A 57,671-nucleotide genomic window follows, 5' to 3' on the forward strand; every position below is an offset into this window, starting at 1 on the left:
ACCTGCTCAGATCCGGCCAATGGATGCTGATGATTCACCACCAGACAAAACGGTTCTGGTGCCAAGGGGGTGAAATCAAACTGCTGCGATTGACGTTGTTCAGTAAAGCGGCCAACAGCCAGATCGAGCGCCTTTTCCTCCAGCATTTTCATCAGCCGATTACTGGTTTCTTCGATCACTTCGACTTCCAGTAATGGCCAACGCTGCTTAATTTCGACAATGCCATCAGGCAATACAGCGGCCGTTGCGGCAAAAATACCGCCAACCTTCAAGTAACCGTGACCACCATTACTCAAACGATTGGTCTGGCTGACAAACCCTTCCGCCTCATTCAACACGGTTTGGGCATAACGCAGCACATGCTGTCCTAAGTCAGTCGGCGGCATACTCCGTGGCAGCCGCTCAAAAACCGCAAACCCCAATAGTGACTCAATTTCCTTGAGCATTTTACTGACAGCAGGTTGGCTCAAATTCATTTGTTCGGCGGCCAAATGCATGTTGCGTGTTCGACCTAACGTATCGATCAATACCAAGTGTCGAAAACGCAGCCAATTACAAAAATGCGAAAGCGATAAATCTGCCATCTTCAGTCCTCAATGAATCACACCTTAATCACCATCTTGATAAACGTGCATCGCCCTTAACGTTTCTTGATCGCCAGCCAATAACACCAAGTTATCAAAACCTTATCAGATGTCATTGGAGTTTATCGATATGCCCCCCTAGTGTGAGGCTATGTCCACCTGGATCCACCTGGAGAGGTTCCCTAATGTCGCTCGCACTGACACCTGAAACCACCTTGCCGGTGGATCATCAAAACGCTTTGTTGGTTGGCCGGGCATGGGTGCCCGCCCCCGTGGCGGGCCCTTCCCCGATTGTCATTAAAGCCGGGCGGGTTTATGACTTATCCCAACACTTTGCCACGCTCAGTCAACTGTTGGAAACTGACCAGCCTCAGCAGCGGCTCAAAGAGATTGAAGGTATCGATCTTGGCACTGTCGAGGCATTACTGGCGAACAGTGGCCCTACCCCGAATATCGATCAGCCCTTCCTGCTAGCCCCGGCTGACTTGCAGGTGATCAAGGCCGCAGGCGTCACCTTTGCTGACAGTATGATCGAGCGCGTGATCGAAGAACGTGCCGGTGGCGACACCACCCAAGCCGCTGAAATTCGCCAACAAGTACAAGCGGTCATCGGCTCAGATCTCAGTGCCATTGTGCCTGGATCGCCACAAGCCCAAGCATTGAAGCAATTACTGCAATCTCAAGGGTTATGGTCTCAGTATCTTGAGGTTGGGATTGGTCCGGACGCCGAAATATTCACCAAAGCGCCGGTCATGGCGGCGGTCGGCAGTGGCGCTGTCATCGGCATTCACCCGAAATCGGCATGGAATAATCCTGAGCCGGAAGTGGTGCTGGCGGTCAACAGTCGTGGCGATATTTTGGGCGCCACACTGGGGAATGACGTCAACTTAAGAGACTTCGAAGGCCGCAGTGCACTATTGTTAAGCAAAGCCAAGGACAACAACGCCTCGTGTGCCATCGGCCCCTTTATTCGACTTTTTGACCAGCACTTCACACTGGACGACGTCCGCCAATGCACGGTAGAGCTGAAAGTTGAAGGGACTGATGGCTACACCTTGGCCGGTACCAGCTTGATGAACAAGATCAGCCGCGACCCGGCTGACCTGGCCCAACAAACCTTGAATGCCAACCACCAGTATCCAGATGGTTTTTTACTGTTCCTTGGCACCCTGTTTGCACCGACTCAAGACCGTGGTGAGGCCGGTAGCGGGTTTACTCATCACCCCGGCGATCGCGTCGAAATCAGCAGCCCCCAGCTGGGCCGCCTGACTAACCAAGTCACCACCAGTGATCAAGCCCCCCCTTGGACGTTTGGATTGAATCAGCTGCTACATAACCTGGCAGATCGTGGTTTACTGAGCCCGAAAAAAGACCAGACGCTCTGACGATTGAGCGATTGAGCGATTGAGAAATTGAACGTACGCCTTGCAGGAGAAACGTCATGAGTCAGCCAGAAAAACCGCGTTTACGCAGCCAGCTGTGGTTTGATGACCCGCAGCATGCGGATATGACTGCACTCTATGTTGAACGCTTTATGAACTACGGCCTGACCCGTGAGGAACTGCAATCAGGGCGACCGATTATCGGTATTGCACAAACCGGCAGCGATCTAGCGCCTTGTAATCGCCACCACTTACAACTGGCGGAACGGGTGAAAGCCGGTATTCGAGATGCCGGTGGCATACCGATGGAGTTCCCCGTTCATCCGCTGGCGGAACAAAGCCGTCGCCCCACTGCCGCCCTAGATCGCAACTTGGCTTATTTGGGGTTAGTCGAAATTCTGCACGGTTTCCCACTGGATGGCGTGGTGCTGACGACGGGCTGCGATAAAACTACGCCCGCCTGTCTGATGGCCGCAGCCACCACTGACCTCCCCGCTATCGTCTTATCAGGCGGCCCCATGTTGGACGGCCACCACAAAGGCGAGCTGGTCGGTTCAGGCACCGTCATCTGGCATGCACGAAAGCTCTTGGCCTCTGACGCCATTGATTACGAAGACTTTATGGAGATGACGACGGCATCATCACCGTCGATTGGTCACTGCAACACCATGGGCACCGCACTTTCCATGAACTCGCTGGCAGAAGCCTTAGGCATGTCACTGCCCGGTTGCGCCAGTATTCCAGCGCCTTACCGCGAACGCGGGCAAATGGCCTATACCACAGGCAAACGGATCTGTGAGATGGTCTGGGAAGATCTTCGCCCCTCCAAGATCATGACCCATGAAGCCTTTGAAAATGCCATTACCGTCGCCTCAGCACTGGGCGCCTCCAGCAATTGCCCACCCCATTTAATTGCGATTGCCCGCCATATGGGGCTGGAGTTGAGTTTGGATGACTGGCAACGGGTCGGTGAGAAAGTACCGCTACTGGCCAACTGTATGCCCGCAGGTCAATATCTGGGCGAAGGCTTTCACCGTGCCGGTGGCGTACCGGCGGTTCTGCATGAGCTGACCAAAGCAGGCAAGATTCACCCCCAATGTATGACGGTCAGCGGGCGTACCATCGGCAACATCGCCGAGCAATCTCAAAATCATAATCCGGATGTTATCCATACCTATGATGAACCGCTGAAGCATAATGCCGGCTTTATCGTCCTTAGCGGCAACTTCTTTGATAGCGCCATCATGAAAATGTCCGTGGTCGGCGATGCCTTTCGCAAGGCCTACCTCTCCAGCCCAGGCGAAGAGAACACTTTTGAAGCCCGCGCCATTGTCTTTGACGGCCCAGAGGATTATCACGCTCGCATTGATGATCCAGCATTAGAGATTGATGAGCACTGTATTTTGGTGATTCGCGGCGCCGGCACTGTGGGCTATCCCGGCAGTGCTGAAGTGGTCAATATGGCACCACCGGCATCCCTGATCAAACAAGGCATTGATGAACTGCCCTGCCTGGGCGATGGTCGCCAAAGCGGCACCTCAGCGAGCCCCTCGATTTTGAACATGTCCCCTGAAGCGGCTGTCGGCGGCGGGTTAGCCCTCCTGCAAACCGGAGATCGGCTCAGTATTGACCTGAACCAACGCAAGGTGAATGTGCTGCTGGATGAGGAAACCCTCGCCCAACGTCGCGCCGAGTGGACACCGCAAATGCCACCGTCACAGACACCCTGGCAAACACTGTATCGCGACCTCGTCGGCCAGCTGTCCACCGGCGGTTGCCTGGAACCGGCTACGTTGCACTTGAATGTCATTGCGCGTAGTGGAGGGGCCCCACGGCATTCGCACTAACGAAGACTAATGCGAGACCAGCGCGAATGAAGATCCACTGAGGCCATAAACACTAATCTATACAAACAGTATACAAGCGTTAGACTAGACTCATATCTCAGACATGCATTCAGCCAACGAGAGGGGTCTTATGTCGACTTTTGCAATTATTGGCGCCGGATTATCTGGCATGGCCTGCGCCCACGTCCTGCAAGATGCGGGGCATTCAGTGACCCTCTTTGACAAAGCCCGTGGCCCTGGCGGGCGCATGGCCAGCCGCCGTCGTCAATGGCCTCTCGCTGACGGGCTTACACCGCCCTTCACCTTTGATATTGGTGCTCAGTTTTTAACCGCGCGTGACGATGCCTTTCGAGCGCAATGCGCGCAATGGGCAGAACAAGGCGTGATGGCACAGTGGGATGACCCCGACCATCAAGCACACGAAACACGCTGGGTTGGCATTCCTCGGATGAGCGCCATCACACGCCAAATGGCAGAGGGCTTAGAGATCGTTGATGACTGTCGTATCAGCGCACTTCACCGTGAAGCCGAAGGGTGGCGCCTCACCAGTGATGATCCCGAAGCGCCGCAAACCCTAGGCTCTCAGGTGTTTGACCAAGTCGTTTTCGCGACACCATCGCCACAATCGATCCCACTCCTCAGCGCCCATAGTTCAACCCTGACTCAAGCACTTCAGCAGGTCGAGATGCTGCCTTGCTGGACGGTTTATATTGCCTTTGATCAGTTACTACCGCTGGATCGTGAATGGGATCAACCGGAGCACGATGACGTCATTCAATGGTGGGCCGGGGAACACCACAAACCAGGACGCGGTGAACCGCCGAGACTGATCATTCAAGCCACCGCACAATGGAGCCAAACTCACCTGGAAGAAGATCCAGAGACCATCCAGACTCAATTAGTGGAACATTGGCAAGCCCTCACGGGCCAAGCGTTACCCGCAATTGGGCTGATCGGTGCACACCGTTGGCGCTATGCGAAACCTCAGCAAGCCTTAGGGGTCGATTGGCTCAACGATGGCAGCCTGAGTGTCTGTGGTGATGCTTGCCTGGGTGGCCGCGTTGAAAGCGCCTGGTGCTCAGGACATCGCCTGGGCCAACACTTGAGCACCCAGGAATAACCAAGCGTTCACCTAGCCTCCTTTGAAGCCGCCCCGCGGTCGCCTTTGATCATGTTGACGGCTCAAGATCAAAAGCGCCACACAAGGTCACACTGACTCGCGATTAAGTCGGCGGCTTCAGACCAGGCTTAACCGTCTTTTGGCCGCTGCCACCACGGCTTCAGGTGTGATATTGAAATGCTGATATAACGCCTCTGCCGACCCCGAGTCGCCAAAACCTGTCATTCCGACAAAATCACCGCCTTCCAAGTAACGATCCCAGCCAAACCGTAGCGCCGCTTCCACCCCAATACGCACCGTATTCGAACCCAGCACCTCTCTTTTATAGGCGTCCGTTTGGCACTCAAAGAGCTCCCAACAGGGCATTGAGATAACCGCAGTAGGAATCCCCTGAGATTGCAGCTGCTCGCGGGCCTCCAAGGCAATCGAGACTTCCGACCCGGTGGCCAAGAGGGTCACCGCACGCGTCCCCACCGAGGCCTCGGCCAAAATGTAAGCGCCCCGTTTCGAACAGTTCTCGCCCGGTTGCGCCTGGGTGCGCACTAACGGTAATGATTGTTTAGCAAAGGCTAAGGTGCTGGGCCCAGTAATATATTCCAGTGCAGCCTGCCAGCACTCTGCCGCTTCGACCGCATCGGCGGGACGGAACACATACATATTGGGCATTGCGCGTAATGACGCCAAGATTTCAACAGGCTGATGGGTCGGGCCATTACTGCCCACACCGATCGAATCATGGCTGAACACATACTTCACGGGTAGCTTCATCAGCGCCGACATCCGCATCGCCCCACGCTGATAATCAGAAAAGGCCAAATAAGTCACCGACAAAGGCATCGCCCCACCATGGGCCGCAATTCCATTGGCCATCGCTCCCATCACATGCTCTCGTATACCACAGTGAATATACGTCCCCGTCCGCTGCTCAGCAGTGAAGGCCTGCAAAAGACGCTTATGCGCAGTCGGAGCTTCCAAATCGGCACAGGCAATCAGCCGCTCGTGCCATATCGGGGTTAATCGCGCATGAATCTCGGAAGACGCCATAATGCCAGGACAAGCATCGCCCTTTTCAATCACTTGTTGCTTATACTCATCCAACCACTGACCAAGCTCAGGCGGCAAAGCCCCCGAGATCCGACGCTGAAATTCATCCTGTTCCTGACGAGGCAACGCAGCCAGTTGTTGATGCCAATCGTGGTAAAATGATTCATGGCGTCGACCCGCCGCCCGCCATTGATTGAGAATCGGTTCCGGCGTTTCAAAAGCCGGATAAGGCCACCCCAATTGCTGACGGGCAGCGGCCGCATCTTCAGGTGTCAAACGCGCACTATGTCCTCCTCGCGTACCCTGCACACGCGGCACTCCATACCCTATCACCGTGCGGCAAGCAATCATCGAAGGACGAGGATCTTGTTTGGCTTCAAGAATCGCCGTAGAGATCGCCTCTAAGTCATGGCCATCGATCTCAACCACATGCCAATCAGCCATTCTAAAACGACCGCACACATCTTCACTGACTGCCAGATGGGTATCCCCGTCATCCGTCATATGGTTGTCATCCCAGAAAAGGATCAAGCGACCCAACTGCAGATGACCGGCTAACGAGATCATTTCCTGCCCCATTCCCTCTTGCAGGCAGCCATCGCCGACAAAAGCATAGGTATGGTGATTAACCAGATGCTCACCCAATTGCGCCCGTAAGGACGCTTCAGCAACCGCCATACCTAAAGCATTACCGATACCTTGTCCAAGCGGCCCTGTGGTGACCTCAATACCTGCATCCACCGAGCGCTCTGGATGACCGGCACAACGTGAGCCCAGCTCACGAAAAGTTTTAATCTGTGCCAAGCTGATCGCTTCATAACCAGTGAGATAGAGCAATGAATACAGCAGCATTGAACCATGACCATTAGAGAGCACGACCCGATCACGATCTGGCCATTCGGGGTCAGCAGCATGAAACTTCAGGTGTTGAGTAAACAAGACAGTGGCAATTTCAGCCATACCCAACGGCACCCCTTGATGACCCTCTTGAGCTTTCACAATGGCATCAATAGAGAGAAAACGGATGGCATGTGCCAACGGTTGCAAGTTTTGTCGTTGCGGTTGCAAATCTTGGGGCAGAGATTGTAAATCTTGTTGTAAATGATGAGTCGACATCAGGGGTCACATCCATTCAAATTCCAGTGGAGAAAGACGTCCGGATCAATACGGCGTATGTGACATCACACGAATATCACTTAATCAATCCTGACGGCGGGGCGGCGTAACAGTCCGGATCGGCTCACCGGCATGGAAAGCTTCAATACTGTCAATCACTTGTTGCCATAACGCTTGCATGGCTTCTTCACTGGCCCAGGCTACATGAGGAGTCAAAATAAAGTTGGGACGCTCCAGTAAAGCCAGAAGCGGTTGTTCAGCGTGTGGCGGTTCTTGCGTCAACACATCAAACCCTGCCCCGGCAATCAACCCTTCATCCAAAGCAGTGACTAAATCCGCCTCATTCACCAAGCCTCCACGCCCGGTATTGATCAATAACGCCTCTGATTTCATCTGACGAAGCTCGGGCAAGGCAATCAGGTGACGTGTTTGCGCCGTTAACGGGGCATGCAAGGTCAAAATATCGGCCTGTTTGAGTACCTGGTCAAAAGCGGTATATCCCGGACGAATCTGCGTGGCTTGTTTGTGCTCAGCATAAAGCGGCCGCATGCCCAAGCCTTCAGCCAGTCGAGCCACACCTTGCCCTAAAGTACCCGCACCAATAATACCAATGTGAGTGTCTGACAAATCACGAATCGGATAGTCGAAAAAGCAGAACTGGCCGGCTTGCTGCCAACGCCCCTCAATAACCGCCTGCCGGTAGCCCATCAAGGAGCGACGCAACGCCAGAATCAACGCGATGGTATGTTCAGGCACGGTATTGACCGCATAGCCTCGAACATTGGACACGGTGATACCGAGCGCTTCGCATGCTTCAATATCAATGACATCGTAACCGGTCGCTGCGACGGTGATGAGCTTGAGCGATGGCAACTGGACGAGAGTCTCTCGGCGAAGGGGGACTTTATTCGTAATCACAATATCCGCCCCTTGCAGTCGTTCTACGACTTGATCCTCACGCGTGGCTTCATAGCAGATCCACTCGTGATCAAATGGGGGCTGATTTAAATAGACGGAAGGCCCAATCGTATCCCGGTCTAAAAAGACAATCTTCATCATCATGACACCCTTATTTTTATATTCATGATAGGGCTATATGAACTTCACAAAACCAGCCTCATATAACCACCCCAATCTCACACTCAAATCTCACACTTACAGATAAAACCGACAAAATTTGAACATCCTATAAAATAATCAGCATTTTAAAGACCATACTTTTTTACACATGCATCAAATGGAAAAATCAAATCCAAGCAAATAAAAAATAATCAGACCTAAAGTTATCAAAAAAAAGAAATTCAAAAAGGATTAAAACTGAACAAATAAAACGTAATCAAGCAAAGCCTAGGGCCTATTTTAAACAGTCGATGCATGATGGCAAAACGAGGTAAAAATGGGCAAATAAACACCGTTGACATGTTGTCAATGAGTATTCTGAGCCGATTTTTAACATCGTATTGTCAAGCACAGACATTTTGCTGACCGCGCCTAGATACCATAACCGGGGACTTGCCCCGGTTATTGAGGCCCAAGGTACACGACCAATGATCAGTCATATCACCCGTTAATGAATTAAGGAGCCACCGTTCACATCGACTTCTGAGCCGGTAACATATGCCGATAGATCAGAGGCGAGAAAGAGACAACACCCCGCGACTTCAGAAGCCTTGCCAGCCCGTCCCATGGGAATACCGTTCAGCACTTGGCTATACATCTCATCGGTCATTTTGCCAGCGGTAATATCTGTGGCAATAAATCCCGGACAAACCGCATTGGCGCGAATATTATCAGCTGCAAAATCTCGTGCCATCGCTTTAGTGAGCCCCAGCACACCGGCTTTAGCGGCTGAATAATGAGGACCACCAAACACCCCGCCACCGCGCTGAGCCGACACCGAAGACATATTGACAATAGCGCCTTGTTGACGCTGTTTCATATGGGGAAGCACCGCCTGGCTCATATATAAAGTACCCCGCAAGTTCACATCCAAAACGGCATCATATTGGGCGGGTTCAATATCTAAGAGACGAACGGGCTGTGTGATCCCCGCATTATTAACCAGAATATCAATCTGCCCCCAGCGCGCTAATAACGTCTCCACCACTTGCAAACAGACAGACTTTTGCGTTACATCACAAGCCAGCCCAATATGTTGATTCCCTAACGCCTGGGCTGCTTTCTCAGACGCCTGCTGATCCAAATCTAAAATGGCAACTGTGGCCCCATGTTCGGCAAATAATCGAGCTGTAGCCTGTCCCAGACCATTCGCAGACGCAGCCCCGGTAATGACTGCAAACTTACCCGCTAATAAACTCATATTTCGCTCACTCTTATCATTATTGTTCATCATCAACAGGATGATTGATCGATGTAATGGCCGGTCTTTATTTCAGCCAGGCTTTGGTTTGGCGAATCACCGCATTGGTCGAAATACCGTACTGATCATGCAACACGGGTAAGGCGCCGGCATCCAAGAACTCATCGGGTAACCCAATCTGACGAAATGCCGGCGTCACGCCATGCCGCATCAAAGTGCTGGCCACCGCCTCGCCAAGTCCCCCAATCACCGAGTGGTTCTCTGCAGTAATCACTAAACGACCCGGTTTTCTGCAGTGTTGCAAAATCGTCGCATCATCTAGCGGCTTGATGGTGGGCGAGTGCAAAATACCAGCCTCAATGCCATCTTTCGCCAGAGCCTCAGCCGCCTCAAGCGCGCGCATGGTCATAAATCCAGACGTTATGAAAAGTACATCCTGACCATCGCGCAGCAGCTGAGCACGTCCCAATTCGAAGCGATAGGTCTCGTGCTCGTGAAGCATCATAGGCACTTGGCCTCGCAACAGCCGCATATAAACAGGCCCGTCATGCGCAGCAACGGCATAAGTGGCCTGCTCAGTATCCAGCGCATCACAAGGGTCAACGATGGTAAGGTTAGGCATGGCACGGAAAATCGCGAGATCATCGGTCGCCTGGTGGCTAGGCCCATAGCCAGTGGTCAAACCGGGAAGACCACAGACAATCTTCACATTCAAACGGTCTTCAGCAATCGCCATGCAGATGAAGTCATAGGCTCGACGAGACGCAAAGACCGCATAGGTTGTGGCAAAAGGGGTAAACCCTTCTTTCGCCAAACCCGCTGCCGCACTGATCATGACCTGCTCAGCCATGCCCATCTGATAAAAACGTTCAGGATAAGCCTCAGCAAACACATGCAGATCGGTATATTTAGCTAAATCTGCTGTCAGCCCCAGAATATCGTCCCGGCTGGCCGCCAGCGACTTGAGCGCATGTCCAAAGGGCGCATGACGTGTGGGCATCCCTTCAGCAGAGAGTGACGCGATCATGGCGGAGGTCAGTTGACGTTGATCTTCCGCAACAGGGTGCCTGGGCTCCCACTTGGAGCTTCGTCGACTTAATGTCATGCCGGTTTCCTCTCCTCAAGAACTTGTAAGGCTTTTGTCCACTCATCAGATTCAACGCGCACAAAGTGTGTGATTTCACGTGCTTCCAGAAAGGGAACGCCTTTACACATCTGGGTATTGCAGATGATCACCCGAGGTTGAGCGCTCTTCAGTTGGCGCGCTTTATCAAAAGCCGCGACTAATGCTTCAATGTCATTACCGTCAACCCGTTGGGTATACCAGCCAAAGGCTTGCCATTTATCTTCCAAAGGTTCAGAGCACAGCATCTCGGTTGAGGGACCATCGGCCTGCTGGTTATTGAAATCGACGAGACAAATCAGGTTGTCCAATTGATGATGACTGGCCGACATCGCCGCTTCCCAGGTAGATCCTTCGCCCAACTCACCATCTGACATAAGGTTATAAATAAAGGCATCGGATGATTTACGCTTGAGCCCTAACGCCATGCCCACGGCAATCCCCAAACCATGACCCAAAGAACCGCCGGTAATTTCCATACCCGGGGTATAAGACGCCATCCCGGACATCGGCAACCGACTGTCATCAGTGCCATAAGTTTCTAACTCGAATTCCGGAAGCACCTCAGCTTCCAGCAAGGCGGCATATAAGGCGATCGCATAATGCCCAATGGAGAGTAAATAGCGGTCCCGACCTTCCCACTCAGGATCATCGGGCCGATAATTCAATGCATGAAAGTAAGACACTGCCAGCACATCGGCGATGCCTAGTGCCTGTCCAATATATCCTTGCTTCTGTACCGCCCCCATCCGCAACGACTTATGCCTTATATTCCAAGCCCGTCGTTCTAAGCTAGGCTTCACACCATTCATTCCAGTCGTCATTTTGATTTCTCTTTTTGTCATTACTAGACATGGATTGATTTCATCGATGAATATTGACAAGCCCCAATGTCCAACGGCAGCACCTCAGGTTCAATAAGATGCTCTTAAACGGTTGTTAACTTATACTTAACTCACTCGGTCAACACCGTTTTATTTCTTATAACTAACTGAAAATAAAGACAAAAAGTTGAGAGCCTATGTCACGAGATCCAAGCCTGAATGGCATGATTTATTTTGAAGCCGTGGCACGGCACGGACGCGTTGCCCGGGCCGCAGACGATTTAAAGGTGTCATCATCCGCGGTGAGCCAACAAATCAAGTTATTAGAAGAAGTCTTGGGCGTGAGCTTATTTCGCCGAGATAAAAGACAGCTGAGCTTAACGCTGGAAGGGGAACAACTCTTTGCTGCCGCCACGTCCGCTTTTAGCATGTTACGCCATGCCCGTCAGACCATCTCCCGGCAACGCGAAAGCCATCAGTTGATTATCCGGATGATGCCCAGCTTTGCGGTACGCTGGCTGGGGCCTCGCTTGGCCGACTTTATTCAACAAAACCCAGAATGGGATTTACGGATTGACGCAAGCCCCGATCCTTCAAACTTTGATCGCGAGGTCGTCGATTTCGATATCCGTTATGGGCCCACCACATGGGAAGGGCTGCATTGCGAGTTGATTTTGTCTGACTATGTGATGCCGATGTGCAGCCCTGCTTATCGTGAACAGTTGTATCAGGCACACGGGCATGACGAACGCATTTTACTTAGCCATGCCCGCTTGATTGATAGCGTAAAAGCCGTGGTGTAATGGGATCATTGGCTAACTGCCCAGCGCATCAAGCGATCAACTGCTTCCGCAGCACTCCGATTTGACCGATCTTCAATGGCATTGGAACAAGCGGTGAATAATATTGGTGTAGTGCTGGAATCCACCACACTGGCACAGAAGGAGCTGTTCGATGGCACACTGGTCCCGTTAACGCCCTCATTGGAGGTCGTGCGGTTTCCAGCCTATTGGATTGTCAGTCCCAGCCGCCACCAAAGCCGTAAATTGGTACAGGTCTTTAAACGCTGGCTTCTGGCGGCAGCGGACGAACACGAACGCCAGATGTTGTCATTTCTCGATCAACATGGGCTTAACACTCACTGCACCCTAGATGTTTTTCACAACATCACCCGACCCAAATAAGGCCGCATTTAAGCGGCCACTAGATCACGTGTAATAGGTCACGCGTAATAGGCTTCACTCACACAGTGGGCACCGTTACGCTGCACGACGTCATTAAGTTCATCACCTTAAGACGCAGTCCACGCGGCTTAATAAAACGTCAAAGCCGGGACGTAACTGATTAAGGCCAGTACCACAATCGCCAGCAGGTAAAAAGGTACCAGCTCTTTAACTACTGAGATTACGGTCGTTTTGGCAATGCCTGATGAAATATAAAGGGTTGTTCCCACTGGCGGGGTATAAAGACCAATCGCCAAATTCACCACCATCATAAGCCCCAGCTGAACCGGGTCTAAGCCGATCGCGGCGGCAATGCTAGTAAATAAAGGCCCAAGTAATAACACCGCGGCGGGTAAATCAAGGAAAGTACCGACCAGCAGCATGATCACATTCATTGCTAGAATAACTTGCCAAGGGTCTGACAAAGATGCGGTCACCCACATAGCCAACGCTTGAGGCACCTGCTCCAGTGTCATAATCCACTGAATAATGGAGGAGGCCATGATGATAATCATGACGGCACCGGTCATCACACCCGTTTCAAGAATCGCACGCAGAATATGCGACCACGTCATATCCCTATAGATCAAAACACCCACGATAACGGCATACGCGACCGCCATCACACTGACTTCTGTCGGTGTCGCAATCCCGAAGCGCAGCGTACCAATGACAAAAACCGGCATTAACAAAGCCGGAAAAGCATGCCTCAACTCAGACCACCATTTGCGCCACCCGCCGACCACTTCAGCAGCAGGAAATCCACGCCTAACAGCGGCAAACCAAGTCAGTCCCAGCATCCCGACACCTAACAACACACCGGGCAAAATCCCCGCAACGAACAAATCAATCATCGAGGTGCCAGACACCAGACCATACAAGATCAACGGGATCGAAGGTGGAATCAGCACCGAAACGGTGGATGAAGCTGCATTCACGGCCGCCGCAAACCCAGCCGGATAGCCATGTTTTTTCTGCACTGGAATTAAGGCATTACCCAAGGCCGAAGCATCCGCCACCGCCGAACCCGACACCCCACCGAACATCACCGAACCGACGACACTGACGTGACACATTCCACCACGGAACCGACCAACAAGCAGCTGCGCAAACGCGACCAAATGCTCACCGAACCGGCCAGACATCATTAAGCTACCGGCCAGAATAAAAAAGGGAATCGCCAACATGGGAAAACTTTGAGTCGGCGTATAGAGCCGCTGTCCGAGCACCGCTAAAGACTTCCCTTCAATTAACAGCGCCACCCCAGAAGCTCCAATCATGGCAAAAGCGACCGGCACTGCGAGCAAAAGCAACAGAGGGAAAAACCATATCAATATCGACATCATTGTCATGCCACCTCAACTATAGTGAGTGACGGTAGGGTCACGGGCTTCAAGGCGTCCACCGCACAGATGGTTAATCGCGGCCAATAATCCGATACAGCTCACCATGGAAAACGCATACACCAAGCTGCTGTAGCCATAGACCTGAGGGATACCGGTTTCCGCCAATCGGCTATATTGCGAAGCCTTAATAATTGGCATGGCGTAATACACCACCCCAGCCGAGACCAAACTGACAAACAGGTTGACCAACACCTGCAAGACTCGCCGCATGGATGAAGGCAATAACTCGACCAGCACATCGACCGCAATATGCCGCCCCTGTACCGCTGACATAACAATGCCTCCGGCCACACACCAGGGAAATAGGATAGACGGCAATTCATAGGCCCAAGTAATGCCACTCCCCCAAAAATAACGCAGCACGACATTCACCAAAACCACGAGGAACATCGTCACCAAGGAGACCACCACTACAGCCCCACCAGACACATTAATCAGTGCGGACAGCCATTGGATGCAGCGCCTCACGGTGCCGGAGCCTTCACGCTCCGACACGGTTTGAGCCCGCTCATTAACTGAAGAAGGGTTCATCGCATTCATCACTCGCCCGCCGTCGCCTGAAGCAACTCACTGACAAAATCACCTAATTGAGCTTGATACTTGTCATACACAGGTTGCGTCGCTTTGACGAAAGCTGCGCGATCGACTTCAGCAAACTTGCCGCCTTCATTTTTGATCGCTGTCTTCAGGTTCTCATTCATGATGAAGTTACGCCCGCGCTGGAACCAACCAGCCTGCTGCGCGGCTTGCGTCACACATTGCCGGTCATCTTCCGATAGCGACTGCCACCAGCCCAGCCCTGCGACAACAGGGGTGCTCTGATACTGATGACCGGTCAGCGAAATATAAGGGGTAATTTCATACAACTTAGCCGAGTAAATGTTCGTCAGCGGGTTTTCTTGGCCATCAAAAGTGCCACTGCGCAAAGCAGTCGGCAGCTCACTCCAAGCCAAAGGGGCAGGGTTGGCGCCAAGCGCTTTGAAAATATCAATCGACACTTGATCCGGTGGTGTTCGGATTTTGACACCCTGTAAATCGGCGGGCTCCTTCACAAAATGGTCGGTTAGGGTGACATTGCGAAATCCGTTATCCCAGAACGTCACAATTTTCAGGCCGGATTCTTGCGCTTTTTTGTCTAACGCCTCACCAATAGGGCCATCTAACACACGCCAGACTTCCATTTCGTTTTTGAACAGGAACGGTAAACCCAGTGCACCAACCTCCGGTACGATCTGAGCCAGTGTACCTTGGGAATTAGCGCTCATTTGAATAATGCCCGCGGTGGCTGACGTGAGCATTTCAGCATCATCACCCATCGTTGCCGAAGGCGCGACATTGACCGTTAAATCCGCTGAGCAAGAAGGCACAATCGCGGCAAACACTTGAGCCGCTTCATAGCGAGGATTACCCGGATTGGCCCCATGGGCAAAGATAAGCTCATCAGCTTGGGCATGCGCGCATGACAAGCCTACAGACAATAGGGATGTAGCCAGGAACCGGTAGGTGGTTGATTTCATGACAGACTCCAGGGGTATTGGACTTATTATATTCCCGCGAATGAATCGTATTTCTGCGATTGGACGCCTCAATTTCAGTATTTTTATGGTAGCGACCAAACCCTATATTTGACATAACGCCCGATGAATTCAATAAGGCACTCTTAAATAAGAGTTAAGCTAGGCTTAACGGTTATATTTGGTTTAACGTTCATAATGAAGAGACAACGGGGTAGGCCTGCTTTATCGCATTCACGCCTTCACTCCTATCCCCATCACTCACTTGAACACCCACCTGACCCTATTCCGCCTTACGCTGCCCATGAGGGTCTCTTCCTTACTGAGTCGGCTCAACCCTTTTTTGTGATTCGATTGTCGCTCAAGCGGCGTGATCAAATCACAAAAAATTGACAGCTTGATCATATTTGTACAAGACTTGTATCGTTTAATCGTGCAGGAGGGGCCTTTCATGACAGCCTTTGACCCCGCGACCATCCAGGTCGGTATCAGCCAATGTTTACTCGGTGAGCCGGTCCGTTACGATGGCGGCCACAAGCACTCGACTTTCTGCACCGGTGTACTCTCCGATTACTTTGCCTTCCAGCCGGTATGCCCCGAAATGGGGGCCGGCCTAGGCACGCCGAGGGAATCCATTCGGCTGGTCGGTGAAGCCCATTCGCCACGATTAATCAGCTCCCGCAGTCAAACGGATGTGACCGATGCGATCGACGCCTACATTGAGGCCACTTTACCCAAGCTCGACCACCTCTCTGGCTTCATTCTGATGCGTAAATCGCCTAGCTGCGGCATGGAAAGAGTCAAGGTCTATACGGCTCAAGGTCACCCCCAAGCGCAAACCGGACAAGGCCGTTTTGCGCAAGCGCTCATGCAGGCCTATCCGCTGCTGCCGGTCGAGGAAGAAGGTCGTTTAAATGACCCTGGGCTGCGTGAAAACTTTATTAATCGGGTATTGATCTGGCATGACTGGCGCAGTTGCCAACACCAAGGCATGAATAGCCGCCAGTTGGTGGATTTTCACACCCGCCACAAATACCTGCTGATGGCCCATTCACAATCGGCCTATCGGCAATTGGGGCCTTTGGTCGCGCAAGCGGGTCAGAACGAGATCAAATCACAGGCAGAGCGCTACATTCAGACCTTCATGCAAGCTCTGGCCAAGCCCGCCAACCGTCAGGGCCACACCAATGTACTGCAACATATTCAGGGGTTTATCAGCTCGCAATTAGCCCCCTCTCAGCGCCAACAATTGGCTGACATCATCATGCAATATCGATCCGGTCAAATTCCGTTAATCGTTCCGGTAACCTTATTACAGCACCATATGATCCATCAGGCGCAGGCTTACCCTGCCTTAACAGGCTACTTAGCGCCTCATCCCGCTGAGATTGGATTACGCAATGCCATTTAATCTGACGCACGCTCGCCCCTGTGAGCAATGCGCGCTCATCCGCACAACGATACACTCATGACTATGAATAAACTGACGACCAGTCACGGACAGCCGCTTTATCCCATTCGCGAAGTCTCGCGTTTGACTGGGGTTAATCCCGTCACCTTACGCGCTTGGGAGCGCCGTTATGGCTTGATCACGCCACAACGTACGCCCAAGGGGCATCGCCTTTATGCTGAGAGTGAGATCCAACGGATCCAAACCGTTCTACAATGGTTAAACCGGGGCGTTCCCGTAAGCCAAGTGCGGGAACTGTTGGAGCAGCGCAGTGAGCCCCTTCACACCTCACCAGAGATCGCCCCCCCGAACAATGTTCAAAGTGAATGGGCAGGACTGCAGGAAAGAGCCTTCCAAGCAGTGACGCGTTTGGATGAACAAGTGCTGGATGCCCTCTTTAACGAAGTCCTGTCGGTGTACCCGCCGACCACCGCAGATGAACACCTATGGCAACCCCTACTTTCGGCGCTTCGTCAGCGCTGGCAGGATCACATGGGCGCAGAGATTGAGCGCCAACTATTCACGACCGTATTACACACCCGCATCTCGGCACGGTTGTACCAACGTCGTCAGCATCAATCGCACCATCAACCCCGTCTGTTGATGGTGCCGTTAGGCAGCCCACAAGGCCCGGCTTACTGGCTACAACTGTTACGCATTGCGGATATCCCGATGCGTTTGCACTGGTTGGATGATGCCGTGAACTTGTCCCATCTGCCGTTACTGGCCGAACGCTTAAAGCCTATGGGCTTGGTGTTAGTCGGCGAAACACACTTGGATGCTGAGCAGCAACGCCAACTGCTGAAACTGACCCAGCACTTGCCGTGTGGTTTAGCCTTGTCCGGCAGCAGCGCCGTCATCCACCAAACGGAACTGGGTCATGTGCCGATTTCCTGCTGGCCGGAGCTGGACATGAGCTTAATCGAACATTGGTTGAAAGTGGCCGATGACACCTGATTTCGTCGTCCAATCATCAACCTCACGGACCACACAAGGAGTATGCCATGACAGCGTCAACGCAACTGGTCTGGCTCCGACATGATTTGAGAGTGATGGATAACCCAGCCTTGTATGATGCCTCACAGCATGGCCCGGTCACGGCGGTGGTCACCCTCACCCCCAAGCAATGGCAGCAGCATGATCGCGCCCCGGTTCAAGTCGATCTACTGCTGCGCCATCTCAAGACCTTGCAGCAGGCCCTGGGAGACTCCGGCATCAGCCTCAAAGTTTGCCAAGTGGATGACTTTGCGGCCGTTCCTGAGGCCCTGCTGGCGCTGGCCCGCCAGCTTAAAATCACGCACCTTCGCTTCAATGATCAATACGAGTGGGATGAACGCATACGTGATGATGCGGTTGAGACCGCTTTCCAAGCGGCTGGCTATTCCGTTCACCGCTACTTAGACCAAACACTCTTCGCGCCCGGCCAACTACTGACAGGACAAGGCGATTACTACACCGTCTTTACGCCTTTCTACAAGCGCTGGCTTTCACGCCTTCTCGAAGTGGATCTCACGCCCCTACCTGCCCCTAACCATCAATCGGGCCCAGTCGAACATGACCCCTTGCCCACACAATTACCAGGATGGGAAAGCCCGATCGCCTCAACACTTTGGCCGGCGGGCTGTGAGCACGCATTGGCACGCCTGGATCATTTCGTCGATGAGCATCTCATCAACTATGACACACAGCGGGATCTGCCCGCCGTTGAAGGCACCAGCACCTTGTCGCCTTATTTGGCGCTGGGGGCGGTATCCATTCGCCAGTGTCTACAAGCCGTGATGGCCCACACCCAAGGGCAAGTCCCAACCGGCAAAGATGGGCCGGGACGCTGGGTGGCAGAGCTGGTCTGGCGAGAATTCTATCGACACATTATGGCGGGCTTCCCCCGAGTCTGTCGTTACCGCGCGTTCAAAACCGAAACGGAGCGGCTCAGCTGGCGGGAAGACCCAGAAGGGCTCTCGCGCTGGCAAGCGGGTCAAACAGGATTCCCTCTAGTCGATGCCGCCATGCGCCAGCTAGTGCAAACCGGTTGGATGCATAACCGCTTAAGGATGCTTACCGCCATGTTTTTATCCAAACACCTCTTGATTGATTGGCGCCTGGGTGAACAGTTTTTTATGCAGCACCTGGTCGATGGCGATCTCGCCGCTAACAACGGCGGCTGGCAATGGGCCGCCTCGACCGGTACCGATGCCGCCCCATATTTCCGTTTGTTCAACCCCTACCGACAATCTGAGCGCTTTGACCTCCAGGGAGAGTTTATTCGAAAGTTTATACCCGAGTTACACAGCCTTTCGAATAAATCGATTCATCAGCCGCCAACATCTCAATGTGATCAGCTGAACTATCCCCATCCATGCGTTGACCTTAAAGAAGCACGCGATCGTGTCATGCATGCATTCGATGCGATAAAAGTAGAAAAAACCTGAAAATAAGCGTGTTTTAGACTAAAAATATTCACCACTATCGATTCGATAACCCTGTCGCCAGGAGAGGATCAATGCCCACCCAAGCACAGGTTGAAGCTTTCTTTGACTTTTACAAAAAACTAGACAAAACTTCTACATGCGATTTAGGTCAGATCTATCATGCCGAGATCACCTTCACTGATCCCTTTCATCGTATCGAAGGGCTCACCGCACTGATCAGCTACTTTGATGAGCTGTATGCCGAAGTCAAGGCAATCGATTTTGACTTTAGTGAGGCGGATATCTGTGGATCAAGGGTTTGGGCGCAATGGTGCATGACATTAGTCCACCCCAAACTCAATCGCGGACGCCCGGTACAAGTCGAGGGCTGCAGTCGACTGGACTGGGCCGATGACAAAGTCATTCAGCACCAAGATTTTTTTGATGCAGGTGCCATGCTGTATGAACAACTACCGTGGGTAGGGGCCTTGATTCGGTATATCCGCCAGCGTATGGGGTAACCACCGTCAAGGTACAGGTACAAGCCAACAATGCTTACGCAACAGGAGGTGGATGATGGCAAAAACCAATCGCTTGCCCGCCGACGCCCGCATTTGGATCACCGGCGCCAGTAGCGGCATTGGTGCTGCCGTGGCTCAGCGTCTCCTACGCCAAGGCTATCGTTTAGTGCTCAGCGGACGCCGCCGAGAACCTCTAGACGCCATTGCTCAAACCGCCCCAGCCTCACAAACCCTGGTATTACCGCTAGACATCACCGACCTGGCTGCGGTGCAGGCCGCAGGCACACAGATCCAACAGCACTGGGGCGCATTGGATGCCGCCGTGTTGAATGCCGGCACCTGTGAATATCTAGACGCTCGCCAGTTTGATAGCACACTGGTCCGCCATGTGATGGAGACCAACGTGATGGGGCTCGTGCACTGCATTGAAGCCAGCTTACCGTTATTGCGGCAAGGGCGAGATCCGCTACTGATGGCGGTTTCAAGCGCGGCCGCCTATTGCCCCTTACCCCGTGCCGAAGCCTATGGGGCATCGAAAGCCGCTGTCAGCCACTTTATCGAATCACTACGGAATGACCTCAGCCCACAGGGGATTGATGTCAGTGTGGTCTATCCTGGCTTTGTCGAGACTCCGCTCACCGAGCGCAATGACTTCGCCATGCCCATGCAAGTCGATGCTGACACCGCCGCAGCCCATATTCAGCGGGGTCTTGAGCAACATCGGCGGCAAGTCCGCTTTCCTGGTTTTTTTGTGGCCTTGGTGCAAGCACTGGGCGCACTTCCCTTGTCACTGCGGTTTTGGCTCACTCGAAAAATGGTACGTTCATGACGGCTTATCAACCCACAACGCCGCAGCACGAACCGGATGATGCTCAGCAAAATCAAGCCGGTCAGCGTATTGCGATTATTGGCTCTGGCATCAGCGGCCTCACCGCCGCTTACCTGCTCAGTCAGCAGCATCATGTCAGCGTCTTTGAAGCCGCCGATCGTCTCGGTGGCCATACCGCCACGGTGGATGTCTCACTGCAAGGCCAACAGTGGGCCATTGATACCGGCTTTATTGTCTTTAATGACTGGACTTACCCCAACTTCATTGAACTGCTTAAGCAAATTGGCGTATCCAGCCAGCCGACCGAAATGAGCTTTTCTGTTAGCTGCGAACAAAGCGGTTTGGAATACAATGGCAACACCTTAAATACCCTGTTTGCTCAACGCCGTAATCTTGTGCGGCCGCGCTTTTGGGCCATGCTAAGGGATATTCTGCGCTTTAATCGTGAGACCCTTGAGGCGCTTGATCAGGGCCAACTCGATCCTGATGAAACCCTAGGCCATTACCTTAAACGCCAAGGCTATAGTGAGGCCTTTATTCAGGATTATATTGTGCCCATGGGCGCCGCTATCTGGTCATCGGGGCTGACGGCCATGAGTGAATTCCCGCTGCACTTTTTCATTCGGTTCTTCCGCAATCATGGCTTATTAAGCGTCAATGACCGCCCCCAATGGCGCGTGATTCAAGGCGGCTCACGCGCCTATATCGAACCCCTGACACGCCGTTTTGCTGACCAGATTCACCTCAGTACGCCGGTGCGTCGTCTGCAGCGACATGCGCAGGGAGTCACCGTCCAGACCGAGACTCAGCAGCACGAGTTCGACCAGGTGATCCTGGCCTGTCACAGCGACCAAGCTCTGACCCTGCTGGCCGACCCGCGCGCAGAAGAAACCGAGGCGTTGAGCGCGATTCCCTACCAGGACAATGAAGTGGTGCTTCATACGGACACCCGCCTATTACCCCAACGACCGCTGGCCTGGGCCAGTTGGAATTACCGGCGGCGCGATCCTGCCCGCATGCCCCCCGATCAGAACGACGATGCGCTGGTCAGTCTGACCTACAACATGAATATTCTGCAGGGTTTAAATGCGCCGGAAACTTTCTGCGTCACGCTTAATGACAGCCCTTTCATTGACCCGGAGAGGATGCTGGGTCGTTTTCATTATGCCCATCCCGTTTTCACCCTGGAGGGCTTACAAGCGCAGGCGCGAATCCAAGCATTCAATGGGCAGCAACGCACTTGGTACTGCGGCGCCTGGCGAGGCAATGGCTTTCATGAAGATGGCGTGGTGAGTGCGATTGAAGTGGCCGAAGCGCTGGGTTGTCCCTTGCATGCCCACCACGACCCACATGGCGGCCAACAAACCACAACGGTGGCCACATGACCCCCACGGCCAGCTGCTTCATGACCGGCACACTCCGGCACCGGCGCTTTAGCCCTATTCGCCACCACTTCAGCTATGCGCTGTTTATGGCCTGGATTGATTTGGACGAGCTGCCGGCATTGCCACTCAACCGACGTTGGCGCTGGCTTAGATTCCAACGTAGTGATTACCTCGGGCCCGTCGATCAGCCCCTTAAACAAGCCGTGTTGGATCAGGTTGAACCGGCATTAGGGCAGCGCCCCCAAGGGCCAGTGCGAATGCTCACTAACTTGCGTATGGGCGGCCTTTGCTTTAACCCGATCACCCTCTATTACTGCTTTAACGAGGCATCTCAATTGATCGCGATTGTCGGTGAAGTCAGCAACACCCCCTGGCTGGAACGACACACCTATGTGCATCTGTGCGATCCGACACAATCTCATCATCAGGCCTTCTTTGATAAGCAGATGCATGTCTCGCCATTCAACCCAATGGCACAGCAGTATCGCTGGCGATTCAATACCCCCAGCGATCGACTCGACATGCATATGGACAACATCGATCCAGACGGCCAACGTCCCTTTGATGCCACGCTCAGCCTGGAACGGCGTGACGACTTAGGCTTTAGCACCCCCCGGTTGATGTGTCGCCACCCTTGGATGAGCCTCAAAGTGATCGCAGCGATCCACTTTGAAGCCCTACGCCTGTGGCTAAAACGAGCTCCGATTTATGATCACCCCGGCCGCTCGACTTCAACCAAGCACTAATCTGCCAGCACTGGAGGCAATGCCATGAAAGCAGAATCTCTTGGCCCCGAGACAAAGTGCTCAACCTCATTAACATCAACAGCGTCACCGAATGCGCTCTCTCCGACCACAACCATGACGTATAGCCGACTGACACGTTTTGCCCGCCAACAAACATTGAAGTTGATGCAACAACTGAATGGCTGCTGCCTGGAAATTGATGACGGCAACAGCCAGTGGCTACTGGGGCAACCTGATGCGCCACTGAAGGCCCACCTGACCCTACATGAGCCCTCAGTGTGGCGCGATATTGCATTTGGCGGCACCTTGGCTGCTGCCGAGGCGTATATGGATGGCCGCTGGTCTTGTGATGATCTCACCGCATTGGTGCGCATCATGGCAACCAATGTCGAACAAGTGAATCAGCAACTGGACCACCCGCTTAAACGCTTTGGCGCCCCGCTCACGCGCCTGCTACACGCCCTAAACCGCAATACCCGAAAAGGCGCTCGACGCAACATCAGCGCTCACTATGATTTGGGGAACGAGCTGTTTGCTTTATTCCTCGATCGCGACCACCGGATGTATTCCAGTGCGATCTACCCCCATGCAAACGCCACGCTGGAAGAAGCCTCCACCTATAAACTTGATCGGATCTGCCAAAAACTCGCCCTAACGCCAACAGACCACTTGTTAGAAATTGGTACTGGCTGGGGCGGCTTGGCGTTATATGCGGCCCAGCATTATGGCTGCAATGTCACCACCACAACGATTTCTCGGGAACAATACGAGCACGCCCGCGCACGTGTCGCCGAGGCCGGGCTTGAGGACCGCATTACCTTGCTGTTTCAGGATTACCGCGATTTAGAAGGCCAGTTCGACAAACTGGTGTCGATTGAAATGATCGAAGCGGTGGGCCATCATTATCTGCCCACCTACTTACAGACCCTAGAGCGCCATTTAAAACCCGACGGTTTAGCCTTGATCCAAGCCATCACCATGCGTGACCAGCGTTACCGCTTTGCACTGAAAGAAGTCGACTTTATTAAAAAGTACATCTTCCCCGGCGGCTTCCTGCCCAGCCTCACCGCCTTGCTGAGCCAACTCACACGCCATACCGCACTTAACTTGCTGCACCAGGAAGAAATCGGCGTTCACTACGCCCGCACTTTGCGGGATTGGCGCGAACGCTTCGAAGATCAATTAGAGGCTGTCCGCCAGCAAGGGTATGACGAACGGTTTATTCGCATGTGGCGCTACTATCTCTGCTACTGCGAAGGCGGGTTTCAAGAAAGAGCCATCGGCACTAGCCAACTCCTCTTAGCCATGCCCAATAACCGTCGCGCACCACTATTAGGTTCGCTGGAGGCACCGCTCAACTATGAACTTCAAGCCCCAGAATAACAAGCACCAGAAGAACAAACACCAGAATAGCACGCCCCAGGCAGAGGTTTCGGTGACCCCCCTACAGCGCTATCGGCGGTTACTCAATGCGATGTTGTTTCAACTCGGTTGGTGGACTTGCGTTCTGATGGGGCAAGGCCCGGGGTTACTCTTGGCTCTGGCCTTGGTCGGAGTACATCTCGCACTCTGGGGAAGTGTTGCCGAGACCCGTTTGCTATTCAAAGTCGCGTTATTGGGCAGCTTGATCGACACCGGATTAATGCACCTCGGGGTCATCACCTTTCCAGACTGGGAGGCAGCCTGGATTCCGCCCTGGCTGATGTTGCTGTGGCTGTTGTTTGCCACCACCTTGCGCCACGCATTGGACTGGCTCGCGCCACACCCAGCATTAGCGGCGGGGCTAGGCGCTCTAGGCGGCGCCAGCAGTTATTGGGCGGGAGGCACCCTGGGCGCGGCAGCGCTGCCTTTGGGTGCGGTATGGTCAATACTCATCTTCGGCTTCATCTGGGCCCTGCTGACCCCAGCGTTGCTTCGCTATGCCCATTCAGGTCAACAGACTCCATCGGCCGAATCAAATCATTAAAGCGGGCTTCATTATTACCGAAAAGCACGTGAGAGCGACTGCATCCGCTTCACTTCTTGGGACAGGTGAGCCACGCTCTGAGAAGATGCCTCCGCTCGGGTCAGGCCTGCTTGAGCCAGCTCCCGAATCGACTCCAAATGCTCAGACACTTCATCACCGGCACTGGCCTGCTGCTCAATCGCTGACGCGACCCGCTCACTCGCAACCACCACATCATCGACCGCCCGCGTTAATGTCGTCAGCACATCGCCAGTCGCACGGATTTGCTCGGCACTGACAGTGCCCTCATCACGGCTGGTCTGCATTTGCTCAACCGCCACTTCAACCTGTCGCTGAATACCCTGAATCCGACCGGTGATTGTCTCCGTCACGCCTTGAGTATCTTGCGCCAACTGCCGCACCGCATCCGCCACCACCGCAAAACCTCTACCCGCCTCACCCGCACGCGCCGCTTCAATCGCAGCATTCAACGCCAGCAGATTGGTTTGATCCGCAATATCGGCAATCGCACGCACATCATCACCGATGCTATCGGCTTCAGCCTTGAGCGCCTCAATCCCCTGGGAGGTTTCAGCCAGCTGTGCTGATAAACGCTCGACGATATCAACACTGGAACCGATCTGCTGCTGGCCCTGTTGAGTCTGCTCATTCATCGTCTGCATCGCCTGCCCAATTTCCTGCGTCTGGGCTTCGATTTCATGAATACTGCTCACCAACTGACTGACCGCACTGACCACATGATCCAAGCGATGATGCTGATCCTGACTGTCGGCAGAAGCACTCTGAACACTTTCATCCGTCGCTTGTGCGACCTGCCCCAATTCATGAGTCGCGTCTTCCACCCGGCCGACCACCGTGCGCAGCTGCGCATGCTGCATTAATAACGCCAGCTCTAGCTCACCGAGCTCATCCATTCGACCGGTATACACCTGTTGGGTCACCGGATTATCAATCACCTCGCGGGCCTTTCTCGATAAGCGCTGAAGCGGTGCTAAACGCCAGCCGATAAAACCGACGGCCAAAAGCCCTAAGACACCACCCGCCATTGATTGCGCCGTAACGCCCCAACCCAAGGAGGGCAAAGCGACCAACAGCAAGCTCTGCAAGAGCAATGCCCCGAGGGTCATCTGCATAAGGGAATGACGTTTTTTCGGCGCTTTCTGACGGCCCTTATTAATCGCCGAATAGACCTGATCCGCTCGCCGTTTTAACGTCTCGCTCGGCTGCACCCGAACAGACTGATAACCGACCTTTTGGTTATTTTCATAAATGGGCGAGATGTAAGCATCCACCCAATAATAATCGCCATTTTTACAGCGGTTTTTCACCGCCCCCATCCAAGATTCATCTTTTTTCAGCCGCTGCCAAAGATCGGCAAACGCCAGCGGCGGCATATCTGGATGGCGCACAATATTGTGATTACGCCCTACCAGTTCATCATTAGAAAAACCGCTAATACGTCGAAAATCCTGGTTGGCATAAGTGGTCATGCCCTTCAGGTTTGTCGTTGAAACCAACTGATCATCCTGATTCAGTGGCTGTTCACGATCTGTCACCGGGTGATTAATCTTCATAGCAACGTTAAATCAGAGTCCATAACAATAAAAAAACATGAGAAAAATAGGCCGCAAAGCCCACCTTTCAGTTCAAAACCCACTTCAGTTCGAAGCCCACTTCAGTTCAAAGTCCACTAAAGCTTGAGCACTTAAACTCATCAGTGTGTGAGCTTAAACGCAGCACTTAATCAAAGGTTAGAGCGCCATCCAGATGTTAGACCGCAGAACAGTGCATCAGTGCGCAATCACAAGAGGTCTACACGCATGCTGTCACAGCCGCGATATTGACTTTAACGCGATTAACACCGATGCCATTGATATCGTCACAAAGCGCATCAAGGCCACATCCATGTAAAATTTACACATACTAAACAACATCGCGACACAATGATATTGATCATAGCAGCGTCTAAATTCATGCAATGTTATTTATTGCAAGCTTGAATAATAGGCGATCTGTTGAAGAATAGGCCTGACCTATTACCTCGCCGGGTGCAATCAAGCGCCACAAGCATTAAACTATCGCTCTGAACAACAATGCATAACGACTATGCATCATCCTTCGATCAACCCATCAGGATCGTATTTGTGACCAAACAGCACGCCTACACCTACGAAGAGCTGCTGACTTGCAGCCGTGGCGAACTCTTCGGCCCGGGTAATGCCCAACTGCCAGCGCCCAACATGCTGATGCTCGACCGCATCGTGAACATCAACGAAACAGGCGGCACCTACGGCAAAGGTGAAGTCGTCGCTGAGCTGGATATCCACCCAGACCTGTGGTTTTTCGGTTGTCACTTCCCGGGCGACCCCGTCATGCCGGGTTGCTTGGGCCTGGATGCCATGTGGCAGCTGGTCGGCTTCTACCTGGGCTGGTTAGGCCATCCGGGGCGCGGTCGCGCACTCGGCAGCGGCGAAGTTAAATTCTCCGGTCAGGTTCTCCCTGAAGCGAAGAAACTGACTTACAACATCAGCATTAAACGGACTGTGACCCGCAAACTGATCATGGCGATTGCCGACGGTAAAGTCTCCGTTGATGATCGTGAGATCTACCACGCCAAAGATCTGCGTGTCGGTCTGTTCACCAGTACCAGCGGTTTTTGAACGAGGAGGTGCCGATGAGACGAGTTGTTGTTACCGGTCTAGGCGTGATCTCCTGCCTGGGTGCGGACAAACAGACAGTCCTTGAGGCCCTACGCGAAGGGCGCTCAGGTATCCGTTTTAAGCAGGAATATGCCGACTTAGGCTTTCGTAGCCACGTCGCCGGCAGTATCGACCTGAACCTGGATGACCTGATCGACCGCAAGCTAAAGCGCTTCATGGGCGATGCCGCGGCCTATGCTTATCTCTCTATGCAGCAGGCCATTGAAGATTCAGGACTCAGCGAAGAGCAGGTTTCGAATGAACGCACCGGTTTAATTGCCGGTTCCGGTGGTGCCAGCTCAGCCAACCAAGTCGAAGCGGCTGACGTCATGCGTGATAAAGGCCTACGTCGGGTTGGCCCCTACCGAGTCACTCGGACCATGGGCAGTACCGTCTCCGCTTGCCTGGCGACGCCTTTCAAAATCAAAGGCGTGAATTACTCCATCTCATCTGCCTGTGCGACCTCTGCACACTGCATCGGCAATGCGATGGAAATGATTCAGCTGGGCAAACAGGATGTGGTCTTTGCCGGCGGTGGAGAAGAAGAGCACTGGACCTTGTCCTGCCTCTTCGACGCCATGGGCGCCCTCTCCACCCAGTACAATGACACCCCAGAGCAAGCCTCACGCCCCTATGACACCAGCCGTGATGGCTTTGTCATTGCTGGCGGTGGTGGCATGCTGGTACTGGAAGAGTTGGAACACGCCAAAGCCCGCGGCGCCAAGATCTATGGCGAACTGGTCGGCTACGGCGCCACCTCAGACGGCTACGATATGGTCGCGCCCTCCGGCGAAGGCGCAGCGCGCTGCATGCGCCAAGCCATGGCCCAGCTCGACGGCGATGTTGACTACATCAACACCCACGGCACCTCCACCCCGGTGGGCGATGTCGCGGAACTACAAGCCGTACGCGAACTGTTTGGTGATCAGACCCCAGCGATGAGCTCCACCAAATCGCTGACCGGTCACTCCCTGGGGGCGACCGGCGTGCAAGAAGCCATCTACTCATTACTGATGATGGAAAATGACTTCATCGCCGCCTCCGCCAACATCACCGAACTGGATGAACAAGCCCAAGGCTTCGACATCGTGACCGAACGTCGTGATGGCGTCACCCTCAACCGCGTCATGTCCAACAGCTTCGGCTTTGGCGGCACCAACGCCAGCCTCGTCTTCCAGCGTTACCAAGGATGAGCCCCAGGCGTTGCCTGAACCCCGGTGAATGACCGGTGACTCAGCGGTAAAAAAGCCCCGTGCAATGCACGGGGCTTTTTTAATCGAGTATTGATGACTATTAATTGAAGGTGTCGTGTTGCGGTAAATCGCCTGTAACCGTGTACCAGCGGGCCTTATCAGACACCCAAATATGCCCCACCTCTTTAGCCTCTGGGTCATCATCTAACGTGCCTAAACGAAGAATGACATGCTGAGTATTCTCCCTCTTAGCATATATCTGCGAACCACAGACCCGACAGAAATAGCGAAACTTACCTGGAGATGACTCATAACACTTCAGCATCTCTTGGCCATGAGTCATCGTGAAATCACCATCCTCAACCCTAGACACGCTAGAAAAAGCACTGGCATGCGCCTTTCGGCACGTCTCACAGTGGCAATGAATGATATCGCCCACGGCCCCTGATATTGAGTATTGAACCGACTGACAAAGACAGCTTCCTTTAATCATCGCGATGATTTCTCCGTAGCGGATGATGGGATATTAGGCGTGAACAATACGAGTGACACATAAATACAACAAGCTTCAAACCTGATGTACCCCCAAGTTCCGAGAAAAGAATTCACTTATGGGTGAGTGTCATATGCAATAGGGGGTAAGGTTTGCCTTGCCCGTCGAGCGGTGATCGTCCGGTAACAGTGAAGCCCAGATGTAGATAGAAGCCTAGCGCTTGTTCGTTCTGTTCGTTGACATCAACGTGGGTGGCGCTTTGGGTGTTGATGGCATGGGTGGCTAATAAGGTGCCGATGCCTTGGCCGCGCGCTTGGGGGGCAATAAACAACATTTCGATGTTGTGATCATGTACACCGCTGAAGCCCAAGATCTCGCCCTTCGGGTTTTTCACACACGTTAAGTCAACCGCATCAAAGTATTGATTCAAAATGAGCGGTTTTAAGGCCTGTAGGTCAGCTTCGGCCAAGAAGTCATGCGTCGCTCGGACAGACGCTTCCCAAACCTCGATCAACCGCTGGTGATCTGCTTTTTCGACTGCTTCCATATTCATATCGTGAGCACTCAAAGAGAATGTTTTCATGGGCAATGTTCCCTGAATGATACGTTCAACGACCGATGGCCGAACAGCCATCGATATTCTGAATCAGGGCGGACTCAAACCGGCAGGGTACACAAAAGGGCAGGGATCCGTTCCACCGGAGCAGATCCCTGCCAAAACTAACGACTGAAGAGAAGTGGTGGCGGGGTTTAAATCACCCCACTAGATACCAATTTTGCCCCCGTCATTTTTCTGTACGACGACTGTCGCGGAGCGAGGTCGAATACGACGCCCCTCATCAGTCGCCCGTGTGGCATCCCCATCCATGGGCCAATTGCTCGGATGCTGGATATTCAAGAACAGGGATGTCTTATCGGGGGTCAGGAAGATGCCGGTCACTTCACAACCATTGGGAGAGACCAGAAAACGCTTGAGGTGCTCCTGATTGCTGGAGTTGACGATAGCATCGGATGGCCCTGCGTTCGGCTCTTTCGAGACCGCATTAGGCATCACTGCTAACAGTTGGTTGTTGGTGTAATCTTCGACCGGATCATAACCATTATCGGTCTCGATCCAGAGAATCCCTTGGCCATTGCCCCTATCGTCGTAGAACAAGCCATCCGGTTGTGCGAACTGGTTCAGTTCGGTCAGTCCTGAAAGGTTGCTCGGATCATTGGCTCCACCGCCGAACACGAAGATATCCCAAGAGAAGCTCGTCGCGCCGATACCATCATCCTGCAAGGTGATAATATGCCCCGCCTCGTTGCCCATTGGGGTCTCACCCTTATTGGCGCCTTCGCTAAAGTAGCGCGGGCTGACCGCATCAGGATGGACAATATCAGGGCCGATTCCAGGTTCGTCGATATTCATAACACCATTGGTGCCCATTTCCTGCTCGTTCACCCCGCGTCGACGCCAGTTGTTAGTACATGACATATAGAGTCGGCCACTCTCAGGATCGACAGCGCCCCACTCGGTACGGTCCAGCGATGTGGCTTCCATATAGTCTGCCGCATCACAAGTTTGAACGATGAGCCCAGCCATATCGTCATCGCCTTCGAGCGCTAAAAGATCAGACAGCTTGCGCCCACTGCTGTCTCGGGTGTCCGGCTCAAGGGCGACCCAGTGACCCGTGCCGTCATCGTTGAACTTGGCGACATAAAGAACCCCCTTATCGAGATACTTCGCACCAATACTCAAGCGGTCGTACTGCTCGCCCGGCCGATTAGCGTCGGCGGGATCCCAGGGTTCATCGGAGACAAAACGATAGAGATATTCACTCAGGGTGTCATGCCCCATGTAATAAACCAGCGGCTGCCCTGCAACGAGTTTTCCCAGCCAGCACCCTTCGTGACGAAAACGCCCCAGATGAGTTCGCTTGATCGCCCGAGTCTGGCTGTAGGGGTCCACTTCGACGACATAACCAAAGGTTCGGGTTTCGTTGCGGAAATCGGTGCTCGGATCGGATGATAAGGGCTTTCCAGCGGCGTCTGTTTTGATGGTCCCATAGGGATACCAGCGACTGAATTCACCATCATCATTTTGTGGATCAGTGGCCGCAGCATACCAACGGTTGTTACCGCGTGAGTGGCCGTCGCGGCTATGGTTCTGCCCGACCAGCAGACGCTTGTCATCGCTATTGATATATTCGACGTCATCAATGGCACTATTGCGACTCTCGCCGGCCCCCATCCTGAAATAGTCCGGCCAGTTCTCCTCACAGCTCAGATAGGTTCCCCAAGGGGTGAATCCACAACCACAGTTGCTGTTGGTGCCGCGTGTGGTGCTACCATCGGGCGAGAAGCGAGTTTTAACGTAGGAGGACCGGGCAACAGGGCCCGACAGCGCGACCGGTGTCGCCGAAGTGATGCGGCGATTGTAGAGTGAATTCTTAACGTGCTCCCAGCGGCCACTATCGTTTCTCTTCACATGCACCAGGGTGACCCTATGGGCATTCATCTCTGTGCGTACTTGCTGCGCGTCTCGCGGGTCGGCAAAACCACCATCGGGAGAGTGGTCAAAATCCTTCCCATCATGCGCCTCTTTGTCCCATTTCCAGAGCGCATCCGGATCGATATATTCGTGATTCACCGCAAGAATAAACTCACTTGAGGCCTTAGCATCAGATAGCGGGAAATGGTACATCCCATCATGATGCATACCGACGCTGTTAAGCTGAATCTCTGGCGTCATATCCAGATCAGGATGCCAATCAGGGGCATTGTCGTTGAGCGGGGTGCCCCAAGGGATGAGCACCTGAGCCGAATACCCTTCGGGCACTACGACACCATCTGTTTTCGAGCCTTTGATCGAGTCGAACCCCAGCGTAATCGGGTCGCTTCCCGCACTTCCATCAGAACCTGCGCCATGATCTGAGCCCTCACCTGGGCCATCAGTATGATCGGAGTCGTGATGACTACATGCGGCTAGACTCGACCCCATTATTGTCGCCGATGCCAGTTGCAGACCCCCCTGCAATACACCACGACGACTGAGACGCCTTTCGATGATCGATCCGAGATGTTCATTTTGGCTATTGTTAGCGATCTTATCGTTACGGATATGCTTACTCATGGAACAGAAGCCTCTCCACTTTCTGAGTATTTAGAGTTGATAAAAGGGATAGGAGAGGAATCCCTCGAACATCCAGAAGACTCGATAAGTCAGACTAAAGGGGCCCTCCGATGCCCGCATAAAGGCGCCAAAGAAGCGGTATCGATGGTCGGATCTCTTGACCCAACCCCTTTAGTTTTTCTTGATCACTCATCCGTTCTCTCCCTCCCGATTCCGTTCACTTACGCTTAGCACAGACCACTTCGGCACATCACATCCCGAAATGGAAAGCCGCTCCATATTGACCCCATGCCCGTGTCGATATCGTGACGTCTCCATGAACACCAGGTCACGATGACATGTCTGATGAGAAACGGCGTAAGCCCCTATCGCGGCTTCAGAAAAGAAAAGCGATCAACACTCTATTACTTGGTTTAATTCTGTGGGTTCTGCTCCGCACTACGCACAAGGCGTGCAGCCAAGGCAAACCCCTGGGTATGGCCGTCGACTTGACCACTCATAAAATCGACAAAAAAGATCAGCCTAGGCATGCCTTGAACCGGGGTGACACTCCAGTAAGGCGCGCCTTCGCTGGTGGCGGTGATATCAGGAAAGACGGTGGTATTGATGGCGGGGTTCTCACGATCCTCGTCCACGAGGCTATAAAGTTCATCAATGGTGGGCACACGCCACCCCTCGCCCGCTTGGCGGGCTGCATGCTGAGCCGCTTCAAGGGATAACGAGGCGGGTGAGCCGACACACCCACTCCCCGCCTGCCATGTCGTCCCCATGCTACAACGACGCCAAATTAAGTTCGTTTTGGGGTCAAAAGCCTCGCCTGCTTGATTCACGACGAATCGATCAATCGTACGCTCCTGCGCTTGAGATTGAGTGCCATCCGCCCATAGGGGATTTGCATTCAAGCAGGAGAAGAGAAGGGGGCCTAGTACCGTCCATTTTTTCATTAAAATGTCCTTTTTAGAGATACCCTTGAAAGAGATGATATAAACCGCGTCCAAAGCCAAACAGGCAAAGCTTCGCGGCCCGTGGGCAATACACCACACCCTTCATGCCTGACACTTATTAGATGGAGCTTGCATTGAATAAAGAGACCGCGCTGCGGCTATTACAAAAAAACCGCAACGCGAAGATAGAGAAAGGGTATTAAGCTACGTAGCGGAGGAACTCATCTGCCGAGTGAATACCTTCTCGTTCCTGGCAGGACTTAAAGAGACGAAATAAATTTTTAGCGGTCGCGTTGCCCGTTGAGCTGACCATACGACGCAAACTGGATTCTTTCATCTCAAGTGAATTTGCGATTTCTTCAAACGCTTGGGTTCCATTCAAGTAGTCCCTAAGCATTGCATTACCGACCGCAATGTCACCTTCAAGATAAGACTCTAAGGCTTCTAGTAACAAGCTTTTGCGGTAGTCAGGATCTCGACATAATGTCATGACAGTGTCTTTAAATTCACGTGTTAACGCCATCACCTGTCACCTCATTCAAAATTCGCTTTAAGAGATCGCATCTCCAGCATTAGCTGATGGAGCCAACTCTTTTAGCTTTCTTAATTTGTAATCTTCTAAATAATGTTTGGCCACATTGATCATCTTCTGCTGGTTTGATTTATCGCTGCCAGCGAACAAAATAATCAATTCATCACCTTCAGTAATGTAATAAATACGGTAGCCGGGTCCGTAATCGATTCGCCGCTCCTTTAAACCGGCACCTCCTGTAATCGATTTATGATCACCAAAGTTACCTGCTTCCATCTGCGTGACGGCCTTGGTGACCTTCGCCTGTGCTCGGGCATCTTGAAGCCCAATAAGCCAATCCTTAAACGGTGTTTTACCTTCCTGAGTTTGATATTCCTGAGCCTTACGCTCAACGATAGGCAATGTCACTTCAGCAGCATCCTTGCGTTTTCTCAATATAATAACATATATGCTATTATTCAATCACTATTCCTGAGCGCCTTCTACCTCAACACTCATTGCTCCAGCATACCTTCATTCACAGCCTCGCCCATGCTCACCCACGTCGGGCCAGTAGGTAGATATCCATAATCCACCCTTGGGTATCGCGGAGGTGTTGGCGGTGCTGCAAGAGGGGTTCGCTGATACGGTCGAGGCGTCCTGCCATGAGGCTTTGTTCGGGCATGCCAAGGTAAGCCCCCCACCAGATGTCGTAGTGTTCGGGGTTGGGCAAGGTCGTGAAGGCGCCGCCGCTGTCCAGCATGACGGCGACCCGGTCAATGCCATCGGGCCAGCCTTGTTCGCGCAGTTGCCGTCCGGTGGTGATGTGAACCGGAGCACCAATGGCGTTGAGGGGAATACGGTGGGCAGCGGTCAGCACTTGCAGGCTGGTAATCCCAGGGACGACGGTGACGTTAATGGGCAGGCCTGCAGCCTCCAGGCGTTCGGTAATCCGCAGGCTGCTGTCATATAGAGAGGGGTCGCCCCAAATCAGCAGAGCGGCGCGGCCCCCTTGGGGGCAATGGGTGGCCAATAGTTGTTGCCAGCAGTGGGCGATCGCATCGTGCCATTGCCGCACATTCTGCTGATAATCGCCTTGAGCAGCCCGTGTGGGCAGGTCAAATTCGACGATATTGGCTTTGGCTGATAACCAACGCTCACAGATCAAGCGTCGCAGATCCAATAAGTCGCTTTTCGCCTTGCCTTTACGGGGTAGTAAGACCACGTCCGCTTGGGCCAAGGTGTTCACGGCCGCCAATGTCAAGTGATCGGGGTTGCCGGTACCGATCCCAATCAATGCCAGTTGTATCATCAGGATTCCGGCTCTCCCTCTGCGCCACGATAAAAGGGTGAATCACTGCTTTGTGGGCGAAAGCGTCGGTCATAACCGATGGCGTAAAGGCGGCTTTCTTCACCGTCGTCGCGGGTTTGTTTCAGGCCGGGACCTATCAGAATAAGCGCAGTTCGAGTCATGGCTGGGGCGACTTCATCCAAGACAGCCGCGAGGGTCGAGCGAATGACTCGCTGATCGGGCCAGCTGGCCCGCCAGACAATGGCGACCGGCGTCTCCGGAGGATAAAAGGGCGTCACTTGATCGACCACCTGATCCAACTGGTGAATCGACAGGTGCACGGCCAAAGTCGTTCCCGTGGCCGCAAAAGCCGCCAAAGTTTCGCCTTCGGGCATGGCACTGGCACGGCCTGAGGTACGGGTCAGCACCAGCGATTGAGCCTGGGTGGGAATAGTCAATTCTTGCTCTAGCGCTGCGGCGGCCGCCGCAAAAGCGGGAACACCAGGCGTCACGGTATAAGGGATCTGTAAAGCCTGCAGCCGAGCCAATTGCTCGCCCATGGCCGACCAAACGGAAAGATCGCCTGAATGCAGTCGAGCAATATCCAACCCTTGAGCATGGGCGCTTTGGATCTGCGCCATAATCTCATCTAATGATAAGGGCGCGGTGTTAATGATCATCGCATCTTCAGGGCAATGGGCCAGGATGCCTTCAGGCACTAATGATCCGGCATAAAGACAGACCGGAGAAGCGGCGAGCAGATCCCGCCCGCGTAATGTCAGCAGATCCGGCGCCCCCGGCCCGGCGCCAATAAAGTGAACGGTCATACAGTGAAATTACCTTGTATTAAACACGTGAAGCGGGATGAAAGGTGCCCTCATCCACCCCCGTCAAGAAGCATTGAGCCAATACGCTAAAGCACAGGTCGCCCGACGTTGAGAAGCAATATAACGCGGTGCCAGCAACGCGCCCCCCCCTGCGCTAAGCGCCGCGGCTTCAGCAACACTACCGGTGCCTTGTGCTTGCAGGCTATACGGAGACTGTGTCGGTGTCTTCACACCACGAACAACAACGGCATATAAAGGGCGCTGCCATTGCGCCGCAAAGGGTTGTAGTAAGGCGTATTTATCGGCACAGGTGGCGAAGGCCACTAAAGCCTCTTGGGACAAACCCACCGCAACCAAAGCGCCGCTCAAAGCATCAGCCAAATCCTCCCAGGAGGCGGACGCGGTGGCGCCAAACCCGGCCACCACAGAAAAACTCATCGCCAAGTCTGCCATTGCACAATCGGGTAACGAGCCTTCCAACCACGACGCGGCCCCATGGTTTCGGCCTTGGCCCAATCAAAACGCAGCAACTCACCGCCATTATGGCGCTGCCAATGGCTCAACAGCGCCTCTGATTCTAATGACACCGCATTGGCCACGACGCGCGTTCCTTCCGCTAAATGCGTCCACAACCAATTGAGCAGCGCTTCACTGACACCGCCGCCGATAAACACCGTATCAGGTAAAGGCTGATCATCCAGTGTCAAAGGCGCTCGCCCTTCCACCACATGTAAACGATCTTGACCCAGTGCTAACGCATTCCGGCGCGCCCGAGCAGCACGTTCTGACGATTGTTCAAAAGCCACGGCTTGGGTAAGGTGATGACGAGCCAGCCACTCAATGGCAATGGCGCCAGAGCCTGCACCGATATCCCATAGGCATTGTCCGGCCTGTGGGGCCAGCGCCGAGAGCGTCAACGCTCGAATCGGTTGCTTGGTTAATTGGCCATCATGCTCAAAGAAATGATCCGGCCAGCCGCTGCTCATCGGTATTGCGGGGCCATCGCCGTCTACTTCTACGCCGACGATCACCGGCGCTTGAATATCCGGCGGCACCGTATATTCCGCCATGCCCTGACGCCAGCGCTCACGGGCGCCATCCAACGCTTCCAGCAAATGAAGTTGGGAACGGCCAAAACCCCAACGGCTGATCAGTTGGGCCAGCATGCCGACGGATTGCCCATCACGGACCAAGATCAATAATCGCTGGCCGGGCTGCATATGTGGACGCGCTCGCTGTAACGGCGCAGCGTGTAAGCCAAGGCAGACCGTTTTCTCTAGCGCCCAGCCGAGCCGGGCAGCGGCCAACCCAAAGGTCGACGGAGCCGGGAAGGCGTGCCATTCTTCTCGGGCCAAGTAACGGGTAATGGTGGTGCCCGCCCCAAAGCAGAAAGGATCACCCGACACCAGCATGACCACCCGACGGCCACGCTCGGCCAATAACTGCGGGATGCCATCAGCAAAGGGCACCGGCCAGCACCGCACTTCGCCTTTGAGATCAGGGAGCAAACGCAGATGACGAGCCGCACCAAAGACGACTTCAGCCTCGTCAAGCGCGGCACGGCTTGCCGCCGATAAGGCGCCTATGCCACTCTCTCCCCACCCAATCAATGTCAGCCATGGAGTTGCTTGCGTGTCCGCCATATCTCATGTCCTGATACTCGGAGGCACCACCGAAGCCAATGCGCTAGCAGCCACATTGGCCCAACAGACGATACCTGCCACCTTCAGTTATGCCGGTCGCACTCGTCACCCTAAAGTGCAACCGCTCCCCACCCGTATCGGCGGCTTTGGCGGCGCCGAGGGGCTCGTGACTTATATTCAACAGCATCATATCAGTCATGTGGTTGATGCCACGCATCCTTTCGCCGCACAAATGAGTCAACATGCTTGGCAAGCCGCTCAAACCACCGCCACGCCATTGATCGCTTTAACGCGTCCGCCTTGGCAACCACAGCCAGGCGACCAGTGGCACAGTGTCGCGGACTTTGACGCCGCCCTGGCCGCATTAAAAGGGCCAGCTGAACGCGTCTTTGTAGCCACGGGCCGTCAGCATTTGGCCGCTTTTGCCGCGCAACCCCAGCACCGTTATTGGGTGCGTTTGGTCGATATCCCCACAACGCCCCTACCCCCGTTCGATATCACCCCGATTATTGATCGTGGTCCGTTCACTCATGAGGGCGACCTGGCCCTGCTGCGTGAGTATCAAATTCAGCGGCTGGTCTGTAAAAATGCCGGTGGCCAAGGCGCGAGTGCCAAACTCTCAGCGGCACGCCAATTGGGCCTACCCGTGATCATGATCAACCGTCCAGCCCTACCGCCGAGAAAGGAAGTGCATACGCCTGACGCCGTGCTCGATTGGTTATATGCCTAAATATCACGCCTTGATTTCACGTCTGAATGATACTGACGTGGCGTATAGACCCAAGGCTGATCACCGGTAAGACGCGATAGCACTCGGGTTTGGCTTGATCCAATCAACACCAGTGTTCGCATATCCACCTGTTCAGGCACCACCTCCGCGAGGGTCGTCACCGTGACCTGCTCTTCAGGCGTCGAGACCGCACGAGCCAGAATCACACAACGCTCGGGCTCGCAAACCGAACGCAATGTCGCCAGCGCACGGGCAAAGCCTTCCGGGCGGGCCTTGGAACGAGGGTTATAAAAGGCCATTGCCAAATCGGCTTCTGCCGCCAGCTGCAACCGTCGCTCGATGATCGACCAGGGCTTGAGGTTATCGGACAAATTCAAGCAACAGAAATCATGCCCCAACGGTGCCCCCGCACGGGCACTGGCGGCCAACATCGCCGAAATGCCCGGCAGCACCTCAACCGTGAGTGCTCGCCAGTCAGACGGGCCGTTTTCAATCGCCTCAAACACCGCTGCGGCCATGGCAAAAACGCCGGGATCACCCGATGACACCACGACCACTTGCCGACCGTCAGCCGCTAAGGCTAGAGCCTCTTGTGCCCGCGCCAGCTCTTGTCGGTTATCCGAAGCATGTCGACGTAAGTTCGGCCGCTCAGGTACGCGTTCGACATAGGGGAAATAACCAACCACATCGGTCGCTGCCGCCAAAGCGGCTTGCACCTGAGGCGTAATCAAGTCTTGATCCCCCGGCCCGAGCCCAGCGACCCACAATTGTCCGGTCCCTGTCATGGCCGCCGCCCTTGGCCGTGAACCAGCACAATTGAAAAGTAGGGCGCTTTGTCCGGCGCATCGATTAAAGGACGGACCTGCTGATTCCCCATCGCCGCGTATTCAATCAACCAGGCCTGCTCCATGCGACCCGCTTGAGCCAAAGCAGATCTCACCTTGTCTAAATGCTGGCCAATCTTCATCACCACCAGCGCATCACTGGCTTGCATCTGCGCCGTCAGAGTTGCTTCTGGCAAAGTCCCCACCAGCACCGTCAAGATGTCATCACCCCAGGTGATCGGTTGACCGGTCGCGGTCCAAGCCGCCGACATGCCGGTAATCCCCGGCACCACCTCGACCGGCACAGTGGCGGTAAGACGCGTATATAAATGCATAAAAGAGCCGTAAAAGAAGGGGTCACCTTCACACAAGACCACCACCGACTCACCCGCCTGCGCCAAAGCCTTGAGCTGAGCCACCTGCACCTCATAGAAGTCAGCCAGCGCCTGTTGATAACGCGGGTCTGAAAAAGGCACCTCAGTGGTCATCGGATACGTCATGGGATATTCATTCACCCCATCAGCGAGCATCCCTTCGATGATGCGGCGTGCATGGCCTTGACGTCCGGCCTTATGAAAATAAGCCACATGCTGCGCCTGCCGGATCAAGCGATCCGCGCGCACACTCATTAAATCCTGGGCGCCGGGGCCGAGCCCAACGCCATAAATCGTTCCTGGGGTCATCTTATTCGACTCATGATCACGCATTTTGGGGCATTAATGGCCGTCCTTGATGCAAACGCATCACCCTCATATTTCCTGACGTTGGGCCACAGCATTCAGTGCCGCCACCGTCACCGCACTGCCACCGAGACGTCCCGTCACGACGAGGCAGGGCACCGGCTGATCCGCCCATAAAGCCGCTTTCGATTCCGCCGCACCCACAAAACCAACCGGACAGCCAATAATCGCCGCCGGGCGGGGGCAGCTGGGGTCTTGCAACATATTCAATAAATGAAACAAGGCCGTGGGCGCATTACCGATGGCCACCACCGCACCGGCCAAGTGCGGCCGCCATAATTCCAAGGCCGCCGCCGACCGCGTGTTACTCATGGCATCAGCCAAGGCGCGCGTGCGCTCATCCTGTAAGGTGCAGATCACCGGGTTATTGGCCGGTAATCGCGCCCGGGTAATCCCTTCGGCCACCATACGGGCATCACATAGAATCGGCGCCCCCCTCTCCAGCGCCTGACGAGCAGCCGTCACAACCCCTGGGCTGAATTGAATATCGTCGGCCAGAGGCACCCAACCGGCCGCATGAATCATCCGTACGGCCACCGGTTCTTGTTCGGCCGAAAAGCGCGCCAATGCGGCTTCCTGGCGAATCATGGCAAAAGATTGTTGATAAATGGCTCGGCCATCGGTTTCGTACACATAGGGCCGATCCATGGGCCCAGACACAGGCGGTGATGATTCCATCGACATCCATTAACTCACTCATTAATCAACGGCTTGTGCAACCAGCACAAGCCATTTTATGAATATTACGCCAGCTGAACGGGACGTCATCCCAGCTCAGCATCGTGATGACAGCCGCTGCCATAATGCGTCTAAACTGAAGGGCCCTTGTCCCGAATCACTGGCGCGACCTTGCTCAATCAACCGATATCCAGCCGCCTCACCGACCACACAGTAAGCCGCCGCAGAGGGTCGGGCGCAGCCTTTTTCACATCCTGACACATGCACATCGCCCCCCAAGGCGACCGCCAATTCAGCGGCCAGCGGCTGTGTCTCAATATGGGCCTGTGGACAATAAGGCGCCCCCGGACAGGCATCACTGGTCAGACGCGGGTCAGCCGGGTCCAATATCAACCCAGGCAAATGCTGCGGCAGTACACCCTCGACCCACAGTTGACGCCAAGGCGTCACCCGCAAGCCTTCAACGGTCGACGTTTCATCAGTCGACGCGTCAGCCAAAGACGCCTTATGAACAGACAATAACGCCGCCACACTGGCCGCAGGCGCCCGGCCCCATGCCGCACCATATAAGATGCCGGGGCAAGATAAAGTGCCGGAGCCAGCCGTCTTCAACGAATCAGCTCCGACGACCCAAGGCGCTGCGGCGGCCCGTGGCGCCTGTTCAACCGGGGCCCAGGCAGGTAATGCGGCCCTGAGTCGTGAGAAACGCCCGACAGGCGGACTTTGCTGCTGGCGCACAGAGGCAAACCACGCCAGTAGCCGTCCCACCAACACGACGGCCTCATCGACGCTCGCCACCACAGTGCCTTGCGTGTGTCCCGAAACCCGTACCAACAGTTGCCCGGCTTGCGTCAGCTCTAAGCGGATATCGGCTGAGGCCTGCTGGAGCAGCGCTTCCGGCCCGGTATCCAGAGCCAACCCGACTTTAGCCGGTAACACCGGCCATGTGGATAACTGTTCACATAGGGCTTGATGCAGCGGTTGCGTCCAATCGTCGGTGTGCCAGTTCGGTGTCACCAGCAAATTGCGCCGGGATTCCAACGCGGGGTCATCGTCGACCAGCTCAGCCGCTTGCAACGCGACCATCAGCTTGGGCCAATCGGCTTCAGCCACGCCCCGGAGTTGTATATTCGCCCGATTGGTCAGATTCAGCATGCCATCGGCATAGCGCTCGGCCGCCTCACACAAGGCCAATCCTTGGGCCACACTCAAGCGCCCCAGACGCGGACGAATCCGCACCACCAAGCCATCGCCAGAGGCCATCGGATGCCAGGCGCCAGGACACCAGCCACGCACCTCAGCCATCGAACCGCTCACTCATGCGTCACACTCCAGGATGCCACCGCGGTATCGACGCCCCCCAGCTCTTGCTGTTCATCATGGGCCAATAATTGATCCTGCAAAGCCGCTTGCAACTCAGGCGGGGCTTGCCATAACCCGCGTTGCGCGGCTTCCAATAAACGCTCGGTCATGCCCGCTAGGGCCGCCGGATTATGCTGTTGCAAGAAGGCTTGATTCTCTGCCGATAGCGCTAGGGTTTCGGCCACGGCCGTGTACTGATGGTCATCAATCAGCCCCGTGGTCGCGTCATAGGCAAACAGGAAGTCCACTGTCGCGGCCATTTCAAAGCCGCCTTTATACCCGTGCTGACGCATCCCCTCAATCCATTTAGGGTTCAGCACACGGCTGCGCACCACTCGGTTCAGCTCTTCTTTCAAACTCCGAATACGCGGCTGCGCTGGATTGGCATGATCGGCATGGTAAGTCGCCGGTTGCTGCCCGCGCAGCTGTTCAACTGCGCTCGCCATACCGCCTTGAAAGACGTAATAAGCGCTCGAATCCAGCACATCATGCTCGCGGTTATCCTGGTTATGCAGGACCGATTCCAACTGTCCGAGTTGATGACGAAAAGCGTCTTCCGCTCCTTCACCATATTCGGCCTGCTGGCCATAGGCATAAGCCCCGGCCTGAATATAGGCCTCACCCAACTCATGGCGCTGCTGCCACTGACGCTGATCAATCAGACGATTGACACCCGCGCCATACTGGCCGGGCTGGCTACCGAACACCCGATAACTGGCTTGTCGAAACGCCTGCTCTTCGCTCATACCGCTGGCTTGCAACTGCTCTTGGCGTTGTATGATTTGCTGGCGCAGCGTATTGAACGCCCCGGGTTCTTCATAATGCGCGACCGCCTGTACCGCCGCATCAAATAAGCGCATCACATTGGGGAAGGCATCGCGAAAGAAACCAGAGACGCGCAAGGTGACATCCACTCGCGGCCGATTCAGTAACATGCTGGGCACGACTTCGATATCCACCACTCGCTGTGAACCCGGTGCCCAGATGGGTTTCACCCCCATCAGCGCCAGCGCTTGGGCAATATCATCGCCGCCGGTGCGCATGGTGGCGGTGCCCCAAATGGAAAGGCCTAAAGTGCGCGGAAAGTCACCATGATCTTGCAGGTAACGCTCAACAAAAGCCTGCGCCGACTGCTGACCTAACGTCCAAGCGGCAGGTGAGGGAATCGCACGGTGATCAACGGTATAGAAATTACGCCCGGTGGGCAGGGTATCCAAGCGCCCTCGGCTAGGCGCCCCGGAAGGGCCAGGCGGTACAAATTGCCCCTTTAACCCCGCCAGTAGTGAGTGCATTTCCTGGTCAGCACTCTGCTGTAACGCAGGCCACAAGGTCTGACGAATCGCCGCACACTGGTGCATCGTGCGCGGATATCGGGTCGCCAGCGTCGAGTGATCGCGCGCTTCATCACGCGCCACCACCTGCTCACGCATCCAGTGTATGGCCCAATGCTCAAGCCGTTCGCGGGTGTCGGCTGCGGTGCGCCAAGGCCGGTCGTCCAAGACTTTTAATTCGGTCGGCTTTGGTCCAGTCCAAGGCTCGGCACCGGCGGTTAAGGGGTCAAAGTCATCGCCTAACGCCAAGTCTTCAGAGAGGGTTTTCAATAAGCTCTTCTGCTCGGGGCTCTGCCCCTGGGGTAACCGCAACATCGCCACCAACGTCGAGGCCAGGTGATCGGCACAGGGCAATTGCCCGAAGATATGCAGGCCCTGTCGAATTTGGGCTTCTTTGATATCACACAAATAGGCATCCAACGCATTCAAGAGCGCCTCTTCATCGCCCGACGCCAGCGCCTCAGGATCGCCATGCACAAAGACTTCCCGGTCGAGCCCGGTCGTCTGTAGATGGCGCACAATATTGCGCCGAAGCAACGCTTCACGCTTGGGGTCCATGCCCATGGCTTGATAATACTCATCCGCCAGCGATTCCAATTCTGCCAAAGGGCCATAGAGTTCAGCACGGGCCAAAGGCGGCATCAGGTGGTCGATAATCACCGCCTGGGTTCGTCTTTTCGCTTGGGCGCCCTCACCCGGATCATTGACGATGAACGGATAGAAATGAGGCATCGGGCCTAACAATAGATCCGGCCAACAGGTGGCCGACAGCGCCACGCTCTTGCCCGGCAGCCACTCCAGGCTGCCATGCTTACCGACATGAATCACGGCCTGGGCCTGATAGTGGTGTTGTAACCAAGCATAAAACGCAATATAGCTATGAGGCGGCACCAAGTCGGTATCGTGATAGCTCAGGCTGGGATCATCGCTGAAATCGCGTACGGGCTGAATCCCGACAAAGGTGTCACCCAGTCGAATACCGGGCACCAGCAAACGTCCTTGCCGATATTTAGGATCTCGCTCGGGCGGCCCCCAGCGCTGCCAGATGGCCTCTTGTAAGGCACTCGGCAAAGTCGCGACAAAGGCCAGATAATCCGTCAGCGCCAGGCTCTGTGACGACGACCGCAGGGCAACGGTCGCCGTTTCATTGGTGACGCCCGCGGTCAAACGTTGCATCAGCGCCTGACTGGCTTCACCTAACGTGCCTTCTGGCATATCGGCTACGGGATAACCTTCAGCGGCCATCGCCCGTAAAATCGCCACCGTTGAGGCGGGCGTATCCAGCCCGACCCCATTACCGATGCGGCCATCCTGTTGTGGATAATTGGCCAGGATCAGGGCAACCCGTTTATCGCCATTCGGAGTCTGGCGTAACGTCACAAAACGCCGCGCCAGTTGAGCCACCCACAGAGCACGCTCGACATGTAACTGATGCTGAATCAACGACAGCTGGCAACGGGCGTGATAAGTGGCTTCGGCTTTAAACCCGACCGCGCGAGTGATGACGCGGCCATCCATTTCCGGCAAGACCACTTGCATCGCCATATCACGGCTGCGCAAACCACTGCTTTGCTGCTGCCAGTCATCTTCGGGGTTGCTGGCCAGCATCACCTGGAGCACCACCGGCTGCCCTGGCAGCGCCAAAGGATCATCATGACCGCGATCACCCAAGGGGGCTTCGCCTCGATTCACCGCAAAACTGGTGGTATTGAGCACCACAGAGGCCCCCGTTTGGGCCACCAGATGCTGTAGTAAGGCCAGACTGGTCGGGTCTTTCAATGACGTCACCGCCAGCGGTAACGGGTCCAGCCCTTGCTGTTGTAGCTGTTCGATCAGGCCATCAATCACCGCCGTATTGGCCCCCAGCAAATGGCTGCGGTAAAACACCAACACGCAGGGTTCAGCATCACTTTGTGCGTGGCGTGCCTGCCATTGCGATAAGGTCAGTTGACGCTCACCGGGGGTATAAAGCAATGCAGCGGGTAGCGGCTGCGGTGGTTGCCACTCACATGGGCGACCGAGCCATTGATCATTCAAGTAATGCAGTAACTGAGTGGCGTTATCCACACCCCCTTCGCGCAAGTAACGCCAGACTTGCCAAGCCGCTTCAGGCGGCACCGATGAGGTCATCAATAAGTCATCATCCGGTGCATCACAACCGGGCACGATGATCAGGGTCCGCTCGGGTTTGGCTGCCGCCCAGGCCTGCAAGCGCTCGACACCATAAGGCCAATAACTCTGTCCGCCCAGTAACGACACCACCACCAGCCGCGCCTGCTCTAACACCCTATCTTCATACAGATCATAGGCGGCGGGTTTGGCCAAATTCATCCAGTTGGCCAGACGCAGTTCCGGCGCCTCGGCAGCCAAGCGATCCACCGCTTGAGCCAGTGCCATCAGGCTGCTATCCGCCGCCGAAAGAATGATCAGTTCTGCCGGACTCTGCTGAAGATCAACAATGCCCTCATCATCAACAAAGCCGCCCGGCTTAGCCGCAAACAGATGCATCAGTCGACTTCAGCTTCGGTCAATACCTGCTGTAAGGCAGCAGCCTCTAACCCGCGACCGATGAAGACCAGTTGAGTTCGTCGGCGTTCATCATGGGTCCAAAGCCGATCAAAATGAGCCTCTATACGCTCCCCAACCGCTTGTATCACTTGTCGCATAGGCTTACCCGGCAGCGCCGCAAACCCTTTGGCTCGATAGATCGAATAACGATCCAGCAGTAACTGCAGCTGAGTCGCCAGACACTCGCCATCGACTTCGCCCAGCTCAATCACGCAGGAGTCAAAATGATCATGAGCATGATCATGGTGAGCGCCTTCAGCATGATGGCGGTCGTGGTGGTTATTCACGGTATCAATGCGGTTTTCAGTCGCGGCCGCCATGCCCATTAACGCCTCTAACTCGGCAGGAGATTCCGCAAAGCTGTCCTTGTGGACAAAAAGTGTCTTCACCGCGGCCGGTACCCGCTGTGCAATCACCGCCTCCACTCGAGCCCGCTCATCCTCACTTAATAAATCGGTTTTGGTCACCAAGACTAAATCAGCAGCCGAAAGCTGATCATCCAACAGCTCTTGCAAGCTGGGATCATGATCCAAACTGTCATCGGCCCGTCGCTGGGCCTCAACTTGGGCTTCATCATGGGCATAACGACCGGCCGCTACGGCGGGGCCATCGAGCACGGTCACCACCGCATCCACCGTGCAATGCTGACGAATATCCGGCCAGTTGAACGCCTGCACCAAGGGCTTGGGCAAGGCCAGCCCACTGGTTTCAATCAGAATGTGATCAATCTGATCACGCCGCTCGACCAGATTCTGCATCACCGGCAAAAATTCTTCTTCGACCGTACAGCAGATACAGCCATTGGCCAGCTCGTAGATGCCATCATCATCGGGGCTCAGGGCATCGGCCTCACAGCCCAGCGCACAGGCCCGCAGCACGCTGGAATCAATATCCTGCTCACCAAATTCATTGACGATCACCGCAATCCGTTTGCCCGTCAGCTGGCGCAGAATATTGGTCAGTAATGTGGTTTTACCACTGCCCAGAAAGCCCGTGACGACAGTAGCGGGAATTTTATTCAGTTGCATCGGCCATTCCTTGTAGCCAAGAGGTCACCTGATCGCCTCGAAACAAGCGGGCGATGGCCTCTGGATTATGGGGAAAAAATAAATGTAAGTAAGACGCGGTTAAACCGCGCTGACGATAAATCGCTTCGCCAGGTGCCGGGTGGCGCTGACGTTGTGCATAAGTCAAAGGCGGCGGCGTTGAATGACTCACCGAGCGATGATGAGCGTGCCCCCGAATGGTGCCTTCAGGTAAGGGCGCTGATTGCATCCCCTGGCAGCCCCGGCGGCCGCGCATGGCGCCTTCTCCAGCCAACACACCTAACATGGGATGAGTCTGGCCTTCGTAATCCGTCAGCTGCTCCAGGCAGTATAAAAAACCACCACATTCGGCCAGCATGGGCATGCCCTTGTGGAAAACTTTTTTCAGGGCGGTTTTCATCGGTTGATTGGCCGCCAGTCGCGCCGCATGTAATTCAGGATATCCCCCCGGCAACCAGAGCGCATCACAGGGGGGTAAATCGGTATCATATAAAGGGGAGAAAAAGCGTAACTGCGCGCCCATTTGTACCAATAGCGCCAGATTTGCTGGATAAATAAAGCTAAAGGCTTGATCCCGTGCCACCGCGATCGTCACCCCCGCCAAGGCCTCTGCCGGGGGTGTGGATAACTGTGTGGACGGATGGAAGACAACCGGGGGATAAGCCAGCAATCGTTCGGCTAATCCAGTCTCGGCCAATACTGAGGCACCATGCTCAAAACGGGTCTCCAGATCGGCTTCGATTTCACTGGCCTGGACCAACCCCAGATGCCGTTCAGGCAGCGCCATGGCCTCATCACGCCCGATATTCGCCAGCAGCGGTAATGTCGTCGGTAAGGCCTCTTCTATTAATTCACGGTGACGCTCAGTGGCGCAGCCATTGGCAATCAAACCGGCCAGTGTCAAGTCGGTACGAAAATGGGCCACCCCCGCTGCCAGCGCCGCCGCCGTTTGCGCCATCCCTTTGACATCCATCAGCAGCAACAGTGGTAAACCGAAAGTGACCGCTAAATCGGCACTGGAAGGCGTACCATCAAAAATCCCCATGGCCCCTTCCACCAAGATCAAATCAGCCTCTTGGGCGGCTTCATAAAGACGCTGACGGCAATAGGCTTCACCCGCCATCCAGAGATCCAGCGGTTCGACCGGCGATCCAGCCGCCTGGGCCAAGACTTGCGGATCTAAATAATCCGGTCCCGTCTTGAACACTCGAACACATAGCCCCATTTGAACCAATCGGCGCGCCAACGCTGCCGTGATCGTGGTTTTCCCTTGACCGGAAGCCGGTGCTGCAATCAAAAAAGCCGGGCAAGCCGCAGCAGGGGTCATCGATTCAGCCATCAATACTCAATCCCCGCTTGGGCTTTGACGCCCCCCCGGAAGGCATGACGCTCATCGCCCACATCACTGATAGTGTCGGCGATGGCTTGTAAAGGCTGCGCCATCGTCCGTCCGGTAATCATGACATTCTGGGTTTTAGGCCGCTGCTGAAGCGCCTGAACAACGCGCTCAACCGACAAATGACCGTACTTCAGCATGTAGCTCATTTCATCCAGGATCAGCAACCGATAACGCTCATCCTGTAACAAGCGCTCAGTCACCGCCCATGCCGCCTCAGCCGCAGCTTTGTCCTGAGCTTGATCTTGAGTTTCCCAGGTAAAGCCATGCCCCATGATGTGCCATTCCAATGCCGGATGATCACGAAAAAACAAGTACTCACCGGTTTCTCGGCGGCCTTTAATAAACTGCACCACGGCCGCTTGATAACCATGTCCGAGCGTGCGGGCCAGTGTGCCAAAAGCGGAACTGCTCTTGCCTTTCCCCGCCCCTTTTAACAGGATCAACACGCCTCGGCTTTCATTCGCCTGCGCAATACGGGCATCCACCACGGCTTTCTTTTTCTGCATCCGCGTTTGATAACGCTGCGTCGATTCATCGTTCATGGCACTCGCCTGACTGAGGAGCTGGAGGTTTAGACAATGGGTATTGAGGAGATGAGGGCTGAGTCGACGAATCGCTTAATCGCTGATAGCTGGCCCCCAGTTGACGCACCAGTTCAAACGCACGCCCGCGCCGTACCGGGCCCGTTTCGGTATCCAACACATAGCAGTCGCCCAGCACGGGCAAGGCAGCGAAGGATTGCCGAGTGCGTCCATCGGTCACAACATAGGTCACGACCTGAAGTCCTGGCTCTCGCTGCTGCCATTGCTGTCGCCACCGTGCAGCGTGGTGTAAGGCTTCACACAAAGGCGTGCCCCCGCCTGCGCCCAGTTCAGCCAGCCCTGGCACCGCGCCCTTGGGCGCACGCCGCCGAGACAACAGCGGCGTCACTCGCCCCTGACGAAACCCGAGCACCGCCAAATGATCACGCCATGGATACGCCTGCGCGGCCAACGCTTGTATCCAACCTTTGGCCCGGCTGAACTGGGCCTGACCCAAGGTGGAGCCGGAGCTGTCCAATACCACCAAATGCACGCGCTGCTGACCACAGCGCTGACGTTGCCAGCGCCACTGACGCCAAGGCCAACGGCCTTGATTGGCGGCCACCGTCGCCAACCAGTCCAGGCTGCGGCCGCGACTTTTTCCACGTCGATAACCGCTCATTCCCTGGCCAGATCGAGATGACCGCCCCCCTTGTTCAGTCGCGATTTGGCATAATCGTCGACGATCCAATGGAATTTTCAACATAGAGGACGCTTGCGCTGACAGCGCCGGTGACATCGCCACAACAGGAACACCAGTAGGCGGCATAGCGCCCCAATCACTGACCTCCACGTCAGACGACGACTCATGAGACGGTTCAGTAGACGGCGAAGGCTGCGACGAAGCCGACCGATAAGGCGGCAAAGACCCCTGCCCCGAAAAAGGCGTTGAAGCACCTGAAGGCGACGAGGAGACAGGTGGCGTTGATGATCCAGGCGGGGCAGAAGAAGTAGGCGGTACAGAGGAAACCGGTGAATTTGAGGTCGATGACGGCGTCAAACGTCGATGGGCCAGCACCCAATCCGCAACCGCTTCGATATCAGCCGCTGAAACGGTATCACGGCCGCACCAAGCGGCATGCGCCAGCGCCGCCCTATGCCAGGTCACATCAGCCCGCACCCCTTCAACCCCCTCAGCCTGACACCTCTCAGCAATGGCGTGATAACCGCGCTCAGACATGACAACAGCGGATAAGCGCTGCTGAGCCTTCTGAATACGCAAGCTCAAGGTCTCCGTCGCCTCCGCATGCGTGGCGACAAAAGCAGCAGGATCACGCTCATAGGCTTCACGTTGACGCATGATCGTCACCCGTTCGCCTATCGTCTCGGGATTGGTCAAGGCCACACTCAGGCCAAAACGATCCAACAATTGTGGACGCAACGCCCCTTCATCGGGATTCATCGTCCCCATCAGCATAAAGCGAGCGGATTGCTGCAGGCTCAGCCCATCGCGCTCAACCTGATGCACGCCACGAGCGGCAGTGTCCAGCATCAAATCCACGAGAGGATCAGGCAGTAAGTTCACTTCATCCACATAGAGGATACCGCCATCAGCCTGCGCCAGCAGACCTGGACGATGACACAATTGCTGGTCATCGACCAACTGTTGCACATCCAAATGACCGACCAAGCGGTCTTCGCTAGCGCCCAAGGGTAAATTGACAAAAGGAGGGCGCTGGCCATCGGCTTGATCAGGTAATAACGCGGCTAATCCGCGTGCCAACGTTGACTTTGCCGTACCGCGCGGGCCACTCACCAAGACACCACCAATACGAGGATCAATGGCATTCAGAATCAATGCCGTTTTAAGCGCACACTGACCCACCACCGCCACAAATGGAAATTCCGCAGTCATGAAGGCACTCGCCCCCGATGACGGTCAATCGTCAATATCATAAGTCTCTCCAGTGCCCACCGCACCGTCAATGAGTGTGGCATCACAGGCCGGTCTCCGGGCTCCAGGGGTTCAATACAGCCTCATCCCTTCCCGGCTTTCAAGCCAGTGGTATTGATGAGGTGTTCACCTGATACCGTTGCGGGGGCAGCGATGGCATCGCACCATACTTCCCGATTATCCCACTGGGCTTAGGAAGGCCAATGGGCACCTGTATGCCGACGACACGAGCTTAATCAAGACTCATGTCATTCACAAAATACAATAGCGAACCCGAAGCCTAAAGCAGAGCCGCGCTAGTGGCAATCTTACGCGGAGCGCCACGGTTAAACCCCATCAGGCCGCCTCACTTCAGAAAGCAGGTTAAAGCGCCCAAATAAAAGTCAACATAAAGAGACACCTACTGTTAACTTTATAATACACACACGCATTAATATGACGCACAAATAGCGCGACCATTTAAAAATCACATTTCATTCAATAGACTCAGTACATATAATCAAGCTTAATAAAAGGCAGCACAGGAGCAACAAAATCTTAATCGATACATGCTTTATCGTTACGATAACAAAAAGCACCATTCGACAGCCTCAATCAGTAACATCGACTCCGAGTCAAACAATGCGAAACATAGCGCCCACACCTAACACAAAACAAGCACATAAAAGCCCATGAACCAAGTTCACGTAACGTCACCGTTAAATGCTGAGCCATATAGTTAAAAAAGAACCTGCCGAGTATTAAAGCATATTAAACCATTCTATAATCACCCCATTCACAGGGAGTGATTATTAATGAATGACTTATATAACACTTTCCCCAAAATCCTTATTAAAAGCGTTGGGGGAAGTCAAGACATCAGTCGCATGGACGCCTTACCGACGCCTCATCACAGCATCCATCCCACTGCGCTTCAAGACGTCAGACCGTCACGACGGTCTGACACCGTTTCAGGGTCACTCTTTAACTCGAAATGTTATCGATCTCTCGTATCGATCACCGCGTATCCCATGAAACAAATTTCTGACCCACAAAGCAATCAGCACAAAACCTCAGATCATCAAACTTTGCAAAACCTAGTGATTTCTAAGCGTCCTCGAGTGCACTGGATCGATATGGACATCATTTTGCCGCAGGAGCCCATCAGATGACCGAGCTGAAACACTACCAGGCCCCCTCTCCACGCATGGTCCCCCCTCCGACGTCGACATTCCCTTTATCGACGGCTCAACGAGGACAGTGGCTTGCACAAAAACTCCACGGTGAAAATACCGCATTTAATGTGGCGGAATACCTGGATATTCAAGGGCCTTTAAATACATCTAATTTTTTATTAGCCATACAGCAACTTATAAAAGAAGCCGACTGTACGCGCAGCCGTATCATTGAAGAAAGCGAGCAAACGGCCCAATTCATTCTGCCCGATGATGAAGGCGATGTTTCAATATTAGATGTTAGCAATAAAGAGAACCCTCATGCAGCGGCTTGTCAATGGATGCATGAAGATATGAGACGTCCACTGAACAAGCCTAACGAAGCACTTTGGTGTAGTGCATTAATTAAAATAGCTCACGACCATTATTATTGGTATCAACGTTGCCACCATGCCGCCCTCGATGGTTTTTCAGGCAACCTGATCGCACAACGTTTATCAGAAATATATAACTCACTAGAAGAAGGGCGCGAGATAGAGGCCAATCCATTCGGATCCATTGCCGATATATTACGTTTTGAAGCGGATTACAAAACATCTAAACGTTATATTAGGGATCGTAATTATTGGTTGGAAAACTTGGCCCATTTACCTGATCCGGTGTCATTATCGCAAAGAATTGAGCCGTCTGGCCTAACCGCCCTCAACGATTCTCTTCACCTCTCACAAGCCTTGGCTGAACAGCTGGCCTCAATCAGTCAGTCATATGGCGCGAGCCAACCCCAAGCACTTATTGCCTTGGTAGCGGCTTATTTTTATCGTATGACGGGCGCGGAAGACCTGGTCTTCGCCATGCCCGTCACCGCCCGCATCAGCCGACAGCACCGTCAAATTCCCGGCATGATGGCCAATGCCGTCCCCATTCGCTTGAGCATGTCGACCACCATGACACTGGGTGATTTGATCCAGCAAGTCTCTCAAGTTGTTTTAAAAGCCCTTCGACATCAACAATATCGTTATGAAGACCTAAAGCGTGATTTTGGCTTAATCTCAAGCGGTCAGCAGATCGCCTCTTTGGGCATCAATATCGAACCATTTGATTACAACTTGACCTTTGGTCGCTGTACAACCACTTTGCACAACCTGTCGAATGCGCCCATTGAAGATCTGACAGCATTTATCTTTGACCGACACGATCACAATGGCTTAAAGGTCACTTTTGATGCCAACCCCGACCGTTATACGGCAGAAGAACTGAAGAATCATTTAGCGCAGTTTGAACGTATGGCGAAAGACGCCATCGCGCATCCTGACCGACCCATCAGTCAAGCGAGCCTATTAAGCCCAGACACACGCCACAAGATGTTGTCCGTGTGGAATGACACTCAGTGGCCAATTCCCAACCTATCCGTTGTCGATCTGTTCGATGCCCAGGTGATGCGCACGCCAGAGGCGATCGCGGTTGCCGATAAAGCCCACTCATTAAGCTACATCGAACTCAATCGGCAGGCGAACGCTTGGGCACACCGCTTAAGACGAGAAGGCGTCGGCCCTCACGACTTGGTAGCGATTGCATTAAATCGCAATATCGATATGTTGGTGGCCTTGTTGGCAACACTCAAGGCCGGTGCGGCTTACCTGCCGCTGGATCCTGACTTCCCTGCTGACAGAATTCGTCATATTTTGGAAGATGCACAGCCCAAGCTGGTCATCAGCACACACCACATCGATACGCAGGACATCCATGCCCAACATGATGCCCCGACATTGTGGATCGACCAGCCAGACTTTGACATTCACAACCGTGAGTACCATAACCACCCACCTCAAGTGCCCATCACTGAGGGGCATTCCGCCTATGTCATCTATACCTCAGGTTCGACAGGGCGCCCCAAAGGGGTCGAAATTCCTCATAAAGCGTTGACCAATTTTCTCTATGCGATGCAAATTGAGTTAAAACTGACTGCGTCAGACCGCTTTCTCGCCGTAACGACCATTTCATTTGATATTTCAGTACTGGAATTATTTTTACCCTTGACGGTGGGCGCTTCAGTACTGATTGTCGAGCGTAACGTGGTGCGTTCGCCTGAGCAGCTCACAGCCTTTGCTGTTAAGCATCAAGCCACCATTATGCAGGCCACACCATCGCTATGGCAGGCGCTACTGCCGGACTATCAAGCGCAGTGGCACAACATTCAACCGTTGGTTGGAGGCGAAGCCTTACAAGGCCAGTTGGCTGAACATATGGCCAAACTAGGCCACCCGGTAATCAACTTATTTGGGCCGACAGAAACAACCATTTGGTCGACCATCATGCCGCTGGAGAAACCGGCCGATCTACAGCACCCGCCGATTGGGCGCCCGATTCTCAATACCCAAGTGTATGTCTTGGATAAAGCCATGCAGCTGGTCCCTATCGGCGTTTCCGGAGACTTATACATCGCCGGAGAAGGCTTGGCCGTAGGCTATTACAAGCGCCCTGAGCTCACTGGAGAGCGTTTCTTACCGAATCCATTCGACCCCGGCAGTCGACTCTATATCACCGGTGATCAGGCTAGGTGGCGCGAAGATGGCGTACTCGAATACTTAGGCCGAGATGATCACCAAGTCAAAATCAGGGGGTTCCGTATTGAAACCGGTGATATTGAAGCACGCTTGTTAGCCTGCCGAGAAATACAGCAAGCGGTCGTCGTGGCACAACCCACTGACCGCGGCGATAAGCAGCTGGTCGCCTATATTGTACCGGTTGATGACACGCTCAAGAGCCAAGAGATTCGTGAAGAGCTGGTGTTAAGCCTGCCAGATTATATGGTGCCCAACTATTACGTCATGCTGGACGCGCTGCCGTTGACCCCCAATGGGAAAATTAATCGTAAAGCACTACCCAAGCCGGCCTGGCGAACGCTTAACGCCTATACCGCGCCGCGCAATGCACTAGAAGAGACACTCGCCACCCTGTGGTCCACAATATTAGGGGTCACCAAGGTTGGGATTCACGATAACTTTTTTGAGATCGGTGGAGACTCGATTAACGCGACGATGATGATCAATCAGGTTAAACAAACGCTGAGTCTCGACATCCCCCTGGGGATTTTATTTAAATCACCCACCATTGCCGACATCTCTGACCACTTTGACACGCGCCAACATTACGATCCATTAGCGCATATATTGTCGATTCGAACCGAGGGTTCAGAGCCGCCATTATTCTGTATTCATCCCGCACTCGGATTATCGTTGGGCTATGCCAACTTGCTACGCTATTTACCGTCCAATATCCCGCTTTACGGCTTGCAAGCCGATGGGCTTCATCATGCCGCTCGCCTGCCCACTTCAATCGAAGAGATGGCCGATGATTACATCACCCGCATTCGCAGCATTCAACCTCAAGGACCCTATCGACTATTAGGCTGGTCATTTGGGGGGCTGGTGGCGCACGCCATCGCCGAGAAGTTACAGGCCAGCGGCGCCGTCGTTGATTGCTTATGCATGTTGGACAGTTATCCTTATCAACTGGGAGTTCAAGCGCCAACCGATGAAGCTGAAGTGATTGCAGCGGCCTTAGCCTTCTTAGGCTATGATCTCAGCACTTTGGAAGACCTTCCGCAGGACAAGCAGGCCTTGGCCCAATTCTTATGGCAGGATTACGATGACTCCTCCATGACGGTCATTAAAGAAATCCAAAAGCAAAAAGCGAATATCATCGAGCACATCGAACAAGTGATTCACAATAACTTAGCCATTGCGAATCACTTCTTGCCGGGCAAAGTGGACGCCAATTTGCTCTTCTTTGTCGCCGAGGGCAGCATGAATGGCGCCATGGGCAATATCCTGGAACATGAAGCCGAAGCTTGGGAGTCGCGTATTAGCGGCAGTATGGAGGTGCATCACATTCACTGCCATCACCAAGCAATGCTGGATCCAGAGCCCCTCAATCATATAGGCCCCATTATCGGAGAATACCTGAGCAGAATCAGTCAATCGGAATAATCGATCGCCTGAGAGAACACACCTCAATGCGTCGGTGAAGACGTATTGAGGTGTTGTTATAAGCGCTTTAGGAGAGCTTTTGATTCGCGTTTTAATGAGATTCGACGAGGGCTTAATTCAGCTCAGTTTTAATACAACTAGGGCTTAATACAACCAAGCGTTAAGAAAACTCAGTTTTAAGACAGCTAAGTTTTAAGACAGCTAAGTTTTAAGACAACTATAGCTTAAAGAGCTGATGTAATGCGGCAGGATCCAAAGCACTGACCAGTTGATCCGCCAGCCGATCAAGCTGTTGCTGACGATGCTGCGCATAATCCACTGGCCGATGATCCGTCCGTAAGCCCCAGTGCTTCAGCAAAGCCTGACAAGCTGTCGGACTCTCCAGTAACCCGTGCCAGTAACCGCCCATAATCTGACCATCGTCACTCACAGCACCATCCGACACGGAGGCCCCACCGATCGCCTCATCACGCTGTAAAAACGGCCTAGCCAGTGCGGGACCTTCAGTTATGCCATTATGGATTTCATAGCCCGTCGCCGTCACCCGCTCAGGAAAACACAGCTGACCCTGAACATTACGCAGCTGCTTACCCGGCACTAATCGAGTCGTCATCTGCAACCACCCGAGCCCCTGAGAACGGCCTGCGGGCCCTTCAAGTCCGCTGGGGTCATCAATCGTCGTCCCCAGCATCTGAAAGCCACCGCAAATCCCCAATAGATGACCGCCATAACGCAAGTGACGACGGATCACTTCCGGCCACCCTTGGCGCACGAGCCAATCAAGATCCTGCCGTGTACTTTTGCTGCCCGGCAAAATGATCACATCGGCTGGAGGAATCGCCTCACCTTGCCCCACCCAATGCAAATTCACATCGGGATGTAGGCGTAACGGATCAACATCATTATGGTTACTGAGCCGAGGCAAACGTGGCACCACGATATTGAGCGATCTTCGGTTTAAGCCGCCGGGGCTGACACGTGCGGTACTGCCGGTCAGACCGACACTGTCTTCTGCATCCACCAGCAGATCATGTAAATACGGCATCACCCCGAATACCGGCTTACCCGTTTGGGTACTGAGCCAATCCAAACCGGAGGTTAAGAGCGCCGGATCACCCCGAAAGCGATTGATGATAAACCCCTGGGTACGGGCTTGTTCAGTGGCCGACAACAACGCCAGAGTGCCGTATAACTGCGCAAACACGCCTCCCCGTTCAATATCGCCCACGAGCAGCACATCGCAATCTGCCGCTTCAGCAAACCCCATATTGGCAATATCATTCTGGCGCAGATTAATTTCTGCCGGGCTTCCCGCACCCTCAGCCACAATCACGTCATGACGCTGCTGCAAGGCGTGCCAGGCAGCCATGACCGTATCGCGGGCTTCGGCTTTGAAAGCGTGGTAATCCAGCGCATCCATATGTCCATACACTTGCCCCCGTAAGATCACCTGAGACCCACGTTCAGACTGGGGTTTCAGCAAAACAGGATTCATATCACTATGCGCGGGGACACCGCAGGCTAATGCCTGCAATGCAGTCGACCGTCCGATTTCACCACCATCGACGGTAACCGCACTATTTAACGCCATATTCTGCGGTTTAAACGGTGCCACCGAAATGCCCTGGCGCGCCAGCCAGCGGCATAATGCCGTCACTACCGTGCTTTTACCGGCATCAGAGGTCGTCCCTTGAATCATGACGGTGGTCATCGTTTTGCCTCAGTGTTTATTGCTGTTTTAACCTTTGTTGAGTGATGCGATGGTCCAGAGAGAACGAGCCTAGCCAATGCCTGTTTCAACCTCTGCCATTGCTGCTCGCTACCCGGCAACCCCAAGCGCAATGCAGGAGG

At 54.2% G+C, this 57,671-nt stretch carries 47 protein-coding genes, 1 pseudogene and 1 riboswitch (2 of these 49 running past the window's edge); of the genes and pseudogenes, 17 read left to right on the top strand and 31 right to left on the bottom strand.

Features of this window, described 5'->3' with window-relative positions; translation table 11 throughout:
* Nucleotides 1-584, bottom strand: partial view of a LysR family transcriptional regulator gene (locus BFW38_RS14590; RefSeq protein ID WP_068999559.1) — the 5' portion only. The gene continues 370 nt to the left of window position 1, outside the view; 584 of the gene's 954 nt are visible here — the first part of the coding sequence; it begins with the start codon at nt 582-584; its stop codon lies beyond the left edge, outside the window.
* Between the two features lie 185 nt (nt 585-769).
* Between BFW38_RS14590 and BFW38_RS14595 the strand changes: the two genes are divergently transcribed.
* The 3 genes from BFW38_RS14595 (at nt 770) to BFW38_RS14605 (ending at nt 4,933) form a co-directional block, all read left to right on the top strand.
* Entirely contained in the window at nt 770-1,969 is a 1,200-nt protein-coding gene (locus BFW38_RS14595) for a fumarylacetoacetate hydrolase family protein (protein ID WP_068999560.1), read from the top strand.
* Between the two features lie 56 nt (nt 1,970-2,025).
* The gene (locus tag BFW38_RS14600; RefSeq protein ID WP_068999561.1) at nt 2,026-3,813 is read left to right on the top strand and encodes an IlvD/Edd family dehydratase; all 1,788 of its coding nucleotides are present in this window, start codon (nt 2,026-2,028) and stop codon (nt 3,811-3,813) included.
* 130 nt (nt 3,814-3,943) lie between these two features.
* On the top strand, nt 3,944-4,933 hold the full coding sequence (locus tag BFW38_RS14605; protein WP_068999562.1) for an NAD(P)/FAD-dependent oxidoreductase: 990 nt from the start codon (nt 3,944-3,946) through the stop codon (nt 4,931-4,933).
* 117 nt (nt 4,934-5,050) lie between these two features.
* Here the strand turns inward: BFW38_RS14605 and tkt are convergent, their stop codons facing one another.
* The 5 genes from tkt to BFW38_RS14630 form a co-directional block, all read right to left on the bottom strand.
* Nucleotides 5,051-7,093: a transketolase gene (tkt, locus tag BFW38_RS14610; protein WP_084004682.1), complete on the bottom strand. Its 2,043-nt coding sequence runs from the start codon at nt 7,091-7,093 to the stop codon at nt 5,051-5,053.
* A gap of 84 nt (nt 7,094-7,177) precedes the next feature.
* Nucleotides 7,178-8,155, bottom strand: a complete 978-nt coding sequence (locus BFW38_RS14615) for a D-2-hydroxyacid dehydrogenase (RefSeq protein ID WP_218186431.1) — start codon at nt 8,153-8,155, stop codon at nt 7,178-7,180.
* A 505-nt stretch (nt 8,156-8,660) separates the two neighbouring features.
* Nucleotides 8,661-9,413, bottom strand: coding sequence for an SDR family NAD(P)-dependent oxidoreductase (locus BFW38_RS14620; protein WP_068999563.1), 753 nt, complete (start codon nt 9,411-9,413; stop codon nt 8,661-8,663).
* A gap of 67 nt (nt 9,414-9,480) precedes the next feature.
* Nucleotides 9,481-10,518 carry a transketolase family protein gene (locus BFW38_RS14625; RefSeq protein ID WP_068999564.1) on the bottom strand — a complete coding sequence of 346 codons (1,038 nt, stop codon included), beginning with the start codon at nt 10,516-10,518 and terminating at the stop codon, nt 9,481-9,483.
* On the bottom strand, nt 10,515-11,360 hold the full coding sequence (locus BFW38_RS14630; protein ID WP_068999565.1) for a transketolase: 846 nt from the start codon (nt 11,358-11,360) through the stop codon (nt 10,515-10,517). The genes BFW38_RS14625 and BFW38_RS14630 overlap by 4 nt, the downstream gene beginning before the upstream one ends.
* 224 nt (nt 11,361-11,584) lie before the next feature.
* Between BFW38_RS14630 and BFW38_RS18255 the strand changes: the two are divergent.
* Nucleotides 11,585-12,544, top strand: a pseudogene (locus tag BFW38_RS18255) (LysR substrate-binding domain-containing protein).
* A 128-nt stretch (nt 12,545-12,672) separates the two neighbouring features.
* Here the strand turns inward: BFW38_RS18255 and BFW38_RS14640 are convergent.
* The 3 genes from BFW38_RS14640 to BFW38_RS14650 are packed head-to-tail and all read right to left on the bottom strand — an operon-like array spanning nt 12,673 to nt 15,506.
* Nucleotides 12,673-13,929 (bottom strand): TRAP transporter large permease, encoded by a 1,257-nt coding sequence (locus BFW38_RS14640; RefSeq protein ID WP_069000514.1) that lies wholly within the window; start codon nt 13,927-13,929, stop codon nt 12,673-12,675.
* A gap of 12 nt (nt 13,930-13,941) precedes the next feature.
* The gene (locus tag BFW38_RS14645; RefSeq protein WP_069000515.1) at nt 13,942-14,520 is read right to left on the bottom strand and encodes a TRAP transporter small permease; all 579 of its coding nucleotides are present in this window, start codon (nt 14,518-14,520) and stop codon (nt 13,942-13,944) included.
* A gap of 8 nt (nt 14,521-14,528) precedes the next feature.
* Entirely contained in the window at nt 14,529-15,506 is a 978-nt protein-coding gene (locus BFW38_RS14650; RefSeq protein WP_068999566.1) for a TRAP transporter substrate-binding protein, read from the bottom strand.
* A gap of 448 nt (nt 15,507-15,954) precedes the next feature.
* Here BFW38_RS14650 and BFW38_RS14655 point away from each other — a divergent pair, with 448 nt between their 5' ends.
* The 9 genes from BFW38_RS14655 to BFW38_RS14695 all read left to right on the top strand — a co-directional run bounded on the left by BFW38_RS14655 (nt 15,955) and on the right by BFW38_RS14695 (nt 24,808).
* Nucleotides 15,955-16,914, top strand: coding sequence for a YbgA family protein (locus BFW38_RS14655; RefSeq protein WP_068999567.1), 960 nt, complete (start codon nt 15,955-15,957; stop codon nt 16,912-16,914).
* A gap of 57 nt (nt 16,915-16,971) precedes the next feature.
* Nucleotides 16,972-17,910 carry a MerR family transcriptional regulator gene (locus BFW38_RS14660; protein WP_068999568.1) on the top strand — a complete coding sequence of 313 codons (939 nt, stop codon included), beginning with the start codon at nt 16,972-16,974 and terminating at the stop codon, nt 17,908-17,910.
* Between the two features lie 47 nt (nt 17,911-17,957).
* A complete protein-coding gene (phrB, locus tag BFW38_RS14665; protein WP_068999569.1) occupies nt 17,958-19,382 on the top strand; it encodes a deoxyribodipyrimidine photo-lyase in 1,425 nt (474 codons plus the stop codon).
* A gap of 71 nt (nt 19,383-19,453) precedes the next feature.
* Nucleotides 19,454-19,882 carry a nuclear transport factor 2 family protein gene (locus BFW38_RS14670; RefSeq protein WP_068999570.1) on the top strand — a complete coding sequence of 143 codons (429 nt, stop codon included), beginning with the start codon at nt 19,454-19,456 and terminating at the stop codon, nt 19,880-19,882.
* A 55-nt stretch (nt 19,883-19,937) separates the two neighbouring features.
* Entirely contained in the window at nt 19,938-20,711 is a 774-nt protein-coding gene (locus tag BFW38_RS14675; RefSeq protein WP_068999571.1) for an SDR family NAD(P)-dependent oxidoreductase, read from the top strand.
* Nucleotides 20,708-22,096 carry an NAD(P)/FAD-dependent oxidoreductase gene (locus tag BFW38_RS14680; protein WP_068999572.1) on the top strand — a complete coding sequence of 463 codons (1,389 nt, stop codon included), beginning with the start codon at nt 20,708-20,710 and terminating at the stop codon, nt 22,094-22,096. Before BFW38_RS14675 ends, BFW38_RS14680 begins: the two co-directional genes overlap by 4 nt.
* Nucleotides 22,093-22,842, top strand: a complete 750-nt coding sequence (locus BFW38_RS14685; RefSeq protein WP_068999573.1) for a DUF1365 domain-containing protein — start codon at nt 22,093-22,095, stop codon at nt 22,840-22,842. The genes BFW38_RS14680 and BFW38_RS14685 overlap by 4 nt, the downstream gene beginning before the upstream one ends.
* Before the next feature lie 24 nt (nt 22,843-22,866).
* Entirely contained in the window at nt 22,867-24,225 is a 1,359-nt protein-coding gene (locus BFW38_RS14690) for an SAM-dependent methyltransferase (RefSeq protein WP_068999574.1), read from the top strand.
* Nucleotides 24,203-24,808, top strand: coding sequence for a DUF2878 domain-containing protein (locus BFW38_RS14695; protein ID WP_084004685.1), 606 nt, complete (start codon nt 24,203-24,205; stop codon nt 24,806-24,808). Before BFW38_RS14690 ends, BFW38_RS14695 begins: the two co-directional genes overlap by 23 nt.
* 14 nt (nt 24,809-24,822) lie before the next feature.
* On the opposite strand, the gene BFW38_RS14700 is transcribed toward BFW38_RS14695, so the two are convergent.
* Nucleotides 24,823-26,382, bottom strand: coding sequence for a methyl-accepting chemotaxis protein (locus tag BFW38_RS14700; protein WP_068999575.1), 1,560 nt, complete (start codon nt 26,380-26,382; stop codon nt 24,823-24,825).
* 570 nt (nt 26,383-26,952) lie between these two features.
* On the opposite strand from BFW38_RS14700, the gene fabA reads away from it, so the two are divergent.
* Nucleotides 26,953-27,468, top strand: coding sequence for a 3-hydroxyacyl-[acyl-carrier-protein] dehydratase FabA (gene fabA / locus BFW38_RS14705; RefSeq protein WP_068999576.1), 516 nt, complete (start codon nt 26,953-26,955; stop codon nt 27,466-27,468).
* Between the two features lie 14 nt (nt 27,469-27,482).
* Nucleotides 27,483-28,700, top strand: a complete 1,218-nt coding sequence (fabB, locus tag BFW38_RS14710; protein ID WP_068999577.1) for a beta-ketoacyl-ACP synthase I — start codon at nt 27,483-27,485, stop codon at nt 28,698-28,700.
* Nucleotides 28,701-28,800: 100 nt separating this feature from the next.
* Here the strand turns inward: fabB and BFW38_RS14715 are convergent, their stop codons facing one another.
* The 10 genes from BFW38_RS14715 to BFW38_RS14760 form a co-directional block, all read right to left on the bottom strand.
* A complete protein-coding gene (locus BFW38_RS14715; protein ID WP_068999578.1) occupies nt 28,801-29,193 on the bottom strand; it encodes a GFA family protein in 393 nt (130 codons plus the stop codon).
* A 112-nt stretch (nt 29,194-29,305) separates the two neighbouring features.
* The gene (locus BFW38_RS14720) at nt 29,306-29,746 is read right to left on the bottom strand and encodes an acetyltransferase (protein ID WP_069000517.1); all 441 of its coding nucleotides are present in this window, start codon (nt 29,744-29,746) and stop codon (nt 29,306-29,308) included.
* A gap of 210 nt (nt 29,747-29,956) precedes the next feature.
* Nucleotides 29,957-32,308: a PhoX family protein gene (locus BFW38_RS14725; protein ID WP_068999579.1), complete on the bottom strand. Its 2,352-nt coding sequence runs from the start codon at nt 32,306-32,308 to the stop codon at nt 29,957-29,959.
* A 413-nt stretch (nt 32,309-32,721) separates the two neighbouring features.
* Nucleotides 32,722-33,252, bottom strand: coding sequence for an Lcl C-terminal domain-containing protein (locus BFW38_RS14730; RefSeq protein WP_068999580.1), 531 nt, complete (start codon nt 33,250-33,252; stop codon nt 32,722-32,724).
* A gap of 199 nt (nt 33,253-33,451) precedes the next feature.
* On the bottom strand, nt 33,452-33,775 hold the full coding sequence (locus BFW38_RS14735; RefSeq protein WP_068999581.1) for a hypothetical protein: 324 nt from the start codon (nt 33,773-33,775) through the stop codon (nt 33,452-33,454).
* Nucleotides 33,776-33,802: 27 nt separating this feature from the next.
* The gene (locus tag BFW38_RS14740; protein WP_218186432.1) at nt 33,803-34,246 is read right to left on the bottom strand and encodes a type II toxin-antitoxin system RelE/ParE family toxin; all 444 of its coding nucleotides are present in this window, start codon (nt 34,244-34,246) and stop codon (nt 33,803-33,805) included.
* Nucleotides 34,247-34,319: 73 nt separating this feature from the next.
* On the bottom strand, nt 34,320-35,075 hold the full coding sequence (gene cobF / locus BFW38_RS14745) for a precorrin-6A synthase (deacetylating) (RefSeq protein ID WP_068999582.1): 756 nt from the start codon (nt 35,073-35,075) through the stop codon (nt 34,320-34,322).
* A complete protein-coding gene (cobM, locus tag BFW38_RS14750) occupies nt 35,075-35,881 on the bottom strand; it encodes a precorrin-4 C(11)-methyltransferase (protein ID WP_068999583.1) in 807 nt (268 codons plus the stop codon). The genes cobF and cobM overlap by 1 nt, the downstream gene beginning before the upstream one ends.
* A gap of 63 nt (nt 35,882-35,944) precedes the next feature.
* Complete coding sequence (locus BFW38_RS14755; RefSeq protein ID WP_218186433.1) at nt 35,945-36,334, bottom strand: cobalamin biosynthesis protein; 390 nt, start codon at nt 36,332-36,334, stop codon at nt 35,945-35,947.
* Nucleotides 36,316-37,524, bottom strand: coding sequence for a bifunctional cobalt-precorrin-7 (C(5))-methyltransferase/cobalt-precorrin-6B (C(15))-methyltransferase (locus BFW38_RS14760; RefSeq protein WP_068999584.1), 1,209 nt, complete (start codon nt 37,522-37,524; stop codon nt 36,316-36,318). The genes BFW38_RS14755 and BFW38_RS14760 overlap by 19 nt, the downstream gene beginning before the upstream one ends.
* Between BFW38_RS14760 and BFW38_RS14765 the strand changes: the two genes are divergently transcribed.
* Nucleotides 37,523-38,254: a cobalt-precorrin-6A reductase gene (locus tag BFW38_RS14765; RefSeq protein WP_069000520.1), complete on the top strand. Its 732-nt coding sequence runs from the start codon at nt 37,523-37,525 to the stop codon at nt 38,252-38,254. The genes BFW38_RS14760 and BFW38_RS14765 overlap by 2 nt on opposite strands.
* On the opposite strand, the gene cobJ is transcribed toward BFW38_RS14765, so the two are convergent.
* The 9 genes from cobJ to BFW38_RS14810 all read right to left on the bottom strand — a co-directional run bounded on the left by cobJ (nt 38,251) and on the right by BFW38_RS14810 (nt 50,638).
* Nucleotides 38,251-39,039: a precorrin-3B C(17)-methyltransferase gene (cobJ, locus tag BFW38_RS14770; protein WP_068999585.1), complete on the bottom strand. Its 789-nt coding sequence runs from the start codon at nt 39,037-39,039 to the stop codon at nt 38,251-38,253. The two genes, BFW38_RS14765 and cobJ, sit on opposite strands and share 4 nt — an antisense overlap.
* A complete protein-coding gene (gene cobI / locus BFW38_RS14775; RefSeq protein ID WP_069000521.1) occupies nt 39,036-39,761 on the bottom strand; it encodes a precorrin-2 C(20)-methyltransferase in 726 nt (241 codons plus the stop codon). Before cobI ends, cobJ begins: the two co-directional genes overlap by 4 nt.
* Nucleotides 39,762-39,827: 66 nt before the next feature.
* A complete protein-coding gene (locus BFW38_RS14780; protein ID WP_425427922.1) occupies nt 39,828-40,502 on the bottom strand; it encodes a precorrin-8X methylmutase in 675 nt (224 codons plus the stop codon).
* 90 nt (nt 40,503-40,592) lie between these two features.
* A complete protein-coding gene (locus BFW38_RS14785) occupies nt 40,593-41,801 on the bottom strand; it encodes a hypothetical protein (RefSeq protein ID WP_068999586.1) in 1,209 nt (402 codons plus the stop codon).
* Nucleotides 41,802-41,809: 8 nt separating this feature from the next.
* Nucleotides 41,810-45,697 (bottom strand): cobaltochelatase subunit CobN, encoded by a 3,888-nt coding sequence (cobN, locus tag BFW38_RS14790; RefSeq protein WP_068999587.1) that lies wholly within the window; start codon nt 45,695-45,697, stop codon nt 41,810-41,812.
* On the bottom strand, nt 45,697-46,785 hold the full coding sequence (cobW, locus tag BFW38_RS14795; RefSeq protein WP_068999588.1) for a cobalamin biosynthesis protein CobW: 1,089 nt from the start codon (nt 46,783-46,785) through the stop codon (nt 45,697-45,699). Before cobW ends, cobN begins: the two co-directional genes overlap by 1 nt.
* Entirely contained in the window at nt 46,772-48,142 is a 1,371-nt protein-coding gene (locus tag BFW38_RS14800) for a cobyrinic acid a,c-diamide synthase CobB (protein WP_068999589.1), read from the bottom strand. Before BFW38_RS14800 ends, cobW begins: the two co-directional genes overlap by 14 nt.
* Entirely contained in the window at nt 48,142-48,744 is a 603-nt protein-coding gene (gene cobO, locus BFW38_RS14805) for a cob(I)yrinic acid a,c-diamide adenosyltransferase (protein WP_068999590.1), read from the bottom strand. Before cobO ends, BFW38_RS14800 begins: the two co-directional genes overlap by 1 nt.
* Complete coding sequence (locus tag BFW38_RS14810; RefSeq protein ID WP_068999591.1) at nt 48,734-50,638, bottom strand: AAA family ATPase; 1,905 nt, start codon at nt 50,636-50,638, stop codon at nt 48,734-48,736. The genes cobO and BFW38_RS14810 overlap by 11 nt, the downstream gene beginning before the upstream one ends.
* Nucleotides 50,639-50,708: 70 nt before the next feature.
* A riboswitch (cobalamin riboswitch) is annotated at nt 50,709-50,907 on the bottom strand.
* A gap of 917 nt (nt 50,908-51,824) precedes the next feature.
* Here BFW38_RS14810 and BFW38_RS14820 point away from each other — a divergent pair.
* Nucleotides 51,825-55,820 carry a non-ribosomal peptide synthetase gene (locus BFW38_RS14820; protein WP_068999593.1) on the top strand — a complete coding sequence of 1,332 codons (3,996 nt, stop codon included), beginning with the start codon at nt 51,825-51,827 and terminating at the stop codon, nt 55,818-55,820.
* A gap of 217 nt (nt 55,821-56,037) precedes the next feature.
* Here BFW38_RS14820 and BFW38_RS14825 read toward each other — a convergent pair whose 3' ends face one another.
* Both BFW38_RS14825 and cobD read right to left on the bottom strand, forming a co-directional pair.
* A complete protein-coding gene (locus BFW38_RS14825; RefSeq protein WP_068999594.1) occupies nt 56,038-57,531 on the bottom strand; it encodes a cobyric acid synthase in 1,494 nt (497 codons plus the stop codon).
* Nucleotides 57,528-57,671 carry the 3' portion of a threonine-phosphate decarboxylase CobD gene (gene cobD, locus BFW38_RS14830; RefSeq protein WP_068999595.1) on the bottom strand. 921 nt of this gene lie beyond the right edge of the window, so 144 of the gene's 1,065 nt are visible here — the last part of the coding sequence; the start codon falls outside the window, past its right edge; the stop codon is at nt 57,528-57,530. Before cobD ends, BFW38_RS14825 begins: the two co-directional genes overlap by 4 nt.

The organism is Terasakiispira papahanaumokuakeensis (assembly GCF_001709345.1).
GTDB lineage: Bacteria > Pseudomonadota > Gammaproteobacteria > Pseudomonadales > Halomonadaceae > Terasakiispira > Terasakiispira papahanaumokuakeensis.

What these genes read in the sequence shown, in the direction of transcription:
- BFW38_RS14595 (WP_068999560.1), top strand. Translation starts at nt 770, where the DNA reads ATGTCGCTCGCACTGACACCTGAAACCACCTTGCCGGTGGATCATCAA.
- BFW38_RS14600 (WP_068999561.1), top strand. Translation starts at nt 2,026, where the DNA reads ATGAGTCAGCCAGAAAAACCGCGTTTACGCAGCCAGCTGTGGTTTGAT.
- BFW38_RS14605 (WP_068999562.1), top strand. Translation starts at nt 3,944, where the DNA reads ATGTCGACTTTTGCAATTATTGGCGCCGGATTATCTGGCATGGCCTGC.
- tkt (WP_084004682.1), bottom strand. Translation starts at nt 7,093, where the DNA reads ATGTCGACTCATCATTTACAACAAGATTTACAATCTCTGCCCCAAGAT.
- BFW38_RS14615 (WP_218186431.1), bottom strand. Translation starts at nt 8,155, where the DNA reads ATGATGATGAAGATTGTCTTTTTAGACCGGGATACGATTGGGCCTTCC.
- BFW38_RS14620 (WP_068999563.1), bottom strand. Translation starts at nt 9,413, where the DNA reads ATGAGTTTATTAGCGGGTAAGTTTGCAGTCATTACCGGGGCTGCGTCT.
- BFW38_RS14625 (WP_068999564.1), bottom strand. Translation starts at nt 10,518, where the DNA reads ATGACATTAAGTCGACGAAGCTCCAAGTGGGAGCCCAGGCACCCTGTT.
- BFW38_RS14630 (WP_068999565.1), bottom strand. Translation starts at nt 11,360, where the DNA reads ATGACGACTGGAATGAATGGTGTGAAGCCTAGCTTAGAACGACGGGCT.
- BFW38_RS14640 (WP_069000514.1), bottom strand. Translation starts at nt 13,929, where the DNA reads ATGATGTCGATATTGATATGGTTTTTCCCTCTGTTGCTTTTGCTCGCA.
- BFW38_RS14645 (WP_069000515.1), bottom strand. Translation starts at nt 14,520, where the DNA reads ATGAACCCTTCTTCAGTTAATGAGCGGGCTCAAACCGTGTCGGAGCGT.
- BFW38_RS14650 (WP_068999566.1), bottom strand. Translation starts at nt 15,506, where the DNA reads ATGAAATCAACCACCTACCGGTTCCTGGCTACATCCCTATTGTCTGTA.
- BFW38_RS14655 (WP_068999567.1), top strand. Translation starts at nt 15,955, where the DNA reads ATGACAGCCTTTGACCCCGCGACCATCCAGGTCGGTATCAGCCAATGT.
- BFW38_RS14660 (WP_068999568.1), top strand. Translation starts at nt 16,972, where the DNA reads ATGACTATGAATAAACTGACGACCAGTCACGGACAGCCGCTTTATCCC.
- phrB (WP_068999569.1), top strand. Translation starts at nt 17,958, where the DNA reads ATGACAGCGTCAACGCAACTGGTCTGGCTCCGACATGATTTGAGAGTG.
- BFW38_RS14670 (WP_068999570.1), top strand. Translation starts at nt 19,454, where the DNA reads ATGCCCACCCAAGCACAGGTTGAAGCTTTCTTTGACTTTTACAAAAAA.
- BFW38_RS14675 (WP_068999571.1), top strand. Translation starts at nt 19,938, where the DNA reads ATGGCAAAAACCAATCGCTTGCCCGCCGACGCCCGCATTTGGATCACC.
- BFW38_RS14680 (WP_068999572.1), top strand. Translation starts at nt 20,708, where the DNA reads ATGACGGCTTATCAACCCACAACGCCGCAGCACGAACCGGATGATGCT.
- BFW38_RS14685 (WP_068999573.1), top strand. Translation starts at nt 22,093, where the DNA reads ATGACCCCCACGGCCAGCTGCTTCATGACCGGCACACTCCGGCACCGG.
- BFW38_RS14690 (WP_068999574.1), top strand. Translation starts at nt 22,867, where the DNA reads ATGAAAGCAGAATCTCTTGGCCCCGAGACAAAGTGCTCAACCTCATTA.
- BFW38_RS14695 (WP_084004685.1), top strand. Translation starts at nt 24,203, where the DNA reads ATGAACTTCAAGCCCCAGAATAACAAGCACCAGAAGAACAAACACCAG.
- BFW38_RS14700 (WP_068999575.1), bottom strand. Translation starts at nt 26,382, where the DNA reads ATGAAGATTAATCACCCGGTGACAGATCGTGAACAGCCACTGAATCAG.
- fabB (WP_068999577.1), top strand. Translation starts at nt 27,483, where the DNA reads ATGAGACGAGTTGTTGTTACCGGTCTAGGCGTGATCTCCTGCCTGGGT.
- BFW38_RS14715 (WP_068999578.1), bottom strand. Translation starts at nt 29,193, where the DNA reads ATGATTAAAGGAAGCTGTCTTTGTCAGTCGGTTCAATACTCAATATCA.
- BFW38_RS14720 (WP_069000517.1), bottom strand. Translation starts at nt 29,746, where the DNA reads ATGAATATGGAAGCAGTCGAAAAAGCAGATCACCAGCGGTTGATCGAG.
- BFW38_RS14725 (WP_068999579.1), bottom strand. Translation starts at nt 32,308, where the DNA reads ATGAGTAAGCATATCCGTAACGATAAGATCGCTAACAATAGCCAAAAT.
- BFW38_RS14730 (WP_068999580.1), bottom strand. Translation starts at nt 33,252, where the DNA reads ATGAAAAAATGGACGGTACTAGGCCCCCTTCTCTTCTCCTGCTTGAAT.
- BFW38_RS14735 (WP_068999581.1), bottom strand. Translation starts at nt 33,775, where the DNA reads ATGGCGTTAACACGTGAATTTAAAGACACTGTCATGACATTATGTCGA.
- cobF (WP_068999582.1), bottom strand. Translation starts at nt 35,075, where the DNA reads ATGATACAACTGGCATTGATTGGGATCGGTACCGGCAACCCCGATCAC.
- cobM (WP_068999583.1), bottom strand. Translation starts at nt 35,881, where the DNA reads ATGACCGTTCACTTTATTGGCGCCGGGCCGGGGGCGCCGGATCTGCTG.
- BFW38_RS14755 (WP_218186433.1), bottom strand. Translation starts at nt 36,334, where the DNA reads ATGGCAGACTTGGCGATGAGTTTTTCTGTGGTGGCCGGGTTTGGCGCC.
- BFW38_RS14760 (WP_068999584.1), bottom strand. Translation starts at nt 37,524, where the DNA reads ATGGCGGACACGCAAGCAACTCCATGGCTGACATTGATTGGGTGGGGA.
- cobJ (WP_068999585.1), bottom strand. Translation starts at nt 39,039, where the DNA reads ATGACAGGGACCGGACAATTGTGGGTCGCTGGGCTCGGGCCGGGGGAT.
- cobI (WP_069000521.1), bottom strand. Translation starts at nt 39,761, where the DNA reads ATGACCCCAGGAACGATTTATGGCGTTGGGCTCGGCCCCGGCGCCCAG.
- BFW38_RS14780 (WP_425427922.1), bottom strand. Translation starts at nt 40,502, where the DNA reads ATGTCGATGGAATCATCACCGCCTGTGTCTGGGCCCATGGATCGGCCC.
- BFW38_RS14785 (WP_068999586.1), bottom strand. Translation starts at nt 41,801, where the DNA reads ATGGCTGAGGTGCGTGGCTGGTGTCCTGGCGCCTGGCATCCGATGGCC.
- cobN (WP_068999587.1), bottom strand. Translation starts at nt 45,697, where the DNA reads ATGCATCTGTTTGCGGCTAAGCCGGGCGGCTTTGTTGATGATGAGGGC.
- cobW (WP_068999588.1), bottom strand. Translation starts at nt 46,785, where the DNA reads ATGCAACTGAATAAAATTCCCGCTACTGTCGTCACGGGCTTTCTGGGC.
- BFW38_RS14800 (WP_068999589.1), bottom strand. Translation starts at nt 48,142, where the DNA reads ATGGCTGAATCGATGACCCCTGCTGCGGCTTGCCCGGCTTTTTTGATT.
- cobO (WP_068999590.1), bottom strand. Translation starts at nt 48,744, where the DNA reads ATGAACGATGAATCGACGCAGCGTTATCAAACGCGGATGCAGAAAAAG.
- BFW38_RS14810 (WP_068999591.1), bottom strand. Translation starts at nt 50,638, where the DNA reads ATGACTGCGGAATTTCCATTTGTGGCGGTGGTGGGTCAGTGTGCGCTT.
- BFW38_RS14820 (WP_068999593.1), top strand. Translation starts at nt 51,825, where the DNA reads ATGACCGAGCTGAAACACTACCAGGCCCCCTCTCCACGCATGGTCCCC.
- BFW38_RS14825 (WP_068999594.1), bottom strand. Translation starts at nt 57,531, where the DNA reads ATGACCACCGTCATGATTCAAGGGACGACCTCTGATGCCGGTAAAAGC.